The organism is Lactobacillus sp. N54.MGS-719, assembly GCF_000980505.1.
Classification (GTDB): domain Bacteria; phylum Bacillota; class Bacilli; order Lactobacillales; family Lactobacillaceae; genus Lactobacillus; species Lactobacillus amylovorus.
In genome coordinates this window covers 1-57,671 of sequence record NZ_LARO01000007.1, presented here as the reverse complement: position 1 = coordinate 57,671, position 57,671 = coordinate 1, and the positions used below count along the sequence as shown (strand labels likewise).

Below are 57,671 nucleotides of genomic sequence, written 5' to 3'. Positions count from 1 at the left end.
CATTTTGACCGCGGGCTTCACGATCCTTGCGTGATTCGAGTAATGCGAAGTTATCAACAACAACTTCAGTTACATATACTCTTTGCCCGTCTTTATTATCATAACTTCTGGTTTGAATTCGGCCATCTACACCAACTAATGAACCTTTAGAGGTAAAGTTGCAGAAGTTTTCTGCTGACTTTCTCCAGATTACACAGCTAATGAAGTCTGCGCCTCTCTCACCTTGACTATTTGTAAATTGACGGTCAACAGCAAGAGTAAACGTAGCAACCGAGATTCCGCTCCCAGTAGTACGCAATTCAGGATCACGTGTTAAACGGCCAACAAGTACAACTCTATTAATCATACTTATGTCCTTCCTTTCCTAAATCACATCGATAATAAATTAAAATTATTTGTCTAACTTAACGGTCATTGAACGTAAGATAGCGTTGTCAATCTTTGACAAACGGCTAAATTCGTTAACTGCGTCAGCGTTGTCAGCAGTGAAAGTCATAATGTGGTAAGTACCTTCACGATACTTATCAATTTCATATGCGAAACGACGCTTGCCCCAGTCTTTGGATTCTACCATAGTACCACCGTTATCAGCGATAACCTTGTCGTAGTTTTCTACGAGAGCCTTCTTGTTGTCTTCGTCAACATCTGGCTTGATGATGTAAGTTACTTCGTACTTTGTAGTTGCCATGACTATTGCACCTCCTTTTGGACTATATGGTTCTTGCTAAAATCAAGAACAAGGAGTAATTGGAATATTACTCGCAATTTCTAATTCTAGCATATAAACAAAAAATTACCAAACAGTTTTTCACGTGATCCTGGCAGTTTTTTTACTGCTCACTATTTATTACGCAAAAAAGTTTGATAATTTTTTTAAAAGTTGAAATTTTTTGTTTTTTTAATTATTTATTCATCGTCATCGGTTTGATTTTGTTCAGCTTCAGTTGGAACAATGGTCAAACTTGCAACCTTGCTGTCATCGTTAACCTTAATCAAACGAACACCCATTGTGCTACGTCCAGTTTGAGAAACGTCCTTGGTCTTGAAACGAATCATAATTCCGTTCGTAGTAATTACCATGATGTCCTTGCCTTTGTCCACAACGATTACACCGGCAAGAGGACCATTCTTTTCAGTGATGTTGGCAGTTTTAATACCTTTACCACCACGACCCTTAACTGGGTATTCAGCGGCAGGAGTACGTTTACCGTAACCCTTTTCTGAAATGACTAAGACCTGATCGTCCTTGCCTAAAACGCCTGAGCCGACAACGTAGTCGTTTTCACGCAAGTTGATACCACGAACACCGGCAGCGGTTCTACCCATGGCACGAACGTCGCTTTCCTTGAAGGTAACGGCATAACCCAAGTGAGTACCGATCAAAATGTTTTGGTTGCCATCAGTGGTCAAAACGTTGCTCAATTCATCCCCATCGCGGAGAGTAAGGGCAATCAAACCACTGTTTCTAATGTTAGAAAATTCGCTAACGTGGGTACGCTTAACTGTTCCCATCTTGGTGATAAAGAACAAGTAGTTATCATCCGCATTTTCAGGAATGTTGATAACTGTTTGAACCTTTTCGCCCTTCTCTAATTGGAGCAAGTTAACTACTGGCAAACCTTTAGCCATTCGACCATATTCAGGAATTTCGTAGGCCTTCTTTGAGTAAACCTTACCTGCATTGGTAAAGAACAAAAGCATGTCATGCGTACTTGAGTAAATCAAGTGTTCAATAAAGTCGCCGTCTTGAACACCCATACCTTTAATACCCTTACCACCACGGTTTTGGGTCTTAAATTCTTGGATAGGCATTCTCTTGATGTAGCCGTTATGCGTTACAGTCAAAAGAATGTTTTGCTTTTCAATCAAATCTTCGTCTTCGATTGAAACAACTTCACTGGCACCAATTTCGGTTCTACGCTTATCACCAAAACGCTTTTGGATATCGAGCAATTCATCGTAAATGATTTGGTCGATTCTTTCTGGCTTAGCAAGAATATCCTTGTAGTCTGCAATCTTAGCTTGTAAATCTTTGTATTCAGCTTCAACCTTGTCACGTTCCAATCCGGTCAAACGAACTAAACGCATGTCTAAAATGGCTTGTGATTGTTTATCATCAAGGCCAAAACGACTGATCAAAGTTGCCTTAGCGATATCGCTTGAATGACTGCTACGGATGATGTGGACAATTTCATCGATGTTGTCCAAGGCAATTCTCAAACCTTCGAGAATGTGTGCTCTTGCTTCAGCCTTAGCTAATTCGAACTTAGTTCTGCGAGTTACAACATCTTCTTGGTGATCCAAGTAGTATTGGAGCATTTGCTTCAAGGTGAGGTAATGTGGTGCACCATCAACAATGGCAACCATATTCATCCCGAAGTTGGCCTGCATTTGAGTTTGCTTGAACAAGTTGTTTAAAACAACGCTCGCACTTGCATCCCTACGGATATCAATTGTGATCCGCATACCAGTCTGGTCGGATTCATCACGAACACCGGTAATTCCATCGATGATCTTTTCACGAGCCAAGTCAGCAATCTTTTTAACTAATTCAGCCTTGTTAACCATGAATGGAATTTCGCTGACTATAATTCTTTCACGGCCACTCTTTTCGGTTTCGATATTCGTTTTGGCACGAACAACGATGTTGCCCTTACCAGTTTCATAAGCACGGTAAATACCGCCACGGCCCATGATAATTCCGCCTGTTGGGAAGTCCGGACCTGGAATAACTTTCATCAAATCCTTGGTAGTAGCGTCAGGATTTTTCATCAACATGTGCAAACCACTAATAACTTCACCCAAGTTATGAGGTGGAATGTTAGTGGTCATACCAACGGCAATACCGTTAGCACCGTTGACAAGCAAGTTAGGAATTCTAGCTGGCAAAACTACTGGTTCATTTTCGGTATCATCGTAGTTTCTTTGCCAGTCGATCGTGTTCTTGTTAATATCACGAAGCATTTCCACAGCGATCTTGCTCATTCTTGCTTCGGTATAACGCATTGCGGCTGGTTCATCACCGTCGACAGAACCGAAGTTTCCGTGTCCGTCAACCAACATGTAACGGTATGAGAAGTCTTGTGCCATGTGGGCCATAGCCAAATAAATTGATGAGTCACCGTGTGGGTGGAACTTACCCATAACTTCACCAACAATTCTGGCACTCTTCTTGTATGGCTTGTCAGGTGTTACGCCCAATTCGCTCATTCCGTAAAGAATACGACGCTGTACTGGTTTTAAACCATCACGAACATCAGGTAAAGCACGTGCCACAATAACTGACATCGCATAGTCCAAGAAGGAGCTACGCATCATGCTGGTCAGATCAACGTTTCTAATTCTATGATCTTGAGTTTGATTCTCGTCCATTTAAAACCTCCTACGCATCTAGGTTTTCTACATACTTGGCGTTCTTTTCAATAAAGCTACGTCTAGGTGCAACTTCATTACCCATCAAAAGTTCAAAGACCGCATCGGCATCTTTAGCATATTCAGGACTTACACGATCTAATCGTCTGTTTTCAGGATTCATGGTTGTTTCCCAAAGTTGTTCTGGGTCCATTTCACCTAACCCCTTGTAACGTTGAACTACTGGCTTTGGACTTGGTTGCAAGCTGCCTAAGTAGTCGTGCAATTCTTCGTCAGTATCAAGATATTTAACAACCTTGCCTTGACGAACTTGGTACAGAGGTGGACGAGCGATATAAACATATCCCTTGTCGATCATTGGACGCATGTAGTTGTAGAACAGTGTTAAAAGAAGAGTTCTAATGTGGGCACCATCGACATCGGCATCAGTCATGATAATCAACTTGTGATAACGTGCCTTTGAAACATCGAAGTCTGCGCCGAAGCCTGTGCCTAAAGCTGTGAATAAAGATCTAATTTCTTGGTTAGCCAAAATTCGATCCATTGAAGCTTTTTCCACATTCAAGATCTTACCTCTGATTGGCAAAATAGCTTGAGTCAAACGAGATCTACCTTGCTTTGCGGAACCACCGGCTGAGTTACCTTCGACGATGAACAATTCTGAAATGCTTGGATCATTACTGGTGTTGTCAGCCAGCTTACCTGGCAAGTTGGCAATTTCCAAACCAGACTTTTTACGCGTTACTTCACGCGCACGCTTAGCAGCAGTTCTAGCACGTTCTGCTAATTGACCTTTTTCCACAATCTTACGCCCAACTGATGGGTTTTCCATTAAAAAGCGGCTAAAGGTTTCAGAGAATGACTTGTCAACAGCAGTTCTAGCATCTGAGTTACCCAGCTTGGTCTTAGTCTGACCTTCGAATTGTGGATTAGGGTGCTTAACTGAAACAACTGCAGTCATCCCTTCACGAATATCTTCACCAGAAAGATTATCGTCTTTGTCCTTTAAGATCTTAGCCTTGTGGGCATAGTCGTTAACCACACGCGTTAAAGCGGTCTTAAATCCAGCTTCGTGCATCCCACCTTCATAGGTGTGAATGTTGTTAGCGAAGGTCATTAACGTTGTCTTATAGCCATTTGTATATTGCAAAGCTACTTCAACGTCGATACCGTTATAAGTGCTTTCCACATAGATAGGATCATCAAACAGTACTTCTTGGTCCTTGTTCAAAAAGGCAACGTATTCTTTGATACCACCTTCAAACTTGTAAACATCGGTTTCTGCACTATCTTTACGCTTATCAGTAAAGGTAAGTGTTAATCCCTTGTTCAAAAAGGCTAATTCACGAATTCTGTTCTTTAAAATCTTGTCGTCAAAGACGGTAGTTTCGGTAAAGATATCAGGATCTGGGTAAAAGTGAACGATAGTACCGTGTTCACTAAGTGGAACCGTACCGATTTGTTTCATCTCATCCTTTACACGACCGTGATCAAAGTCAATGAAGTACTTCTTGCCATCACGCATAACAGTAACATCAAGCTTTGTGGATAAGGCGTTAACAACTGAAGCACCTACACCGTGCAAACCACCTGAAACTTTATATCCGCCACCGCCAAATTTACCGCCGGCGTGAAGAACAGTGAAGACAGTTTCAAGTGCTGGACGACCAGTTTTTTCTTGGATATCCACAGGAATACCACGACCATCATCTTGAACAGTAACGCTGCCATCTTCGTTGATAGTAACCTCGATCTTGGTGGCAAAACCAGCAAGTCGTTCGTCAATACTGTTATCAATAATTTCCCACACTAAATGGTGCAATCCTTGAGAACTAGTCGAACCGATATACATACCAGGACGCTTGCGGACAGCCTCAAGACCACCTAAGACTTGGATTTGACTGGCATTATACTTGTCGGCCTCTTTTTCATATTTTTTGACCTTATCAAGATTTTCTTTTGATTTATCAGCCATTTAATTCTCCTTCTCCAAACTAATTTTGCCTGATTGAATGTGGTACACGCGTGGCTTCTTGATTATTTCCCAAGAAATCCCCTCTAAGTCAGTTGTGGTAATAAACGTTTGGGTCTTTCCATGAATGTAATTAAGAAGTGCACTCTGACGACCATGATCCAATTCGCTCATGACATCATCTAACAGCAATAACGGATATTCATCGGTCAACTGGTGAACCAACTGAATTTCCGCTAGTTTTACGCTAAGAGCGATGGAGCGCTGCTGCCCTTGCGAAGCATACAAATGAGCATTTTTACCATCAAGCTTAAACTCAATATCATCGCGATGCGGACCAGATGTAGTAGTTCCTTTGCGGATTTCGGTTGCTTTATTGCGTTCAAAACTTGCTAGGATCTTTTGGTAGATCGTTTCGGTATTATCGTCTGCTTCAATATCTGAAACAGATGGATGATACGCAATTGCGAGTTTTTCACCGCCTAAGCTAATATGTGCATAAGCATCACTAGCGTAATGACTCAAATATCTTAGAAATTTAAAGCGGCGAGAAATTACTTCTGCCGCGATACCAGCTAACTGATCTGACAAAACGTCTAGAAAAACCTGATCTTTCGCCTTGCCTTTAGACAGTTGCTTTAAATAATTATTCTTCTGCATCAGTACCTGGCGATACTTGCTGGCAAAATATAGATATTCCGGATTAATTTGACCAAATTCTTGATCCATGAATCGACGTCGCAAAGCTGGCGCACCCTTTATCAACTCCAAATCTTCTGGAGAAAATAAAATTGCATTCAGCTGCCCCACATATTTGGAGAGCTTGCTTTGCTCAACCCGGTTTATCCACACTTTTTTACCCTTTTTTGTGATTAACACTCGCAAAGTCAGATCAACTTGACTCTTTTGCACATGACCTAATAAATTTGCGTATTCTCCATCAAAACCAATTAATTCTTTATCATTATTCGTTCTATGGGAACGTGTTAATGCCAAAAAATAAATTGCCTCTAGCAAATTAGTCTTGCCTTGTGCATTCTTGCCAATAAAAATATTGACGTTAGGGTCAAAGTCCACATCCAACTTTTTCAAATTGCGAAAGTTTTGCACAGTGAAATGATCAAGATACATTAATCTTCCTGCCGAAACTCGTACTCTTGTCCATTTACGAGCAAACGATCGTTAGCAAAGATTTTTTTGCCGCGTCGCTGCTCGAGTTCTCCATTTAAAGTTACGGGATTATCTTGCAGATAAAACTTCGCTTGTCCACCGGATGAAATAAAGCTTTCCTCCTTCAGGAATTGTCCCAAAGTTATGTACTCGCCTGTAATTGTAAAATACTTGATAATACTCACCTTCAATGCCCTTTATACCTATATAATTATATTAGTTTTCGACAAAAATAACAAACCTAAAACGCTATTTAAAGCGATATAAGCGTTTTTTTAAAAAATAAACTAATCATACTAGGCCGAAGAAAAAGTAACAGAGACCGATTTTTGACGCTTTAAACAAAAAACAAAAAAATAAAAGCCACCTTTTGCGGTGGCTTTTTAAGAAGCTTAATCTTAATATTGTGTAATTGATTAATAAGTTCTAACCGGAGTAATCAATTGAACGAAGTCAACGTCTTCTTTATCAGGATTGATGACAAATGGACGAAGTGGTTTAGTAAAGTTCATAATTACTGAATCAGTAACAGAAGCTCTGAGGGCATCGCGCATGTAATCTGGGTTAAATGAAATTTCCAAATTATTACCTTCCAAGTTTCTGAAGCTAACATCTTCTTCTACGTTACCAATTTCAGCTGATTTACCTGATAACTTAGCAGTTTGGTTTCCCACATCCAAAGTTAACGTTACAACGTTGTTGCGGCCAGCGTGCGTTAACAAACTTGCACGTTCAAGCGCACTAGATAATTCAGGAATATCAAATTCAATGCTGGTAGTCTTTTCGGTCGGAATCAAACGATCGGTATCAGGGTAATTACCGTCAAGCAAACGTGAGTAGAATGAAAGATTGCCAATTACAAAGAGCGCTTGATTGTCCCCTGGGCAAACTTTTACTTCTGGGTCTGCTTCGGCAATAATTCTTGCCAATTCTTGTAAGCTCTTCCCTGGAATAATTAAATCAGTTTCTGATTGAGGTCCGTTTTCTAAAGCAATAGTTCTTTGTGAAAGACGGTGTGAATCAGTGGCAACCGCCTTAATGCTATCAGGATTAAAAAAGAAACGTACACCAGTTAAAATTGCTCTTGTTTGATCATTTGAAGTAGCAAATTGTGTTTCATTGATAATTTCTCTGAAAGTTTTACCTGAAATAGTAAATGATGTAGCATCAGAAATTTCTGGTAAACGAGGATAATTATTGGCATCCAAACCATTAATCGTAAATTCACTACTTTCAGATACGATTTGAGTTTGGAAACTTTCTTTTACTTCAAAAGAGAAATCTTTACCTGGCAACTTTTTAACAATTTCACTGAAAAATCTAGCAGGCAAAACAATTGATCCTGTAGATTCTACGTTCAAGTCCTCATTTACAGGAATCTTGATTTCAATAGAAATATCTGTATCGCTACCTGTTAAAGTTAATTCAGCTTCTGTTAAATCCAATTTGATCCCACTAAGAATTGGAATAGTAGCTCTTGATGAAATGGCACGCATAACATTGTTTAAGTTCTCGATAAACAGGTTGCGATTGATCGTAAATTTCATTTTAATCCTCCTAAACGAAAGTGACTTTTCTTTTTTATTTAATTATATATTTAATTAGTAGTAGTAGGGCCTGTGAATTCTGTTGAAAACTCATAAGAAGCCTGAAAATAACGGAATTGTAACGGTTAAAAAAGATGTGTAAAACTCGCAAAGTTGTCCACAGTGGATAACTTTGATTAATGCTCAAGCATTTGTTTCAAATCGAAAACAGCCGTTTTGATGTCAGCATCAGTTTTCATTTGCTTATCGATTTTATCATAAGCGTGCATAACTGTCGTGTGATCTTTTCCGCCAAATTCTTGTCCTATCTTAGGTAAACTTGCATCAGTTAATTCCCGAGAAAGATACATCGCGATCTGTCGTGGTACCACAATCTGCCGTACACGCTTTTTACCCTTCAATTCGGCTGTCGAAGTTTGGAAGTAATTTGCGACAACTTCCTGTATTTTCGAAATTTGTAGTCCACGATTTTTTTGTACGAGTTTCAGATCAACTAAGGCTTCTCGAGCTAAGTTAACGTCGATGTCAGCCTTTTCGATAGTAGCATATGCTTGAACTTTAACTAAAGCCCCTTCGAGTTCTCTAATATTAGTATCTACTTGAGAAGCAATGTAATCGAGAGTGTTGTCATCAATAGTTAAGCCTTCAGATTCAGCCTTTCTTCGTAAAATTGCGATTCGGGTTTCCAAATCTGGAGGAGTAATTTCAACTTGTAAGCCCCATGTAAATCGAGAAACTAAACGTTCAGACAGATCAGGAATTTCTGTAGGTAAACGATCACTGGTCATCACGATTTGCTTTTGATCATTATATAGGGTTTCAAAAGTATGGAAGAATTCTTCTTGAATTCCTTCTTTTTTAGCAAAGAATTGAATATCGTCAACTAGTAATAAATCACAGGTTCTGTATTTTTCGCGAAATTGGTCCTGTGTTTTATTTTTTATTGAATTAATAAAGTCGTTGACGAAGGTCTCACTCTGTATATAAACTACTTTAGCGTTGGGTCTTTCAAGCAGCATTTGATGGCCAATTGCTTGCATCAAGTGAGTTTTTCCGAGACCTACTCCCCCGAAGATAAATAAAGGATTATAAAAACTACCAGGACTGTCTGCGACAGCTAATGCGGCACCGGCAGCTAATTTGTTTCCTTCACCTTGAACGAAATTATCAAACGTATATTTTTCGTTTAACTTCAAATCTTTAGTGAATTCTTGTTGTTCCCTATTTCTTGGCTGCACTCGAATATCGTGTTGTGGCTCAGGAGTTACGATTCTTTCAGGCGTGTCACTGTCTTCAGATATCTTAAATACAGGTAGTATTTCGATACCAGCATAGCCGTATGCTGATTGGATTAATTGTGACGAAAGATTTTTCTCCCAGTAACCTTTTGCAACAGGATTTTGAACTAAAATTTGTAGTTCATGAGTTTTTTTATCATAAGAAATAGGTTTAGTATTTTTAAACCATGCATTATAGGCAACTTCATTAAAACGAGCGCGCATTTCGTCGTTAAAGTGTTGCCAAAATTTCTCAATGTCGAACAATTTGCATTCCTCCATGTTGATAAAAAGCATATTTATTTTAGCATGTTGATAAAAAGTTTTCCACAAGCGAAATAAATATTAACAGTATAAACATCCTGTGGATATTTTAGAATTTAATATGCACAATTTGACATGACTGAGGCGGAGCGATTACTTTATGCACAGTTATAGTGTGGATAGCAAAAGCTATTGTACCAAGACTTTAATTCAAAATCTATATGCGTTATCCACATAGTGTGAATTAAGTTTTTAACACGATGTGAGTTGTGGAAAAAACTAGGGATTAATTTGTGAATTTTGCTTTGTGGAAAAATAAAAATATTTTTTATCCACACAAAAATAGCCAAAAAATCGAAAAATGTGTGGTAAAGAGTGCAGCATTATTTTCAAGAAATACTTGGTTTTTATTGCTATTCGTGCTATCCTTAGTAAGAAATTGTGCAGTTGGCACAAAGAATTTATGGAGGTGCAGTTTATAATGACAACTAAAAGAACTTACCAACCTAAGAAGCGTCACCGTTCACGTGTTCACGGTTTTATGAAGCGTATGAGTACATCAAATGGCCGTAAGGTTTTAGCAAGACGCCGTGCAAAAGGTAGAAAAGTCTTATCTGCTTAAACCACTGAATCCCAGTGGTTTTTTTAGTCTACTAGAGTGGAATGAAACGTTTTGAGAAAGTCTTATCGAGTAAAATCTGAAAAAGATTTCCAGCAAGTTTTCGAATCTGGCGACTCCGTCGCTAACCGTGCTTTTGTCATATATGTAGTAGAAAAACCTGAAAATAAACATTTTCGGGTAGGTATTTCTGTAGGCAAGAAGGTTGGTCATACCGCTGTCGCACGTAATCGACTCAAGCGTTATATTCGGGCCGTAATTGATGAAGAAAAATTGCAAATTAATCCAAATGTTGATTTTTTAATCATTACGCGGCCTTATGCTCGCGATTTTGATATTGTTAAGGTACGCAAGAACTTGCTACATGCGTTAGCTTTGGCACATATCATTGAAGAAATGCCAGATGAAGTTGAGGAAAATTAGATTGAAGGACATTCTGACTAAAAGAAATGTCAAACGTCTTCTTGCAGTCCTAGCTGTAATCACCTTGGCTGTTGTTTTGACAGGGTGTGCAAGTCAGGGTGCAAACGGTCAAGTGGCACCAGTATCACACACAAGTGGTAACTGGTGGGACCGCTGGATTGTTTATTACATGTCAGCTTTCATTTTGTGGCTAGCTAAGTTAATGGGCAATAGCTATGGTTGGGCAATCATTGTCTTCACTGTTATTGTTCGTGTCATCTTGTTGCCTTTGAATGCTATTTCAATTCGAAGCACAACTAAGATGCAAAGCATCCAACCACAAATCAATGAGCTACGTAAGAAGTATCCAGGACGTGACACTGAATCAAGATCGTTATTACAACAAGAAACTAACAAACTGTATAAGGAAGCAGGAGTAAATCCATATGCTGGATGCTTGCCTCTGATCATTCAGTTGCCAGTTATGTATGCTTTGTATGGTGCGATTTTACGTACACCACAATTGCAAACTGGACGCTTTTTATGGATGGATTTGAGTAAACCAGACCCATATTTCATTATGCCTATCTTGGCAATGGCGTTTACTTTCTTGTCTACATATATTAGTCAATTATCAACACCTGCGTCATCTCAAAACGGAATGACCAAGATAATGACCTACGGAATGTCCATTATGGTTGGTGTAATGGCCTTGCAATTCCAATCAGCCATCACACTTTACTGGGTAATTTCTAACTTATTCCAGGCAGTTCAAACCTTTATTTTGCAAAACCCTCTTAAATACAAGAGAGAACAAGAAGCAAAGGCTGAGGCAGAACGCGAACGTAAACGTAAGCTAAGAAGAACCTACAAGCGTTTAGGACGCAAACAAAAATAAAAGAATATTTAATCTAAAAATGATTTTAGATAAAGTAGTCAAAGTGCTTTATCCATCATGTTTATTCGTGGTGGGATAATGCACTTTTTTTATTGAGAAAAGGGAAAATTATGGCTCAAACTTTAACAGAATTTGATACAATTGCAGCGATTTCTACCCCTATTGGTGAAGGTGGAATTTCCATAGTACGAATGTCCGGTGAAGATGCAGTTAAAATTGCTAATGAGGTTTTTAAAGGTGCTAATTTAGCTAAAGTTCCAACTCATACGATCCACTACGGTCATATTATTGACCCTGATACTGGTGAAACTATTGATGAAGCAATGGTTACTGTGTTGCGTGCGCCTAAGACTTTTACCCGTGAAGATATCGTTGAAATCAATTGTCACGGTGGTATCGTTGTTACTAACCGTATTTTGCAGCTTCTTTTAAGCCACGGTGCTCGAATGGCAGACCCTGGCGAATTCACCAAGCGTGCCTTTGTAAATGGACGAATCGATTTGACCCAGGCCGAAAGTGTGATGGATATCGTTCGTGCTAAGACTGACAAGGCACGAAAAGTTGCGGAAAAACAACTTGAAGGTGGACTTTTGCACAAGATACGTGCAATGCGTCAAGAAATTTTAGATACGCTTGCCAATGTGGAAGTTAATATTGACTACCCAGAGTATGATGCTGATACTGTAACTGCTAAGCAAATGGCGGATACAGCAAACTCAGTAATTAAAAAAATTGATCGACTTTTGAGTACGGCTCAAGAGGGTAAAATCTTGCGTAACGGCCTTGCGACAGCGATTGTAGGGCAGCCAAATGTTGGTAAATCTTCATTGCTAAACTACTTAACCCAAAGCGACAAGGCTATCGTAACTGATGTCGCTGGGACTACGCGTGATACGCTTGAAGAATATGTATCTGTAAAAGGTGTACCTCTAGAATTAATTGATACTGCGGGTATTCACCATACTGATGATAAAGTGGAAAAAATTGGTGTGGAAAGATCTAAAAAAGCTCTTGAACGAGCAGATCTTGTTCTCTTGTTAATCGATGCTAGTCAAGAATTAACAGATGAAGATAAAGCACTTATTGATGAAACTAAAGACAAGAAGCGGATTATCATTTTAAACAAATCTGATCTGGGTCAAAAGCTGACAGTTGATCAGATGAAGCAAATGACTGGCAGCGAAGTTATTTCAACTTCAATTTTGAAGGAAAAGAATCTAGATCAGCTTGAAGAAGTGATCAGCAAGTTATTCTTCTCAGGGATTGAAAACTCAAATGATCAGGTTATGGTTACCAACCAACGACAAACTTCACTTTTGCAAAAGGCGAAAAAGGAATTGCAGGATGTTGTGCAAGCTGTGAATGACGGCGTGCCTGTGGATATTGCACAGATTGATTTCACTGGTGCGTGGGATACACTAGGTGAGATTACAGGGGAAAGTGCACCGGATGAATTGATCACAACTTTGTTCAGTCAATTCTGTTTAGGAAAGTAGGGGAAATAATGATTAAGACATATGATTCAAATGAATATGATGTAATCGTTGTAGGAGCGGGTCACGCAGGCTGTGAAGCTGCTCTTGCTAGTGCCCACATGGGACAAAAGACATTACTGTTAACTATTGGGCTTGATATGGTAGCTTTCATGCCATGTAACCCATCTGTAGGTGGTCCAGCCAAGGGTACCGTTGTTAGAGAAATTGATGCTTTAGGTGGTCAAATGGGTAAAAACATTGATGCTACCTACATTCAAATGCGGATGCTTAATACTGGTAAGGGTCCTGCAGTGCGTGCACTTCGTGCTCAAGCTGATAAGTGGCAATATCATGAACACATGAAGGATACCATTGAAAATACACCTAACTTGACTTTGCGTCAGGCAATTGTAGATGAAGTTGTCGTTGAAGATGGCGTCTGCAAAGGAGTAATTACCAATACTGGTGCTAAATACCATGCTAAAAGTGTTGTATTGACTACTGGTACTGCTGCCCGCGGTAAAATCATTATTGGTGAACTTACTTATTCGTCAGGACCTAACAACACTACTCCTTCAATTAAGTTGTCTGAGAATTTGGAAAAGCTTGGTTTTAAGCTTCGTCGTTTCAAGACCGGTACGCCTCCACGTGTTAACGGCAATACTATTGATTATTCCAAGACCGAAGAAGAACCTGGCGACAAGACTCCACGTCACTTCTCATTTGAAACCAAGGATGCCGATTATTTACAACACCAAATTTCTTGCTGGATGACTTATACTAACCCAACCACGCATGAGATTATCCGCAACAATCTTGATCGTGCACCTATGTTTACTGGTGTAATTAAGGGTGTAGGACCTCGTTATTGTCCATCTATTGAAGACAAGGTTGTACGTTTTGCTGATAAGGATCGTCACCAAATTTTCCTTGAACCAGAAGGTGAGACTACCAAGGAAGTTTATGTAGGTGACTTTTCAACTTCAATGCCAGAAGAAGTTCAATTAAAGATGGTTCACTCTGTTGCCGGACTTGAACATGCTGAAATGATGCGTCCAGGCTACGCAATTGAATATGACGTAGTTGAACCATGGCAATTGAAGCATACCTTGGAAACTAAGAACGTAAAGCACTTATTTACTGCAGGTCAAATGAACGGTACTTCCGGTTATGAAGAAGCTGCAGGTCAAGGCTTGATCGCCGGTATTAACGCTGCGCTTTCTGCTCAAAACAAGCCTGGCTTTACTTTGGGTAGAAACGATGCTTATATCGGTGTTTTGATTGATGACTTAGTAACTAAGGGCACTAACGAACCATATCGTTTGCTTACTAGCCGTGCAGAATACCGTTTGATTTTACGTACTGATAACGCCGACTTGCGTTTGACTGAATACGGTCATGAATTAGGTCTTATTTCTGATGAGCGTTACAAGAGATTCGAAGAAAAGAAGCAAGCCATTAAGAAAGCTAAAGAAAGATTGCATGAAATTACAGTTCACTTGACTGATGAGGTGCAAGACTTTTTGAAGAGCATTGGCCAAGAACCAATGAAGGCTGGGGTTAAGGCAGACGTCTTCTTGCGTCGTCCAAATGTAAAGATTGCTGACATCGAAAGATTAACTGGTGAAAAGATTCCAGGCGACCGTTACGTAAAGGAACAGGTAGAAATTGGCATTAAATATGCTGGTTATATCAAGAAAGAGGAAACTCGTATCGCTCGTTTGAAGCGCCAAGAAGCTAAGAAGATTCCTGCAGATATTGATTATGAAGCAATTGAAGGCTTGGCAACTGAAGCACGTCAAAAGTTTGAAAAGATTCGTCCAGAGACTTTGGCCCAAGCAGAGCGTATTTCCGGGGTAAACCCAGCTGATTTGGCTATTTTGAGTGTTTACATTCAAAACGGACGCTATTCAAGAGTTAAAAATAATTTTTGCTAAAAGATAAAGAGTGTCTGGGAAAAAAGTCCATTTTTAGCTAATTTTAGACTTTTACTCAAAAGAAAAATCCTATTAAATCAAGGTTTATTAATACCAAGATTTAGTAGGATTTCTTAATTTCTGAGTTTTTTCCCAGACACCTCTTTTTTTACTGGAAATAAGATAACCCAGGAAATAATTAGGGCCAAGGAAAAAATAATTGAAAAATTTTTCTTAAATTTTAGCTATAAGTAAATAAAAAAATATATAAAATGAGAAAGTTTTAGTATAATAATGTTCATTGAATCACAATGTAAAACGCTATCCTTTAGCAAGACGTAAGTAATAATTTATCTGAGCTTGTGAAATGATTATTATTACAAAAGCGTTTTCATCTGCATAATAACAATGCTTTTGACGTTTTGCAAATGTGAAAAAATGTGTTTTAATACATTATGAAAGAAACGAAACTAAGGAGATGCACTTATATGACTAAAATTAATGGTTCTGATGCAATGCTTAAAGTTATTTATGACTGGGGAATTGATCATATCTATGGTTTCCCAGGTGGATCATTCGACTCCAGCATGAATGCTATTTACGACTTCAGAGATAAGATGAAATTTATCGAAGTTCGTCACGAAGAGGCTGGCGCACTTGCTGCTTCATCTGAATACAAAGTTACTGGTAAATTGGGTGTATGTTTTGGCTCAGCTGGTCCTGGTGCTGCCCACTTATTCAACGGCTTGTACGACGCTAAGTTTGATAAGACTCCAATGCTTGCCATCGTAGCTAATGTTCCAACTAGCAAACAAGACATCGACTTCTTCCAAGCCTTTGATGAAGATAAATGGTTCTTAGACGCTAGCGTTTGGTGCGCTTCAGCTAAGACTCCAGAGCTTATTCCAGTATTGACTGACGAAGCTATCCGTCAAGCCTACGCAAGAAAAGGTCCTGCAGTTTTAATCATTCCTAAGGACTACGGTTGGCAAAAGATTGAGGATAACTTCCGTGTAAACAAGGATGCTCATCCAGAGCCAAACTACCCAGCACCAACTAAGACTTCAGTTGATGAAGCTGTCAAGCTTTTGAGGGAAGCCAAGAACCCAACAATGTACATTGGTTTAGGTGCTAAGGATGCTGGCGAAGAAGTTAAGGAATTCGCTGAAAAGTTCAAGACACCTATTATGTCATCATACTTAGGCAAGGGTGTTGTTGAAGACAAGTTCCCAGCATACATGGGTACTATCGGCCGTATCGGACCTAAGGCAGCTCAAGAAGTTCAAATGGCAACTGACTTAGTTGTTTGGGTCGGCAATAACTCACCATTCTCAGTATTATGGTTCCCTAAGAACGCTAAGGTTATCCAAATTGATGTTGACCCTGCTAAGTTTGGTAAGCGTCACTCAACTGATGTATCAATGCTTGCAGATGCTAAGAAGGCACTTCGCGCTATCATTGATGCTGGTGAAGAAAGAAATGAATCACCACTTTACAAGGCTGCTATTGCAGACCGTGAAAACTGGGATGCATGGGAAGACAGCTTCAAGAACTCAGATGAGATGCCAGTTCGTCAAGAACCAATCTGGGATGTTATCAACAAGAAGGCTGACGACAACGCTGTCTTTGCTATCGATGTAGGTAACGTAAACGTTGACTCTTGCCGTCTTTTGAACTTACACGATGATCAAAAGTGGACAACTTCTGGTCTTCACGCAACTATGGGTTACGGTGCTCCTGCCGCATTGATGGCAGCTACAGTTTACCCAGACCGTGAAGTTTGGAACTTAGCTGGTGATGGTGGCTTTGCCATGATGAACCAAGAACTTTTGACTATGTCACGCTACAACATGCATATCTTGAACGTAGTATTTACTAACGAAACTTTAGGCTACATCGAAGCTGAACAAGTAGATGAATCTCACCAACCATTATCAGGTGTAAAACTTCCAGACAACGACTGGGCTAAGGTTGCTGAAGGTATGAATGTTAAGGGTGTAGTGGTTCGCACCAAGAAGGAATTCGAAGAAGCAGTTGACGAATTCAAGAAGATGGATGGCCCAATGTTGATTGATGTTAAATACACTCACAACATGCCTTACTCAACTGAATTGAATTCACTGGATGATCCAGCATTCGTTAAGAAGTATGAAGCAGAAGACTTGAAGCCATTCAGCTACTTTGCTGAAAAGTATGGCTTGGAAGCTGACACTGCAACAGGTGCATCTCAACATGAAGAATCAGAACCAGAAGAAGATACTGCTCCTGATACAGTTTCCGGTGCTTCACAACACTAATTCATTTGAGTAATAACCATAAAAAGACGAGATGAAAATCTCGCCTTTTTTATTTTCTAAGAAATATTTCCTGGGAAATCAAAAAACGTGTGTGAAACATTTTTAGACAATAATAAAACAGTTATTAACCATACCGAAAATTTTAGACCTTTTCGTTTCGCTTTTTTCTATACTAAAACGTATAATAATAATTGATAAATTTTGATTAAATGGAGGACGTTATAAAGATATGCAACAATTCGGCGTTATCGGTTTGTCTGTTATGGGCAAAAATCTTGCTTTAAACGTTAGAAATCACGGCTTTTCAGTTTCAGGTTATTCAATTGATAAACCTGAAATTGATGCTTTAGCAAAATATGAAGATGACAAGTTAAAGCCATGCTATACATTGGAAGAATTTGTTAACTCACTTGAAAAGCCACGTAAAATTTTGATCCAAATTATGGCTGGTGCTCCAGTTGATGAGACCTTACATAAGTTGCTTCCACTTTTGGATAAAGGCGACATCGTGATCGATGGTGGTAACTCAAACTACCACGACACTAACCGTCGTTACCACGAAATGGAAAAGCATGGCATTCACTTCATCGGTATGGGTGTTTCCGGTGGTGAAGAAGGTGCCTTAAATGGTCCTGCTCTTATGCCAGGTGGTGACGAAGAAGCTTACAAGGAAGTTGCTCCAATTCTTGAAGCCATTGCTGCTAAGAACAAAGAAGGTAAGTCTTGTGTAAGTTACATGGGCCCTGAAGGTGCAGGTCACTACGTAAAGATGGTTCACAACGGTATTGAATATGCCATCATGCAAGAATTCTCAGAAGTTTACAGCCTGCTCCGTGATGTTGCTCATAAGAGTGACGATGAAATGTCAGAAATCTTTGATAAGTGGAACCACAGCGTGGTACAAGCTTACTTAAGTGAAATCACTTCAAAGGTTTTGAAGCAAAAGGATGATCTTACTTCAGACAACATCATTGATCACATTTTAAACGTTGCTTCATACAAGGGTACTGGTAACTGGACTCTTGAAGATGGTGTAGCTCTTGGTGCACCTGTAACAGTTATTGCCGAAGCCGTTATGGCACGTTTCATGAGTAAACAAACTCATTTGGCACTTGAAAGCGACATTAAGCCAACTGAATTTAAGTATGAAGGTGAAATCCCTGAAGACTTAGTTGACGAATTCGGTAAGACTTTGCAATTGGCTCAAGCTGTCGCATATGCTCAAGGTTTCCAAGAATTAACTATGGCTGCTAAAGCTTACAACTGGGACCTTAGATACAAGTCAATTGCCCAAGGTTGGGAAGCCGGCTGTATCATTCGTTCCGCAATGCTTAAAGATATTGAAAATGCTTACTCAAATGGCAAGAAGCTTACTAACTTGTTTGAAGATGGTTACTTCAGAAAGTTGATGGAAGACAACCTTCCATCATTAAGAAAATCAGTTGAATTTGCTACAAAGGCTGGCGTTCCAACACCAACTTTGAGCGCAGCACTCAACTACTTGGAATCAATCTTCAATCCCAAATTGCCAGCTAACATGATTCAAGGTCAACGTGACTACTTCGGTGCTCACACTTACCTTAGAAATGATCGTAAGGGTACATTCCACACTGAATGGTATGAAGAAAAATAATTAGGTTTCATGTGAAACTAAAAAAGCCAGTTAGAACATATTCTAGCTGGCTTTTTAGTGTACAATAAGTATCGGCATATTTTTCGATTTAAAGAGGGGATTCTATGAAAGACGAGGGAAATAAAACTAATATAAATCTGCTACTCCAAGCACTGATCGTCGGCATTTGTACTGGAATAGTAGTTGGCCTGTTTAGATTCGGCATTGAAACCACTTCGGCCTTTTGGCTTCATTTGTTCCAACTGGCTCATCAAAATCCGCTTTGGTTCATCGCAATCATTGTGGGCTTTATTGCAGTGGCGGTAATTGCCGGCTACTTTGTTAAACAATATCCGCATGTTGGTGGATCTGGTATTCCAGAAGTAAAATTGCAGTTGCAAGGGAAGTTAACTTTGCAATGGTTCCCAATTTTATGGCGCAAGCTAATTGGCGGCATTTTAGTTATCGGAACAGGTCTATTCTTAGGGCCAGAAGGACCCTCCTTGCAACTAGGTTCAACAATCGGTCAAGGTGTAGGTGAAGGCTTTAAGCAAAACAAGCTTAATACAAGAGTATTGCTGGCTACTGGTGCTTCTAGTGGTTTAGCTGCCGCTTTTGGTGCTCCTCTCAGTGGTGCACTCTTTGTCTTAGAAGAAGTCTTTCATAACTTTTCCCCTCTTGTGTGGATGAACGCTTTAGCCGGTGCGATTGCTTCTAACTTCGTTGTTTCCAACTTGTTTGGACTTCATCATGCACTGGCAATTCCATATAATTATTCTTTTCCAATTAATCTTTATTGGCATTTAATTATTTTGGGCGTTTTATTGGGACTATTGGGTCACCTCTACAAGGTGGGCTTATTTAGCCTAAAAAAGGTCTATGCTAAAATCACCTTTTTACCACGTTGGTTACATGGTCTTATTCCTTTAGCACTTTTGATTCCAATCGCTTATTTCTGGCCTTTAATTACTGGTCCAGGTAATCGCTTGATTTTGTCACTTCCTAACATGATTACCAAAACAGGTTGGGGCTTAGTTGGACTTTTGGCCTTTTACTACGTAATGAGAATCGTCTTTTCAATCGTAGCTTATGATTCAGGTTTACCAAGTGGTATCTTCTTACCAATTCTGACGATGGGTGCCTTGATTGGTGCTACTTACGGTATGTTTATGGTTCAACTTGGATTATTACCACAACGCTTGGTAGTTAACCTGGTCATCTTCTCAATGGCAGGCTATTTTGCTGCAATTATCCGGGCACCATTTACTGCAATTATTTTGATTACCGAAATGGTTGGTTCGTTGCTTCACTTAATGCCATTAGCAGTTGTTGCGTTTATTGCACTTTTGGTTGATGAACTACTTGGCGGCAAGCCGATTTACGGTCTTCTCGCAGCCGCTATGGACACTAGCAGCGATCGCAAGGCTAACTATACTGGCGAGGCCGATCAAATGGTTCTGCCGGTCTATGAGAGCAGTAAATTAGTTGATAAAAAGGTCGCAGATATTAAGTGGCCTGATGATACTAGAGTTAGAACTATTCGCCGTGATGGGGGTGAAATTATCCCAACGGGTCAGACGATTATTCGTGGCGGCGATATGCTTGTTTTGGAGTTTGATTCAAGTCAACGAGGTCGTGTTTATAGTAAAATGAAAGACCTGCAAGGCGTTGAACTTGATGGATAATTGAAATAAGGGCGGCAGACGTACATGCCGTCTTTTTTCTTGCACAAAAATAGGTTATATTAGATACTTAAACTTATGTAGGAAAGAGGGATGAAGGTGAATAATTTAGTACAGATCACGTTAAATGCGGATCAGGAAAAATATAATCTGGATGGAGATGAAAGCATCACTTTTATTGATGCGAATTCTTATTATATTGGTCAAATTATTAATCGGCATCATGGCTGGATAACGTTAGAATCAGTTGACCAAGATGGTAACCGTGGTGGTGTCGTTTTTATTAAAGAAGATCAAGTAGCCAAGATCGAAGATAATACGCCAACACTGCATTACTACGCGTTAGCTGATATTAATGATCCGTTTCACATGAAACAATTGAATACAAAAGTACTTAATTGGGACTTTACCAATATTTATGATCTTTTACTGAATGTGGCCGATTCTCAGCTATTTATCACGTTTGAAACCAAGACAGGGATTAATTATACTGGCCTGATCACGCAGCTGGATAAAGACGAAATACGCATCCTTGAAAAGAATGAACAGACACTAGAACAATACGCTACCGTCATCCCATTAGCTGATATTGTCTGTGTCGACATTAACAGCATAGATAATCGCTTGTTTATCCATTATCTGAAGCAACATAAAGATTATGGCAATGATCTAGAACTGGCAGAAATTTATTTTGATTATACTTTTGATGACCAATTTGGCAGTTTTGCAATTGGCAGAATCGTTAAGTATGATGATGAAAATATGATTCTTGAAAGCTTGAATGATTTGGGTCAAGTCGAATCCATTGCAGTAATTGCACGTAATCACATTGCCCATTTAACTGAGGAATCTGAGAGACTTAATTACTTTAACTACCTAGTTAATTGGCAAAAAGAAAATGGCAGTTTTGATCCGGATCATTTGGAGCATTCTGTTAATCTGCAGGGGGAGATTAGGTCAATACCTGAAGTAATTGAAGAATGGCCAGAAGACAAAATAATCAAGGTTAGCGATTCAATTTATCATTATCCTGACCGTTTGGGACTCATTTCATCTTATAATGATGATGGCTTTGATTTAAAAATTGCAACTGAATACGCTGTAGGTGATGTCAGCGATCATGATTATGAGGACGTGATCAGCGTTGATTTGGCCGGCTCAGAGATGATTAGGATGCAAAAATTCCTCGATAATCGTGGATAAATAAGTTGGCAGTGAATAAAAGTTTTTTATATAATTAAGCAAACGAAAGGAAGATGTTCTATGGGATTAACATTTGACAACCCTAACAATTTACAAAAGATGCTTGATCGCTTTGCGACGGTTCCAGATCCAAAGAAGACACCAAAGCACAAGGATCCAGAAGAATTGCTTAATAAAGATTCAAAAGACAAAAAGAAGAAAAAAGATAAGTAAATTAAAAGCAGGTTGCAAACGCAATCTGCTTTTTCTCTAGGAGTAAGAAATATGAAAAAACATTCGGCAGTAGCTTGTATCAGTAGGGCAGATTTATTTTCATCCTTATCATCTGATGCCCTAAAGAAAATTGCAGCAATCTCAACTCATCAGGAATATTTCCCAAGAAATACAATTATTCGTCAGCCAGGCGACGGTAAGGAAGGCATGATCTTCATGGATGAGGGTAGTGCCAAGATTTATAGCCTGAATGAAGACGGCAAAGAAACTGTGTTGGGCGTAATCAATAAGGGTGATTATGCTGGACAGCAGAGTCTTTTTAAAGAACCAAATCATGAAAATTATATTCAGGCGTTGCAAGATACGTATGTCTGCTCAATTAATCGTGATGATTTTCAAAACTTGCTTAAAAAGACGCCAGATTTAGTCATCAATTTGCTTAATACATTTGGTGAAAAGCTAGTAGCGGCAGAAACGAATTCAATTCGAAGAAATTCGATGAATGCCAAAGACCGCTTGATGGATTATCTGGTTGAACAAAGTCAAAAGTTGGGCTCAGCTAGATTTTCTCTCCCTTTGAAAAAGAAAGATTTAGCCAGTTATTTAGGAACCAGTCCTGAAACTTTGAGCAGACAATTGAAGCTATTAGAAAAGGAAAATAAGATCAGGGTCAATCGCCGAGAGATTACTATTGTTAAAAATTAATAGCTTATAATGGGCGAATGACGTAATACACAAATGCCAAGCCGATATTGATCAAGGCAAAAAAGCCAACGATAGTGCATTGCATTCTTTTAGTAATAACTAGGTAGGCAATAAATTCGCGAATAAAGGCGTTTAAGGTGAAATACCACTTGGTCTTGGCACCATAGCCAATACACTTTAAGCCTTGACGCTTAGCCAAAACAAGCGCTCTATAAACGTGATACGAATTAGTAACGATACAAAATGTGCTGTCAGGCTGCATCAATTGATGTGAAAACTTAAGGTTTTGATTAGTTTTCTTGGAACGATCTTCAATGATGATGTCAGACTGGGGCACGCCATGTTCTTCCGCATAAGCGGCCATGGCGTGGCTTTCAGGAATTTCTTCATCGGGACCTTGGCCGCCAGACATGATCAATTTTGAGCCAGGATTTTTGTGATAAATTTCAATTCCGCGATCGATTCGGCTGGCAAGAAGTGGCGTAACTTTTTTGCCAATTAATCCTGCACCTAGAACGACAACGTAGTTTAGCTTCTTGATATTGAAATTAATGAGGTTCAACCAAGCAGTCAGGGTATACATCATCATGATGAAGATTAAATAAAGAATGCTCATTGATAAAAATAGATAAATAAATCTGAACCAAGGAGCAGAATTGAAACGACCGAAAGCAGGGTAGGCGAAAATTAGTAAAATGATGACGATACCTGTTCCTAGAGACAGGAAGTTAGTCCATCTAGTGCCTTCTTTGATTAAGATCTTGATGCCGTTATAGAGAAAGATGGCAATTAAAAGAAAGACGAAGGCAAAGATGAATAAAGCGATGCCTACGGCTACTAAGAGTAAGAATCCAGAAATTAATTGATGCTGTTCGGGGTGCTCAGTGTCGACAACGATTAGAAAATCGACAGCTAGAAGAGCCAGAAACATCAAAGTGGAGGTTAGTGTTAAACCGGCCCACATTGAACGACGCTCATGTGTTAATACAAAGATGAAAATTCCGAGATCGATGAGGAAGATGGCTAATAGCCAATAGAAAAGAGACAACATTTTAATAAACTCCTTTAATTGTTAATTTAATTATACGGAGTTTACGGAATATCTAAAAGAAAAAGGAAAAATAAGTGTCTGGGAAAAAACTCAGAAATTAAGAAATCCTACTAAATCTTGGTATTAATAAACCTTGATTTAATAGGATTTTTCTTTTGAGTAAAAGTCTAAAATTAGCTAAAAATGGACTTTTTTCCCAGACACTTAGATATTTTATGCTGCTTCACCAGCAATTTTAGTCTTGTTTAAAAGAAGAGAGCTGGTTACAACTGATACGGAACTGAAGGCCATTGCTAAACCTGCAAGTTCAGGACTCAAGGTCAAACCTAAGCCCATGAAGAGGCCGGCGGCAATAGGGATGCCGATAGTGTTGTAAATAAGGGCCCAGAACAAGTTTAATTTGATTCTGTTGAAAGTCTTCTTAGAAATGTCCAAAGCTCTTACAACGCCCATTAAATCGTTCTGAACGAGGACGATACCACCGGATTCAATAGCAACATCTGTACCAGAACCCATCGCAATACCAACATCAGCAGTAGACAAGGCAGGAGCATCATTGATACCGTCACCTACGAAGGCAACCTTTCTACCTTCATCTTGCAACTTCTTAATTTCAGCAGCCTTTTCAGTTGGCAAAACGCCAGCGATAACTTGATCAATGCTAACTTCCTTACCGATAGCGTTAGCTACATTAGGGTTATCACCAGTAAGCATGATAGTCTTTAAACCACGCTTCTTAAGCTCGGCAATAGCAGCCTTTGAACTTGGCTTAGGAACATCTTGAATAGCAATTAAACCGATGATTTCTTGACCTAAACCAACATAAACAACAGTTTTAGCTTCTTTTTGCAACTTAATGGCTTGATCTTTCATTTCCTGGGAAATGGAAATATCTTCAAGCAATCTGTCGCTACCTACGAAAGCAGTTTGACCATTATAACTGGCTCTAACTCCTTTACCTTCAATTGCAGCAAAGTTTTTAACTTGAGCTAAAGCAATTTTGTCTTCCTTAGCTTTCTTAACTACAGCTGTCGCAAGTGGGTGTTCAGAGTTTTCTTCCAAACTTGCGGCAATAGTCAAAACCTTGTTTTGATCACCAACAACATCGGTTACTTGAGGCTTACCAACGGTAATAGTACCGGTCTTGTCGAAGACAACAGTATCAAGGTCGCTAACTTCTTCAAGAACTTCACCGTTTTTGATTAAAACGCCCATCTTAGCGCTACGTGCAGTACCAACCATCAATGCAGTAGGAGTGGCAAGTCCAAGGGCACAAGGACAAGCAATAACTACAACAGAAACTGCAAATAGCAATGCAGTAACTAATGGAGCGTTCAAGAATACGTACCAAATAACGAAGGTAATAATTGCAATAATTAAAACAGCAGGTACGAAGATATTGGAGATTTTATCAGTCAAGTTTTGGATAGGGGCGTGACTAGTTTGCGCCTTCTTAACTAAATCAACGATTTGTGAAAGCATCGTGTCGCTACCAACTTTGGTTGCTTTAAAATTAAATGTACCGTTAGTGTTGATAGTTGAACCTACAACGTCATCGCCTTTTTTCTTAGTTACTGGCATACTTTCACCGGTAACCATTGATTCATCAATAGTAGTTGAACCGTCGACGATAACACCATCAACTGGAACCTTTTCACCAGGCTTAACGCGGATAATGTCGCCAACCTTAACTTGATCAAGTGGCACCTTAACGAATTCACCGTTACGTTCAACTTCGGCGTCCTTAGCTTGCAAGTCAATCAACTTAGCTAAAGCGTTAGATGCGTTATTATGCATCTTCTCTTCCATAGCGTCGCCCAAAAGAACGAAGACCGTTACAAATGCGGCACTTTCAAAGTAAACTTCATGTCCGGTGAACATAGCGAAGATACTGTAGAAATAGGCAACAGCAGTACCAACAGCAACCAGCGTATTCATATTAGCGCTATGATGCTTGAAAGCGGCCCAGGCACTACTCCAGTATGGAGCGGCTGAAATAGCCATAATAATCGTTGTCGTTATAAATGCGATCCAATTGTAGCCAGGCATCATCCAATGGAATGGCATGGCAAACATTTGGATAAGCATTGGAATTGATAAGATAAATGAAATCCAAAACCGTTTAATGTTTGAAAGTTTCATTACTTAACGACGACCTTCCCATGGAACATGTCCATTCCGCAAGCGTAGTTGTAAGTACCTGGTTTGTCGGTTGGAACATCAATAGTAACTTCTTTTTTACCGTCTAATTTTTCGTCAAAGTTTAAGTCCTTTGAAACGACTTCGTTCATACATCCCATATTGTCTGAAGAAATAAACTTCAATTGAGCAGGCTTGCCTTGCTTGAAAGTAACAATATCAGGCTTGTAACCATGATTTTCTGCGTTTACGACAACTTTTTTAGTTTGATTCTTTGAAAAAATACTCATTATTTAACAACAACCTTTCCATGAAACATATCCATACCACAAGCAAAGTTATAAGTGCCTTTCTTGTCAGTGGGAATATCAATAGTAGTAATTTTTTGCTTAGTTAAATCTTTATCAACACCAAGTTGTTCAAAAACAACGTGAGACAAACATGCTGTTGAATCATTCATATCGAAGTTTACCTTGGCAGGTATGCCTTGCTTAAGCACAACGGTTGAAGGGGAGTAGCCACCTTTAACGACGATGTTTGCTTCTTGCGTACCTTGGTCAACTATGGCTGTGCCGACGGCTTCTTGGTGTTTACCGAAGAACCACCAAAGAATGAAGCCGATCAGCAAGATGGCCACGATCAACGTGATAATTTGTGAAATACCCATATCTTTTCCTCCTAGCAGACGTGCTCTTTATCTGGCAAACAGTTGCAAGGAACCATGTCAGGGGCACTTTTTTCTTTTACAGTAACTTCTTGTTTTATTTTTTCTAGGTCACTTTTTGAAATAGGGGAGTTAGCCAGTAGCTGCAAGAGCACTTCGCCTTTATGCATGTCGCACATGCGATTTAAAAGCTCTTCAGCGGCTTCTGTCATTACCTGCGTTTGATTGATCTTAGAAGAGTAAACAAAGTGTCTGCCTTCCTTAGAGGGCTCTAGCAGATTCTTTTTAACCAAACGACGAAGCAAAGTCTTGATTGTAGATTCAGACCAATTTTTTTTAGCCTGCAATTCTTGAATTACTTTAGTTGAACTAACCGGTTCAAGAGTCCATATAATACGCATGGCTTCCCATTCACTATTGGAAATTGTGCTTTCTTTTTCTTGAAGAGTAACCATCTTTTCCTCCTTACGTTTACATTTGTAACTATACTCTTAAAATTTACATTTGTAAACTTTAATGCAATAAAAAGACCGTTAATCTGTTACTTTAAAAAACGATTAACGGTCTTTTTTCCTCAAGTAGAATTATAATAATAAATTATAAATTGGAAGAAAAACATGAATGATATAATTTTGTCCCATAAACGATGGCAACAAATTTTTGATGTACAACTAATAATTGCCTTAATCATAACAGTTTTAGAATTAATCACCAAAAAACAGCGTAATTTCGGCAATATTTTTCAACTAGTGTTTTTAATATTAATCGTAGGCTTAAATTTCTATGTACAATTCAATCGCCATAATTCTAGCAAATTGAATTTTGAGATTACACGATGGTTAAATCTATTAGTATTTAGTAGTTATTTTACAATTATCTGGCTAGTAGTTGGGAACTACTTAATATTTAATTTTCGGCAATTCGAAATACTTTGGGTGCTATTGCTCTGGGCTGCCTATCTTGTTCTATTATTGCCTCTAGCAATCCTTTATGCAGGTGATCTTAGGAAATGGTTTCTCATGTTACTTGCTGTTTACTTTCTTGATCAGCAATACGGACCAGACGTTTCGTTAAGAATAAGTAGAAATTTGCGTTTTTTGCACTCAGTTACGGGTCAAGGCGTCATTGCCGCTCTTGCTTTACTGATTATTGCTTGTTTTTTAGGTAAGGCCTGGGGCTGTCACTTTAACCCAAACTTGAAATTTATTAAAAGTAGTAATTTTCAAATATCCACTTTTATTTTATTGCTTGCTTTTGCAACGCTTGATCTGTTTTATAACGCTTTTAGCGTAACTGATAAGCAAATTTGGACAGCCTTTTTTTATTTTTCGTCTGATATCCAAGCTAAATATTTTACTTTACCCAGTTTAACTTCTGCCATTGAACCAGGAATTTTGGAAGAAACTGAACGTTACCTAATGATTTTAATCTTCCTAACTGGCTTTAAATATGCCCGTAAATGGCGTCTTCCAATCGCTGTGTATGCTTCAGGTATTTTATTTGGTCTGTCACATGCCGGTAACGTTGGCTGGAACGGTGAAACTTTTTCCGCCACTATTGCCCAAGTAATTGGTGTCATGGGCAGTGGCTTTCTTTGGGCTGCGCTTTATCTTTACACAGGAAAATTATGGTTGCCGATGCTCTATCATTTCTTAATGGATTATTTAGCTAACTTACAATCGGGTTGGAATTCAGCTGGATGGACCTTTAGTGGATATGCTAGTGATTACATTCAGGAAATATTAATGGTCGGCGTCCCGCTAGTTTTTACTATTTGGATGATGTATGGCAAGAGAAGAGCGGTCATAGAGGAAAACGTGGATCGTCTACTTAATTTAAAAGACTCAAAGTTCATAAATAAAAAAGTATCTAGGAATTAGGTATTTCCCAGACACTTATTTCGAATCTAATTAATTAAAATAAACATTTTTAAAGTCATAAGGTACGCCTGTTGGGTTGAAGGATACACCTTTAACGTTGGTTTTAAGAAGTTGAGGATGAGCCACTTGGATTAATGGAATAGTACCTTGATCTTTCATTAAAATCTTTTCTGCCGCTACTAATTTGTCCCAGCGCTTCACAGGATCATTACCGTAAACATTTTCAGATTGATCAAGTAATTTATTGAATTGGTTGTTGTTCCAGCCGTTGTTGAGATAACTTGATCCTTTTTGGAAAACATCCAAGAAGTTAATTGGATCACCAAAAACAGCTTGCCAATTCTTGATTGTAATTTCGTAATTTCCAGCAGTTTGACGAGAAATTAATTGAGTAAATGGAATATTTTGAACTGAGATATTTACATTAGGTAAACGATCTAGTTGACTTTGTAAGAATTCAGCAGTTTGTTTTGAAGAATCATCGTCACTAGCTAACAATGTAACTTTAATAGACTTAATGCCAGTTTCCTTATAGCCCTCTTGCAATAAGGTTTTTGCCTTTTTAAGGTTATAGCTCACACCGCTTTTTACGTAAGCATCATTTTCAAATTGAGCACCAGTTTTTGGATTTGTGCCCATGCCTGATGGAACAAATCCTTTAGCTGGAATAGAACCGTCTTTCAAAATATTGTTAGCCAATTGCTGACGATTGATGGCATATGAGAATGCTTGTCTAATCTTAAGATCCTTGAATGCTTTAACTTTATTTTGATTTAATTCAAGACGACGAATAGCTGAAGAAAGTCTAGCGTGATAGCCAACCTTGTTTTTATTAGAAGTTACTTGTTGACCGGTTAAACCTGTTTCATCAGCTTTTCCAGCTTGGAAAAGATTATAGCTAGTGGTGGTTGATTCACTTACTTGTTCGTTAACTTTACTTAATTTAACGTCTTTAGCATCCCAATAATTTTTATTCTTTACTAAGCTCCACACTTTGTTGTTGCCGTTCCATTTAGTAAGAGTGAAAGGTCCAGAAGAAACAGTGTACTTTGCTTGTGTACCGTAAAGCTTACCGTATTTTTGCACTACTTTTTGATTTTGTGGGAAGAAAAGTGGCCAGGCAAGCAAGATTTTGAAGTAGCTGAGTGGACGAGTCAATTGAACTCTTAAATGGTATTTGGAAACTGCGGTAGCACCTAAGCTTGAAGGCTGCTTTTTTCCGCTATTAATGGCTTGAGCGTTCTTAATTTGGTAAAGATAGAATGCCATTTGTGATTTGGTAGCTGGATTGACAGTTCTTCTGTAAGAATAAACAAAATCTTTGGCTGTAATAGGATCACCGTTTGACCATTTAGCATTCTTTCGAAGGTAAAAATCATAGGTTTTACCGTTATTAGAGGTCTTTGCCTTAGTGGCGAGTGATAATTGTGGCTTATTGTTTTTGTCTAACCGATAAAGCCCATCACCAGTATTTAATAAGGCTTGGAAACTGGTGGTATCAGTAGCTAAAGACGGATCTTGAGTGGATAGTTGCGTGGTTTCTGACCAATTTAAAACTTGTTTTTTCTTTTGAGAGGCAGATTGATTACCACAGGCTGCAAGAGTAATTGCAGAAAGGATAATTGTACTTGTTGCTAAAATTTTCTTAGAAATCTTCATTGCTAAACTCCTTTTCATGCATAGATAAAAAATTAAGCAATGAGAAAGAAAAAACGCCTTACTAGATCATATTGATCTAATAGGGCGTTTATCACGCGGTACCACCTATTTTCATGGAAGTTTCACCTCGGTTCATGTACGGCTAAAAAGCGATACACTACCGCGATAAAGGGCGGACCCTGGATCTGCTAAATATCGCAGATTCATGCTCGAAGGCCATTTTCAAAAATAAAACAGGCATTTCTTTTCACCAAATTAGAAACTCTCTGTGGGAAGTTTTATCTTTTACTTTCCTTGTCATTGCTTAATTTGTCTTTAATGTTGCTATCATAGTATATCCTAGGAAATGATTTGTCAACAAAAAAATTAACGAATTATAAGTTCAGTCACTAATAAAGCTACAATAATCCAAACAACATTAAGCAGATAGACTAAGATTTTAGTCCATATCTTTTGATAAAGTTGCCCTGTTTGAAAAAGAAAATATAGTGCTAGTGCAGCTAAGATAACTGCGATTGTAGTTCCTGAAGAATTATGAATATTGAGATAAAAGTAGATTCCAGCAATGGCTGAAAAAAGCAGAGTGCCGAGAATCCAAAGCGTTTTTTTAGTTAGTTTCATGATTAATTTCTCCTTGACATTTAGTATAGCGTATCAAGAAGAAAAAATTAGTTAACAGTCACGTCTCCATCATCACTATGAGCAAATAAGACATTAGAGCTGGAAATATTTTTGGTATATGAGCCACCGTCGTCATCATTGTCATGATCGGTTCCCTTAAAGGTTACATCCCCATCATCAGAGGATAAATAATAGCCATGGGCGTTACTTTGCTTCACCTTGATATCTCCATCTTCTGAGGTGATTTTAGCTCCATTTGTTGTAAATAATTTATCAACTTCAATATCTCCGTCTTCTGAGTCGATCTTGGCTTTATTCTTTGCATACAAGCTATCAATCGTGATGTCTCCATCCTCAGCAGAAAGCGCAATATTTTTGGCTTGAATATTACCGTAAAAATCAACATCGCCATCTTCTAGATGCATATCGATTTTTTGCAATTCCTTTGCTGGCAAGTAGATAGCGATCACATTATCTTTAGAAATGCGATAACGCCCACCTTTATTTTCTTGTTTGATTGTTAAAATACCGTTTTTTATTTGAACGCTAGGTTTAAAGCGTATCAAGCCGCGATAAATAACTTTGTGTGTTTTGCCAACATGCAATTCAGTATCAACAATATCTGTCGAAACTTTCATAGAATTAAACTTCTGCTCAGAAAGTGTTTGTTTAACTACGGGACCAGAGTTTTTGTCAGTGTAAGTATGGAATTTACAGCCTGCTAGAAAAAGACCTAGAGTAAGAAATAACCCAGGCAATAATATAATTTTTTTGTTTTTCATAAACAATTCCCCCTACAGATATTTTATCGTAGAGTGAGATGCAAAAGATACAAAAAAATCCGCTCCATACGAGGAACGAATTTTGCTTATTTTTCTATAAATTAGTAACCAGGAAGAAGACAATGAATACCACGAATAGAATATACATCATCGGGGTAACTTCCTTAGCGCGCTTAGATGCGATCATTGTGATTGGGTAGGCGATCAAACCTAAAGCCAGACCATCTGAAATACTGTAAGTCAATGGCATCCCGACAACTGTTAAGAATGCAGGAAAAGCAATCTCAAATTTGTCCCAGTCGATCTTCTTCAAGTTGCTTGCCATCAAGACACCAACGATGATCAAAGCTGGAGCCGTTACAGTGGTTGGGATAACGGCAAGAAGTGGACTGAAGATCATACTGATGATAAAGAAGATACCAACAAAGATCGCGGTTAAACCAGTTCTACCGCCCATTGCGATACCGGCACTTGATTCTACTGAAGTACCAAGTGGAGCAGTACCAAAGACAGCACCTTCAACCATAGCAGTTGAGTCAGCTAAAAAGGCACGACCGATCCGTGGAATCTTACCATCTTTATCAACCATGCCGGCTTGTTCAGTCATACCGATCAAAGTACCAGCAGTATCAAAGAAAGTAACAAGTAAGAAGGTCAAAACAACCATCCAAAGTTGTGCGGTATTAATATCCTTTAAGTGGAAAACGGCTTGACCAAAGGTTGGTGCAATGCTTGGCGCACCTGAAACGATGCCGTGAGGCAATGGAATTTGACCAATGATCATACCGAAGATAGCAGTAACGATCATCCCGATGAAAATTGAACCAGGTACGTTCAAACACATCAAGATAACAGTTAAAATTAAACCGAACAAAGTAATCCAAACGGCAGGATTACTAAACTTGCCCAAGGTAACTAAAGTTGAATCGCTGTTAACGATTAATTGACCATTTTTTAACCCAATAAAGGCAATGAATAAACCAATACCAGCCGAAATTGCATACTTCATATCTTGTGGAATTGCATTAACCACCATTTCACGCAATTTGAAAACAGTGATTAAAATGAACAAGATTGATGCAACAAGCACAGCAGCTAAGGCTGTTTCCCAGGAAATATGCATCCCAACACATACGTTGTATGCGAAAAAGGCACCACTACCCAAGGTTGGAGCAAGCGCAATAGGATAGTTTGCGATGAATCCCATCAAGAAACAACCAATGGCAGTTGCTACTGCGGTAACCGTAAAGGCTGCACCTTTTGGAATACCAGCTGCGTGCAAAATGTTAGGGTTAACAAATAGTATGTAGGAGAGACTGACAAACGTAGTTAATGCAGCGATTAACTCGCGTTTAACAGTGGTATGAGCATCCTGTAAATGAAAGACTTTATCTAATGTCTGCATTTTTCCTCCAAAACAAATGAAAAAAGGACACAGTTACGCACCAACTATGGGTAAAAGATGTCCTTTTTTCATTTATGACGTCTAAATACCTATAGTCCTGAATTTATGGTTCAGGGTAGACACTGTCGACCTTATCTCGACGATATATAGATATATTGATTGTTAAGTATTCTAGCAGAAATCTAGTAGATAAGCAAATTGGGGTTGGGAGGAGATGTCTTATAGTTATTTCCTGAGAAATAAAAAACAAGTAGCTGTTAACTACTTGTTTTTGAAAGAGGTATTTTACTAGTGAAATTAGCTAGACATTTAAAACGATGTAATAGATAACGAATACTACAAATAGAATCCACATCATTGGCGTAATCTCTTTGAAACGCTTTGCTGCGATCATTGAGATTGGGTAAACGATAATTCCCCAACCTAAACCGTCTGAGATAGAGTATGTAAGAGGCATTCCGATGGCAATAAGGAAACATGGAATGGCGATTTCGAGGTTGGTCCAATGTACGTTAGCCAAGTTTTCGGCCATCAGTACACCAACAATGATTAAGGCAGGAGCAGTTACTTGAGTAGTAAAGACACTTAAGATTGGACTAAAGATTGTAGAAATGAGGAAGAAGATACCTACCCAAACTGCGGTTAAACCGGTTCTACCACCAACGGCAATACCAGAACTTGATTCAACAAATGCACCAACTGGTGAAGTACCAAGAACTGAACCAACAAGCATACCAGATGAGTCGGCAGCTAAAGCTTCACCGGCACGTGGCATCTTGTTGTCTTTCATCAAACCAGCTTGTTGAACCAAACCGATCAAGGTACCAGTGGTATCGAAGAAGGTAACAAGTAAGAAGGTGAAGACAACTACCCACATTTGAACGGTGTTGATGTCACCGATATGGAAGATTGCTTGACCAAACGTTGGAGCGATGCTTGGAACAGATGAGATAATACTCTTAGGCATTGGAATTTGACCAATAACGACACCGAAGACAGCAGATATAATCATACCGATGAAGATGGCACCCGGTACACGGGCAATCATCAAGAAGATAGTAATGGATAAACCGAAAATAGTGATCCAAACAGTTGGATTGTTAAGGCTACCGATAGTAACCAAAGTTGAGTCACTGTTTTGAATTAACTTACCACCTTGAAGACCGATGAAGGCGATGAATAAACCGATACCGGCAGAAATAGCATATTTAATGTCTGCAGGTATCGCATCAATGATCATCTCACGAACTTTAAAGACAGTTAGTAAAATGAAAAGAATTGATGCAACAAAAACGGCAGCTAAAGCTGTTTGCCATTTAACGTGCATGCCAAGACAAACTGTGTAAGTGAAGAATGCGTTCAAACCTAACGTTGGAGCTGAAGCGATTGGATAGTTGGCAACAAGTCCCATTACGATACAGGTAAATGCAGCAGATAATGCGGTAACGGTGAACAAAGCACCTTTATCCATACCACTAGCGCCCAAAACATTGGGGTTGACGAACAGAATGTAAGACATACTTACAAAAGTAGTTAGGCCGGCTAAAAGCTCGGTCTTAAAGGAGCTATTGTTCTCCTTTAAATGAAAGAAATTACTGATTGCGTTCATTTAGTCCTCCAAAATTTGTATAAAGTGAACATTCAATTAAGATTATACATCTAATGTTAATAATTTCAATAGAAAAAGAGTGAAATATTTGCTTTTTGAAGTTTTTTCGGGAATATTTAGCTTATTCTTGACTTTAACGCAGCGTAAACCCGTATATTTAAGTTGTGAGGTGAGAAAGTAATGTCAGAAGAATACACAATCGGAGATCTAGCAAAACAGTTGAATATAACCACCAGGACAATTCGCTATTATGATCAAAAAGGCCTGGTTAAACCAAGCAGAGTGAGTGAAAGTGGCTATCGTTTATATTCAAATGAGCAGATAAAACAATTAAAACTGATTATCTTTTTAAAAGAACTAGGCTTTTCACTCAAGGATATTCAAAAGATATTGGAGGATCCAAATAGTGAAAAAACGATTGGTCTTTTACTTAAAGATCAAATGGAAAGAAATAGCCAGGAAGTACAAAAACTAGAAAAGCAAAATAAGAAAATAGTGCAATTGCAGAAGGCATTAAATAAACCTAAAGGTATTGCTGAAGTTACTGACATTACGAAGATTATGAATAATGAAACTAGGTATAAAGAATTAACACGTTCAATGTGGAAGCTGTCAGCAGTGGAAATTGCTGTTGAGCTGATTGGTATGACATTTATCGCGTACTGTATCATCAATAAGATGAACACTACGGCTTATATTTCGGTAGCTGTTTTAGTAGTAATCTTGGTTGCAATGTCTGTTGTGCTACTTAAAAATTATTATCAAAAGGTGGCATATATTTGTCCAAATTGTGATTACAAGTTTGTTCCTGAACTTAAGAAGTTTATGTTTGCGGCACATACGCCGCATACTAGAAGATTACGTTGCCCAAACTGTCATAAAAAATCATATTGTTTGGAAACTGTACGCTAGTATTTCCAGGGAAATACACATTTTTAAGAAGCTGTTATCGAGTATATTCGATAAAAGGCTCCTTTTTTGCAATCCTATCGATTATACTCGATAAGATTAATAATTTTAGTGTTTTCATCGATTATAATCGATATAAATAGGAAAAAGTGTAAGCAAAAAGGACTAAGCTCAAATTCAAACTTAGTCCTTTCTTTATATCTATTTTATTTAAAAGTTCAGTACCCACAGGAAGATGATGAATACGAAGAATAGTACCCACATCATCGGGCTGATTTCCTTACCACGCTTAGCTGCAAGCATGCAGATTGGGTAAGTGATCATACCCCATGACAAACCATCAGAAATTGAGTAAGTAAGTGGCATACCCAAAATGATGAGGAATGCAGGAACCGCAATTTCTAACTTGTTCCAGTGGATGTGAGCAGTGTTTTGGGCCATCAATACACCAACGATAATCAAGGCTGGTGCAGTAACTTGACTAGTGAACACACCCAAAAGTGGACTGAAGATCATTGAGATCAAGAAGAAGATAGCAACGAAAACTGCAGTCAAACCAGTTCTACCACCAACGGCGATACCGGCACTTGATTCAACGAACGCACCAACTGGTGAAGTACCCAAAATTGAACCAACAGCCATCGCACTTGAGTCGGCAGCCAAAGCCTTACCAACACGTGGCATCTTGTTGTTCTTCATGAAACCGGCTTGTTGAGCAAGACCAATCAAAGTACCGGCAGTATCGAAGAAGGTAACAAGCAAGAAAGTTAATACGACAACCCACATTTGAACGGAGTTAATGTCCTTAATGTGGAAGATAGCTTGACCAAAAGTTGGAGCTAAACTTGGAGCAGTTGAGATCACCTTATGTGGCAATGCGATTTGACCGGTACAAATACCGAAGATAGCGGCTAAAACCATCCCGATGAAAATCGCACCAGGAACGTTCAAGATCATCAAGATAACGGTCACAAGCAAACCAAAAATGGTGATCCAAACAAGGGGATCATGAAGTGAGCCTAAGCCAACCAGAGTTGATTTATTTGCGACGATTAACTTACCGTTTTGTAAGCCTAAGAAGGCGATGAATAAACCAATACCTGATGAAATAGCAAACTTCAGGTCAGCTGGAATTGAATCAATAATCTTTTCACGCAATTTAAATAAAGTGATCAAAATGAAGATAATTGATGCAACGAAGACACTGGCTAAAGCAGTTTGCCATGAAACGTGCATCCCCACACAAACGGTGTAAGCAAAGAATGCGTTAATACCAAGGGCTGGTGCTTCACCAATTGGGTAGTTTGCAACAATACCCATGATGGCACTACCAAGCGCACTGGCCAAAGCAGTAGCAGTAAACACAGCACCTGTGTTCATACCACTAGCACCCAAAACGCTAGGGTTAACAAACAAAATGTATGACATACTAATGAAAGTAGTCAAACCAGCAATAAATTCGACTTTAATACTGGTGTTGTATTTATCTAATTGAAAATATTTCCTAATAAAATTCATAAATCTCTCTCCAAAGAATTGTTCGTGTTTTTACTTCGTAAAAGCAACCCTTATACTTTAGCATTGATATTTAGATTTGTAAACACGAATTATTGGCAAGAAAATATGCTAATTTATTATAATTCACTGTACAAAAATAGTTTTAAAACACTAAATTACTTTCATTCTCCGTTTTTTAGCATTATTCTTAATTACATAGATCAAACAGATTAAGGGTGAAAGAATGTCCGCAAAACTTATTTTTTCAGATATTGATGGCACGCTAATTAACAATGAATTAAAGGTAACGCCTAAAACGCGTGACGCAATCAGACATCAAATTATCAATGGTAATATTTTTATACCAGCTTCAGCTCGTCTTCCTAAAGGCATTATGACGGCAGTAGGACAGATTCTTAAGGTCTTTCCGATGATTGCCTATAATGGTGCCTTAGCGCTAGATGAGACCGGTAGAGCGCTAATTACGCGCTTTTTTGAAGCAAAGGAAGCTGCAGAAATTTGCCGTTATGTTGAAGAGCAAAATAACGGTGCTGCTTGGAATATTTATAGCGGCTATGTGTGGTATAGTGCAGAAAAAGAAAGCGACTGGGTCAAAAAAGAAGAAAGCATTGTTGATGTGAAATCTACTAAAACCAGCATTGAACAAATCGCAAAACTGCAAGGTGTACACAAGGGCTTAATCATGGGTGAGCCTAAAGAAATTGACCGCATGCAAAAGGAACTTTCAAAGAAATATATTGACCTTGATTTTGTAAAGTCTTCACCAACGCTACTTGAAATCGTCTTAAAGGGCGTAAGCAAGAGAAGCGCAGTTGAAATCGTAGCTCAAGAATATGGTGTAGATCTAAAAGACTGCCTCGCTTTTGGCGACAACTATAACGATGAAGAAATGTTAAGAGCAGTGGGGCATCCCTTCTTAATGGGCAATGCACCAGAAGACTTGAAAAAGCAATTTAAGCCAGAAAATATCACTTTAGATAATAATCATGATGGTATTGCCAAAGCTTTAGAGAGCATCGAATAAAGAAAATTTATGCATACGAAAAGAGCTAGGACGTTAAATCCTAGCTCTTTTTCAATTATTACCTGGGAAATTAAGCTTCGATTTGGATATCAGTTGATTTGTCCCAGTCCATTGGTAACTTACCAACTTCCTTCAATTTATCAACGATTTGATCAAGTACGATTTCACGATCTTCTTCAGAAGACATGAAGTCATATTTGTCACCATCAATTTCCATCTTTGGTGAGTAATCGTACTTGTCATACCATGGCTTGTAGTAGCGAAGCAATCTCTTGTAGTAGTCTTCAAGAGTTGAATCGTGGCTCAATTGTTCGTATGGACGGCCACGTTTTTGAATACGTTTAATCATTGTGTCGTAAGAAACGTTGATGTGAACAAGCAAGTCAGGGTTCTTCTTAGGCATTCTGTCTAATTCACCCATCATATTGTGTAAAAGTTCATAGTAAGTGTCGACTTCCTCAGGAGTGGCACGACCAATGTCAGCGTTCATTTGGAAGAAGAGCGCATCTTCATAGATAGAGCGGTCCAACACGTTATTATCTTGAGTCAATGCGTCTTTAATGCTGTGAAAACGTGTATTTAAGAAGTATACCTGCAATAAGAAAGCATATTTCTTAGGATCAGCATAAAAAAGTGGCAGAACTGGATTGTCGTCAACACTTTCATAAAATGGCTTAGTGCCTAAATATTTAGATAAAATACCTGTTAAACTGGATTTTCCGGCTCCAATTGGCCCACTTAAAACAATAACTGTCATCACGTTCCTTCTTTTTATTTAGTTTTATAAGTTACCTATTTCGTGCAACTTCTCGTCAATTTCTTTCAATACTTCCCTTTGAGCATCAATGCTAGAAACAAAATCGAGTTTATCACCATTGATAGCCATCTTAGGTGAAGCATCATATTGTTCATACCATGGTTCATAATATCTAAGTAGTCTAGCATAGTAGTCCTTCAAACCTGGATCTGTACTAATTTGTTCAAAGGAACGACCACGTTTTTTAATGCGCTTAAGCATGGTATCAAGTGAAACATGGATATAGATAAGCAAATCGGGCTTCTTGCTTGGATTGCCTGGCGTATCTTCCATCATATTTTCAAGCAAATCGTCATAGATCTTAAATTCTGTAGGATCTGCGACCTTGTTATCGGCGTTCATCTTGAAGAAAAGTGCATCTTCATAGATAGAACGATCGGATACGCTGTTCTTATCTTGAATAGCTTGATTGATTTGAGCTAAACGGTGGTTAAGCAAATAAGTGTTAAGCAAAAAGGTGTAACGCTTCATATTTTTATAGTAGAGGGGTAAAACAGGATTGCTGTCAACGCCTTCGTAAAATGCTTGCGTACCTAAATGTTCTGCTAAGATACTGGTTAAACTGGATTTTCCGGCTCCAATTGGCCCGCTTAAAACAATAACTTGAATCACATTCTTTCTTAAATACCAGATATTGGACAATTAATAAGTTTAATACAAGATATTGTGGCACACAAGCTCTTTTTTAATTCTGTTTCACGCGAAAAAGTCAAGGGTAGAAATGAAAAATCGGATAGGAATGAAACATAATTCAATTAGAACAGAAAAATTGTAAAAAATGAAGTTATCTAAAAATAAAGCAGGTAATTCTAGTACTCAAAAAATCCCGGATTTAAAATTAACAAAAATAGCTAGGTCTTCTACGATTGTAGAAAGCCTAGCCTTTTATTTTTAGAGATAAATTGTCATTTAGTTCTTGTATTTGTCGTCTAGCTCTTGAGCTGCAGCCTTATCAACAATAACAGTTACATCAGGGTGCTTTTGTAAAATTGATGCAGGAACGTCTTCAGTAATAGGGCCTTCGATCATTTCCTTGATAGCGTGAGCCTTCTTTTCACCGAATGCCATCAAAACGATCTTCTTAGATTGCATGATGTTAGCAGTACCCATGCAGATAGCGCTCTTTGGAACTTCGTCTTCGTTGTCGAAGAAACGAGCGTTAGCTTCAATAGTGTTTTCAGTTAATTTAACTTCGTGAGTACCGATGTCAAATGGAGTACCTGGTTCGTTGAAGGCGATGTGGCCGTTACGACCGATACCTAATAATTGGATGTCGATAGGATTGTCCTTAATAATTTGGTCGTATTTTTTGCAGAATGCTGGAATATCTTTTGCCATACCATCTGGAACGTAAGTCTTCTTGAATGGCTTCTTGTCGAATAAGTGCTTTTGCATGAAGTAGTGGTAACTTTGAGGATTGTCTGGTGTTAAGCCAACATATTCATCAAGGTTGATACTAGTAAGATCTTCACAATTAAGGTCGCTCTTTACCCAGTTTTGGTAAAGTGTTTCAGGGGTAGAACCGGTTGCTAAACCTAATACCTTAGCACCGTTCTTAATACCTTTTTCAAAAATTTCGAATGCTTTTGCTCCGCCTTGAATTTTGTTTTCTGTAACAATAACTTTCATAATAAATCCTCCCCATTTACTGGTCTAGTCCATTATAAAGTGGAATAGACCATTTTGTCAATTAAATAAAAAGAAATATTCTTAACTATGTTAGAATTTGAGTAAAGGAAGTGAATAAGGATGGATTTTGAAAAATTAACGGGATTAGGTATAGGTACATGGAATATTGGTGAAGAACCCAGAAAAAAAGATGAAGAAATAGCCGCAATCCGTTATGGACTGGATCATGGGATAAACATTATTGATACAGCCGAGATGTACGGTGAAGGTAAAAGCGAGAAGTTGGTAGGTGAAGCCATTAAAGGCTATGATAGAAGCAAATTATTTTTGATTTCAAAATTCTATCCCTATCATGCAACGCCAGAATTAGAACGGCAGAGTTTGGAAGCTAGTTTGGAAAGACTAGGCACAGATTATTTGGATCTCTATTTACTTCACTGGCGTGGCAATCATCGCTTATCTGATACAATTCGTGGCCTTGAAGCTTTGCAAAAAGAAGGTTTGATTCGTCATTGGGGCGTTTCAAACTTCGATACTAGCGATATGAAGGAACTTTTCACGGTACCTGGTGGAGATAAATGTTTTGCCAATGAAGACCTGTACAATTTAAATGAGCGAGGAACCGAGTATGACTTACAAGATTGGCAAAAAAAGCATGGTGTAAGTTTTATCGGCTATTCACCGTTTAATTCGGGTGCTGGCGATACGATTCGCATTACACGTAATTTGAAAATTGTTGCGCGTGATCATGGCGTTACGCCACATCAGATTATGCTTGCTTGGACAATGCGCAATGGCAATGTTTTAGCTATTCCTAAGGCTGCCAAGATCAAGCATATGAAGGAAAATATTGCTGCTCAAAATATCAAATTAACTGAAGACGAAATGCGTTTGATTAACAGCGATTTCCCTGCTCCAACTGAAAAAGAACCACTATCAGTCATTTGATTACAAGATATAGTATTTGAGAGCACACTATTCACTATATCTTGTGGATAACTTTGTGCATATGTGTAAAAAAATCTGTTTCATGTGAAACAGATTTTTTTTTACTTTTATATTTTAATCTTGCCAGCTAAAATTTTGCTTCGAGCTATTTGCACATCTTTCCAGATATTCGGAGCTATTTGTCCTGGCAGAATTGAGACAGCATTGTTTTTTAAACCATAGGTAATCATTTTTCCACCAGGAAATTTATCCTGATAACTGCGGCTGGCGATATCCTTAGTCGCAACGTTAACACCGGTGATTACAGACGTTAAAACAAAGTTGGCTTCTTGACCGCCTTTGGCATAATATTTGCCTAAATCAGATTGATCGGCATCAACGCCAATTACCCAAACGCGATCTTGGGCAGGGCGAGCTTGATTGATAAATCTCGCTGTTTGGAATAGGCCGCCTCCAGCATTGCCTGCTGCATGGAAGATCACATCTACGTTTTTATCATACATGTTTGTAGCGATACTTTGCGCCCTTACAGTGTCAGTAAAATTGCCCACATTTTGATCGTAGATGGTAACATTTTTGTGCAATTTTTTAGCTTGGTCTGCTACACCTTGAGTAAAACCACGCTTAAATGAAGCAATCACGCTATTGTTAGCACCGCCAATGAAACCGACTTTACCCGTTTTGGTTTGGCTTGCAGTCGCAACGCCAGCTAGATATGCACCTTCATCTTTTCTAAAGCGGACAGATGCCACGTTTTTATAGCCTTTAATGGTATCATCCATGATAACGAAATTCTTTTTAGGATTACTTTTGGCAGCGGAGATAATGGCACTTTTAGATTCGTTACCGATACCAAAGATAGTCTGGTATTTTTGCCGGATCGCCTTATTAATACCTTTTTTCAAATCAGCCTGATTTTTAACTTGAAAGTATTGGTAGCCATCTGTGCCTCTATCTAATTTGTATTCGCTGCCATAATCCTTCAGTCCTTTCCAAGCGGCCTGATTAAAAGATTGGTCATCGATTTTACCATCTGTAACTAAAGCGACAGATTTTGAAGCATTGTCATCCGTATTGTTTGAAGTAGAGCACGCAGAGAGGGTGCCCATTGCTAATAGAACTACTAAAAATAATTTTTTGAAATGCATATAAATTCCTTTTCTTAATCTGTACTTATTGTACAAGAACCAAGGTATTTTTACTGAAAAAATTATTCATCTATGATTTAATTTAATGTTGTCGAAACAAAATGAATTGGAGAAATTGAATGAGACGAGAAGAAACGAAGAGAATGGCAATTACTGCCGTATTTGCTGCGCTATTGATTATTCAAACCTTTGTGCCTAATATTGGCTACATTAGAGTTATTCCAGCTCTTCCTGCCATCACTACTATTCCATTAACAATCGCAGTTTATGGCACATTAATGGGACCGAAGGCTGGTTTTATCTTTGGTCTCTTCTGGGGAATTACCAGATTGATTATAGCGTACACTCAACCAGGGGATATGGTTAGTTTAATGCTATTTCAAAATCCGGTAATTTCGCTTGTGCCAAGTATTTTAGCTGGCTATTTTCCGGGACTTATTGGCAAATACTTTGATCAATCAAGATATGATAAAGTAAGCTATATCGTGAGTGGTGCCGCCACTTCTTTGACTAATACGGTTATGGTGATCGTGTTAACTAGTCTATTTTTTATGCATGATCCAGCAAGTTTGGTGCAACATTTGGGCAATTATAATTCAAGTTCACCACTGATCTTGATTTTGATTTCGGCCCTTGGCTTAAACGGATTGCTTGAGGCGGTTTTTACAGCAATCGTTACACCAATTATCGTAACGCCACTTAAAATAGTGTTGAAAAAGCATTAATTTATCCATGAAAAAACGCATTACCAATGTAATGCGTTTTTTTGTTACTCACTTCTAAGTGCAATTGCGGCATCTTTCTTAGCTGCCATTCTTGCAGGGATGTGACCACCTAGCAAAGTAAGTACCGTTGAAACGATGATTAAAATAATTGCTGCCTTTGGATCAAGCTGCGCTACGTTCGCCAAATCCGTGATGTTGTAAATTACGGTATTGATTGGGAAAGTAAGCAGGTAGGCGATGAAGATACCGAGTACACCAGAGAAGACACCCAAGATAAAGGTTTCTGCATCAAACACACGTGTAATATCTTTCTTACGAGCACCCAATGCCTTTAAGACACCAATTTCCTTCGTTCTTTCAAGAACTGAAGTGTAAGTCAAAATACCGATCATGATCATTGAGGTGATCAATGAAATAGCGGCAAAGGCAACCAAGATAGTGGTGATACCGTTAAGCAAGCCACCAGTCATCGTGGTAACGGCGTTAGACATATCGGTATAAACGATCTTGTCGGCCTTCTTTTTACCCTTGTTCCACTTGTCTAAGTAATCGAGCACCTTGTCCTTATCATCGAAGTTGTTAGGGTAGATCATGATGCCAGTAGGGATGCTAGAACCACCTAAGGTTTGCATCGTCATTTTCTTTTCGTTAGCGTTCAATTTTTGATTAGTCAAAACGCTACGGTTAGTCTTCTTTTGCGCCTTAACAACGTCAGAATTTTTGTTGTCGTTGATCACTTCTTGAGAAAGTTTATCGCTGTAAGCAATGCCAGTTGAGAGAAGGGCCATTGAATCTTCATTCTTAGGTCTAATTACACCAACGAGTATCAACTTGGTCTTGGCGTTGTTGTACATTGAGCTAGTAACTTTCTTAGGAATAAACATGCCATTAGGCAATTCTTGGTAGTAATCGTTGTTAGCAACTACGTTAAATGTTTTACCAACAAGTTTATTAAATTTAATTTGATCATTTTCAGACACATCAAAACCTAAATTCTTTAAGGAATTTAGGTTAACAGTGTTTTTATTATCAGTTACTAAAATTAAATCAGTTGCCTTGGTAGGCCAGGTGCCCGATAAAATTTGGTAGTTTTGCTTTAAGAATGAACCCTTATTTTTATTCAAAGTTGTTGGGAAAACTGAAGAGCCGATACCCATTGAACTCATGGCTTGTGCACGTGCTTGTACAACGGATGAACCTTGATCAGGATCAGAATTTGAAAATTGTACTCGTTCAGGCTCGCCTTTTACCTTAGATAAAAGGTTTAAAGTAACGCCACGTTGGTAAGAAATATTGTTGGCGTAACTAGGATTGATCTTCTTAACGTAGTTAACATACTTTTGGGTAATCTTGTTAGTATGTTGAGCCTGTTCGCTTTGATCTTTTTTAGCCGTTACATAACCGCGATTTTTGACGTTTTTATTCGACTCGTTACGCTCGTTCATCGAGTTCATATCGGTGGCTGTTTGGCTAATTGAGATCGGATATTTAGCTAAAGCCTTGCTCATCGTAGTGTTGATTTGCTTTTGAAAACCATTGGAGATGGCTAAAACAACCGCGATGGAAATGATCCCGATACTGGAAGCAAAAGCAGTTAAAATTGTCCGACCTTTCTTAGTCATGATGTTGGTAAAACTAAGTTTGATCGCATTCCAATAGGACATTTTGGTCCGCTTTAAATTGAATTTGTCCTCTTCTTCCTTAGGATCAAATGGCTTAGAATCGTGTCGGATCTTACCATCTTGGAAATTAACAATTCTAGTAGCGTATTTTTCAGCTAGTTCAGGATTGTGAGTAACCATAACGACTAAACGATCCTTGGAGATCTTTTTAATCAATTCCATGATTTGAACGGAGGTCTCAGTATCAAGAGCCCCAGTTGGTTCGTCACAGAGTAAAATATCAGGATCGTTGGCAATCGCACGAGCAATGGCTACACGTTGCATTTGACCACCAGATAATTGGTTAGGGCGCTTATTTATGTGTTCTTTTAAACCGACTTCGGTCAAAGCCTTAATCGCCTTATCGTGGCGCTCTTTACTTGGAACACCAGAAAGATTCATCCCTAATTCGACATTAGCGATGATTGAAAGGTGAGGGATCAGATTGTAGTTTTGAAAAATAAAACCAACGGTGTTGTTACGGTAAGCGTCCCAGTCAGTTTCTTTAAAGTTTTTGGTTGATTTACCGTTGATGATCAAATCACCTTTATCATAGCGATCTAAACCACCAATAACGTTCAGCATTGTCGTTTTACCAGAACCACTTGGCCCTAAAATAGCCACGAATTCTTGGTCACGGAAAGAAATAGTAACGTCATGCAAAGCGTGAGTAACGGTGTCGCCCACATGGTATGACTTAAAAATGTGTTTTAGTTGTAGCATTTCTTATCTTCTTTCTAATGAGATTAGACAACGTTAAATTTAACGATGCCTGCTGCAGCCAAAATAGCTTGCAGAATAAAGAATAAAATTATTACTCCCATGATAACGAAATGGCGGCGTTTATGCATGACAAATACACCGGCAAATTCACGAATAATTGCATTTGGTAGGTAGTATAAACGGGTGAAAGCACCAACGCCGTTGGCTTTTAGACCTACTTCTTTAGCTAAAAGAGCGGCTCTAAAAATGTGGTAGTTGTTACTAAAGAAGGTAGCTCTGAATTTATCACTGTCAAAGTCTTGGGTGGCGATTCGCTTTGAAAAAAGCATATTTTGGTAAGTATTCTTAGATTGATCTTCAATTAAAATTTGATCAGTTGGAACACCGCGATGCTGTGCAAAGCGCGCCATAGCTAAAGCTTCGGGTATCTTTTCATCAGGTCCTTGTCCACCAGACATGATAATAATGGGGCGCTTTCTGCCTTTTTGATATTGGCGGTTAGAAAATTGAATCGCACGGTTGATTCTAGCGGCTAATAATTTGGAAACCTGATCACCATTGAGTAAACCTGCACCAAGAACGATTAAATAATCTTGCTTATAGTGGCGAGGGTAGATTTGATATAGTAGTAAGTTTACCAAGAAGTTATATAAAACTAAGCCAAGGTAGAGGGCAATTGCTGGAATTGATGCAAGCAGTGCACTTAACCAGTGTGGTAAATATCTTCCGGGACCGACTAGAACTAAAATACTGAAAATAAGAGCGATGAAGCCAACAATTAAAGTTAATAAGTTAGGCAAAGTGTGGCTTTCATATTTCCAGACGAAGTAGGCGTTCCAGAACAAAAAGATCCAGGCAAAGATTAAAAGAGCGGTGATGCCAAAAAGTGCGACTAGGAAAAGAAGATCGTAGGCTCGCTGCAATCCGTGGCTGGTACTTTTGTGGATCATGACTGTTGTCCATGACAGTAGTGACACTAAAAAGATGGTGAAAAAGACACCGTTGATTAAACGGCGCGGCTCAATTAGCCAAGAAATTAGGAAGACAAAGAAGATCACCAGCATAAAAACTGAGATGTAGAAAAATTCACCACGTCTTCCTAGAAAAGCAACAATTTCGTTTAGCACAGATACTCCTCCTTATGCTTTTTCGCTTATTAATATTATAATGAAAACATCGATTAAAAGAGGAAAGAATCAAGGTGTGAACGAGAAAAATGAAGAAAATAGGACATTACCTGGGAAATATTGCAGGGGCAATTTTAGCTTTTGCCCTATATATGTTGCTTGAAATAGCTTATTTTGCACCAAAAAGAATAAATTTGGGCAAGGGCAATTTACGAGTATTTGCTACATCTTTGATGACTGTGGTGATTTTATTCGTGATCTTTTATTTATATCGTCAGCAGTTAAAGGAAGAAAATCAGTGGGGCTTTAATGAGAGTCCGCACTGGGATGCACGTAGGTTAGGGATTGCGGTAATCGGCTTTATCTTAATTATGATTGGATCTGTCGTGATGCTTAATTTAGTTGGCGGTGGTGTATCTGAAAACCAACAAAGCTTGAATAGATTGGAACAAGGCAATGCAGGACTATTTAAAATTTTGGTAGTCTTTATTGCACCGTTTTGTGAGGAAACGATTTTTAGAGGGATGTTCTTCAACATCTTCTTTACTAAACCAACAACGTTGAATAAATGGTTGGGCATCATCACAAGTGGCTTTTTATTCGGCTATATGCACGATCCGATGTTGAGCAAGTACATCTTGGTTTACTGGGTGTTAGGTATCGTCTTGGCCTGGGTATATACAACAACGAAGGACTTGCGTTACTCAATGCTGGTACACATGTGCTATAACGCGATGGGATTTATTTAAATTGAATGCAAATTAAAACGCCAGAAAATTTCTGACGTTTTTTTATTTAGTAGGACGAGCATAAGTGATACGTCCCTCTTTAAGAAGGCTTTGAAAAGATTGCGCAATTGTTGACCGATGGACCGAACCCATTGGATCGATTCCACCGATTTCGATAATTTGCGTTTTTCTGCCGTGATATGAACCATCAATAATTGCTGTGTGGCCATTTGGACCATAACCAGTTCCAACATTAACAATGACAATATCACCTGGTTTCACATTTTTAGCATGAATTTGTCTAAAGTATTGATGAGCATTTTTGGCATCATTTTCCATTTCAGGAGTAGAAAAGGCTGTTTGTCCAACATTATAACCAGCCTGTTTCATCACTAGCCAAACCAGGCTTGAGCAATCAGCAAAACCATTTTTATTTCGATGTTGTAAACTGCCAAAGTCCATTCTTTGAGAGTCAGTACCATAATTGAAATATCCAACCAAACGGCGACTATGTTTGATAATTGTGTTTTGATAATGTGAGTCATCAGTGAATTGAGTAGGTATGTTCATTGCTCTGCCTCCTATAAAAAATACGCTAAATAGAACTAAGAGACTGATTAAGACGAGAATAATTTTCTTTAAAGTAGATTTATTTGCCGCGACAAACAACCTCTTGTGTTATTCTTTTTTGATTTGATTAATATTCTATAGCAAATTGCTTTTTTTAGTTTAATATTTTGACTTTTTCAAAGACATCTCTAAATGTATCTGCAGATTCAGTCATACCCATATTTTGAGCATTATTGATAAAACTTAGAATAGGATCTTCGTCCTTAGTTTTTAAATATTGCAGTGTCTTTTCTAAGAACGTCAAAGTTACTTTAAAGAATTCTAGAAATTGTGGTAGTTCCACACCTTGCAGTGCATCTAATAATTTATGTGCATGAATTATATCTTTGCGAAAAATTAGCGATATCGTTGCATCGGATAACACGCCCATCATAGAAATTAAACCGATGGAACTAGTATTTTTCTGAATTAAATCTTGGTTGTTTAAAACGTTCATTGCAATAGCATAGACTTTGTCAGTTTTGATCATGAAAACGCAGTTACCGAAGAAGCCTAAATTATAGGTGCTCCACAAGGTGATCTTGGATAAATAAGTGTAAAGGTGCATTTGATCAGAAAATGGTAAGAGGTTTTCACCCTTGATTAGTAAATATTGATTACAAAGTATCACAGCAAGATAAAGATCATGTGCGTTTCGTTTAGCATGGTACTTATCTAATTGTACGTGGATAAGTTTCTTTATTGCACTAGCATCTTCTTCTTCAATTGCTTTCAGTATTTCTGTTGGAAGATCATTTTCTTGCACAATATCTGCATAACCAATAAATTCGGTAGGGCTAATGTGAATCCGGCTTAAAAGAGCCAGTACTTTGTTGAACTCTAGCGTAATTTTACCGTTCTCCCAGCGAGATAAATTCGAAGTAGCACAAATACCTTTGGCTGCTTGTGCTAAGGTAATAGATTGTTCTTTTCGTAATTCTTTGTATTTTTCACCAATTGCCATTTTACTGTCCTCCATATCAATATTGCATATATGCAATTTATCATTTCTGAATAAAAAATGCATGTAATAATATCCCCAATAACAAACAGGGGAGTTGAATTTCATGTTTTACAAATACTCAAATCATTTTAAATTTATCGCAATGATCATAACAGGCTTTATTGCAAGTTGCTCCACTATCGTATTAGCATATATGGTGCAAACATTGACTAATATCGCAACACAAAAGAAGTGGGATCAAGTAGGTAGCTTTTTAATTATCGTAATTATTGGATTTTTGATTACTTTTATGGCGAGTTTGATTTTCAATCGATTAAAAACTGCTGCAATTCAAGAAGCCAATATATATTTGAGAACAAATATTTTTAAAGGGATGCTCAATACCGATAGGGATGAAAATTCCGATGCTCTCGGCTTTTTAACCAATGATTTTAAGTTGCTTGAAACTAATCGCTTTGATGCACAAATTGAAATTATTATGCAGGCTTGTACATTGGTGTTGGCCCTTGGCTATGCATTACTAGTTAATTGGCTGGTTACTATCTTGTTTTTAGTTGGTTCATTCGTGCCAATGCTCATTTCTAATTTCTTCCAAAAATCAATTCAAAATGCCTCAGAAAATTGGACTAAAGCCAATGGTCAGTATGTAAATCAAACTAAGAATTTTTTAGCCGGTAGCGAAACTTTGAGTTTATACAATGGGCGAGAAAATGCAGCGAAGAAAAACCAAGTAAAAGTATTCAATCTTGAGGCTGCATTAAGAAAAATGAATCTATTGAATTTAGATACTGGTTCTTGGATTAGTCTGATCGGTAATCTTGTTACATTCTTAGTTCCGTTTTTAACAGGTGTCTACATGGTAATCCATGGCATGACAACATTAGGTTCGTTGTTTGCTATTGTGCAGTTGGCTAACTCTTTTGTAAATCCAATCTTAACTATCTTGAATGATCGTAATGAATTATCAACTACTAAAAAGATCGTTGAAAAGACAAATAAGTATTTAGCTTTGGCCAAAGGTGAAAAAGCCGATAACAATAAAGTGGCCTTTAAGGATCTTGTTTTAACAGACGTTTCACTTAATAGAAAAGGCCAACAGTTAATCCGAAATCTTGATTTAACAATTAAAAGAAAAACTAAGCAGGCAATTATTGGTCCATCAGGGACAGGTAAATCAACGTTGCTGCAGTTCTTGATGAAAGGTAAATATGGTGAAGCAAAAGAAATTTTGTTAAACGGGAAAATTGAAAAAGCAGGTAACTTTGAAAATATTTTTGCTTATGCAAGTCAGGCACCAGTTATTTTCGCGGATACTTTATGGTTCAATCTGACTTTAGGTAAAGATATTCCCCAGGAAATAGTTGAGCAAGTTTGTTCTAAGCTTCAACTTACTAATGTAATTAAAGAAAAAGGTTTTGATTATTCCTTGGGTGATAACGCAGATCAATTATCAGGCGGTCAGCTTGCAAGAATTGAGTTGGCTAGAGCGATTTTATCAAGACGCCCTGTGCTTTTACTTGATGAAATTAATGCCTCTCTTGATAAAAAGACATCAGATAAGATTCATCAATATTTATTAAATTCTGATTTAACCTTTGTAGAAGTGACCCACCATTATGAAGCAAATGAGTTAGGAAACTATGATAACGTAATTGACTTGAAAGAATATATGGAGTGATGAGAAAAATGTTGATATTAATATTTATAGTTGTAATTGCCATTGGAGGAGTTTATTTCTTGTACAATTCAAATGATATAAAGACAGTTAATAAAAACTTTTCGGTAGAATCCTTTGAACAAATAAAAGTTGATAACTCGATCGACAACATTAGATTAGTGACTGGTGATCGCTATAGTGTAAGTTACACAGGACAAGAAAAATTAGAGCCATCTGTAAAGGTGAAAAATGGTATTTTGACTATTGATTCGCCAGAAAGGTCTATAACAATTAATGGCAGCATTTTTAATGTGAAAAAGTTAAAACAAGAATTGATTATTGAAATGCCCAAACAAGAATTAAAGTATCTTTCAATTGATACATCGAATGGCAATATCTCGGCCGATCATCTGGAAGTTCAAAAGGGAAAGATTGATACATCGAACGGTAGTATTAATATTAAAAATCTAGTGATGAAAAATGAGTTCGAAATCGACACTTCTAACGGCACGGTAAAAGTAGGAAAGACTAATGCAGCAGGGTATGATTTGTCTACTTCAAATGGTCATATTACTGTTGAAAGGAAAAATAAATCTGATGAGTTTGAGAAGAATACTAGTGCTGAAAATGTGCTAAGTATCGATACTTCAAACGGTAATATTTACGTTAATTGATTGTATACAAATCGTGTAGTGGATATAATGAGTATGAAAAAAGAGGCCGACTAAGTCGAACCTCTTTAGTGTAGAATCGCATTAGCGACGACTATTTAAAAATATTTTTTAGGTATTAATAAATAACTGCCAGCTTTGCAGAGCTAAAGCAGCTATTTTTTTCGCTGATCATGAATTTTGATCAGCTCGACAACCAATGTGATCAGTAAAACGACAAATTAGCCGAAACTGATCATTAGTTGCAACGCATCTGAGACAGACACGATGGCGTCCCCTTTCTAACAGGATTGTGGTAGAGTCAAAAAATCCTCATAAGCACCATCTCTTTGGGATAGCCGCCGCTTCAACTTTTTTACACATAAAATTTATACTGATTCGTATTTGCGTCTACAAGCGAACACGAAAAAAGCCTAGCATCCGCTAGGCTTTTAATCTACATAAATTCAGTATCTTGCTTACTCTTTTTGATAAAGTGATTCAAGATAAATGGTGAAATTACGGTCGTTACAATGATTACCAAAATTAAGCTAGAGTAAATATCTTCAGGGAATAGGTGATGCGTAATCCCGATCTGCGCCACGATCAACGCAACTTCACCACGTGACACCATTCCGGCACCTACGATATTGCCTTCATTCTTACTGAAACCGAATACTTCACTAGAGTATTTACCAGCCCAGAACTTGGATAAAACGGCCAAAACGGTCATCGCAATGATGAACCAGATGTCTTTGAAGAAGCTGGCAAAGGTCATTGAAAGGCCGATATCAGCGAAGAAAACAGGGATGAAGATTGAATAACCGATTGCTGAAACAGAAGACTGAACTTCTTTATGTTGCGGTGTTTGACGAATTGCCAAACCACCGAAGAATGCACCTACAACGGCGGATAAACCAACAAAGTCTGCAGCCCATGCCATTGTCAATGCTAAAACCAATGAACCGATGACTACAGAGTAATCAACAGAAATCTTTTCTGAGACCTTCATGAAGTATGGCGCAATAAACTTAAAGATCACCCAAACAACGACGAAGTAGACAATTTCGATCAAGATGTTAAGGAAGAAATTGTTAGTTAAGCCGCTTTTACCACCTTCATGGCTGAAGGTGGTGAAGAGACTTAAAACTACTACGGCTAGGATATCATCAACCACAGCGGCCCCTAAAATGGCTGTACCAGCACGTGTATGAAGCTGGTTAGCTTCTTGCAAAACCACAACTGAGATAGAAACACTGGTTGCCGCAAAAACAATCCCGATAAAGAGTGCCTCAAGTGGCTTCATGCCGAAGAAGTAACTTGCTAGCCCCATGAAAACAACTGGCAAGATAACGCCAACGCCAGCTACCGTAAAACTCAACTTGAAGTATTTCTTTAACAAGTCCAAGTCACTTTCAAGACCGGCCAAAAACATTAATAGAATGACCCCAAATTCAGAGAATAAGCTGATTATGTCGTTGGGGTGAATCCAGTTTAAGATAGCTGGTCCTAATAAAATCCCTGAAAGCAATTGTCCAATAACTGCTGGCAAGTTAAAACGTGCAAATAATTGCCCGAGCAATACCGTCGTCAGTAGGATTAAAATTAATTCCCCTAAGAAATGCATATCGTCCTCTTTTCCTTATAAAAGCAAAAAACTTTCAAGCGCTTCTTGACCCAAAGAAGCAAATCTTGAAAGTTTTTATTTTGTGTAAAAACCCAACCACTAAATAAATATTCAGTTGAGTTTAATCTTAATATTTTTTTTAGTCCGATGCAAATTACTCTTCAAGTCCGAATTGCTTTTTGCTTGGAGTAGTCTTAGCAAGAAGTCCCAAACTGATAGTGATCATGTCGACAACTTCCTGCAAAATAGCACCCCAGAATGCTGGGATAACACCAGTAAAGGCAATTAATTCAATGATGATTACGACACCAATCGCAGTCAAAACGTCGACATTAGCAACCTTCATAGTGTGCTTAGAAATAGCAACGGCATCGTTGATCTTAGACAAATCATTAACCATGATAACCGCATCAGCACTTTCACTGGCAGCAGTAGCACCTTTAGCACCCATAGCGATACCAACATCAGCGGCGGTCAAACTTGGTGCGTCATTAACACCGTCACCAGTCATAACGACAGGACGCAAGTTCTTAGGTACTCCCTTGATAGCCTTAATCTTTTCAGATGGTAAAAGATCAGCACGGATATCAGTAATTCCGGCCTTGTTACCAACCCTTTCGGCAACTGCCTTGTGGTCACCAGTAAGCATCATGATATCTTGAGCACCTTGACGCTTCAACTTAGCGATTGTGTCAGGTGTTTCTGGACGCATTTCGTCCATCAAAGTAATGTAACCAGCAAATTGATTATCGATTGAGACAAAGACAGCAGTGGAGTTAACATCGATCTTTTCATGATCAGGTGCAACGAACTTTAATTTACCAACCTTAACGTGCTTGCCGTCGACGTTACCTTCAACACCTTGAGCAGTAGTTTCCTTTAAGTCGGTTACTGGCTTAATCAAATCTTTGTTAGTAGCCTTTACAAGTGAACCAGCAATAACGTGACTTGATTGTTGTTCAACACTAGCAGCTAAGCCTTGCAATTCATCCTTGCTTACAGATTCTTCTGCAGGGACAACTTGGTCAACTACCAATTGGTTTTCAGTTAAAGTACCAGTCTTATCAAAAGCAAAAGTCTTAGCACGAGCTAATTTTTCAAGAGTTGGACCAGACTTCACAATAATATGGTGAGCTGACATTGAACTCATACCACTGACCAAAGCAACGGGAGCTGCGATCAAAAGTGGACATGGTGAAGCGACAACCATAACTTCGGCGAATCTAGTAGCATCCCCCGAAACAGCCCATGCAACGCCACCAATAATCAATGAAATGATAGTGAATGGAACGGCGTAACGGTCGGCCATCTTAACGAACTTAGCAGGTTGTGCTTGTGATGACTTAACCAAAGCAACGATTGACTGATATTCAGAATCTTTAGCTTCTTTGGTAACCTTCATCTGTACTGCGACGTCACCGTTGACGGAACCTGACATCAAGTTGTCGCCTGGTTTCTTAGTTACAGGAACGGATTCACCAGTCAATGAAGATTGGTCAAAACTAGAAGTACCCTTGATGATTTCACCGTCAACAGGAACTTGTTGACCTGGCTTGATCAAAACGATGTCGCCAATGTGCAATTCATTAACCTTGACTTCAGTAATTTGACCGTTAACCAGCTTGTTGGCAATACGTGGTGTATTGTTCAAAAGAGAACGGAGTTCCTTGCTGGCTTGTCCAGTAGCGTAGTCTTCCAGTGTTTCACCACCAGTGGACATTACCAAAATCATCCATTCAGCCCAGTAGTTGTTGATCAAAATAGTAGAAACAATCGCAATAACTGCTAGGATATCAACACCGTAGCGTCCAGATTTCCAATCTTCAAATATTTCCATTAACAAGAGAACGGAAATCCAAATACCAAGAATGTCGATAATAATTGCTTGTGGGTTCATCTGCAATTTAAGGAGTGGCGTAGTAAACAATGTAGAAGCATGTATTCCAAACTCAAAAAACAGACTTATTACCCCGGCAATTAAAACGACAATAAACTTCCAATGACGTTTCATGATTAAACCTCCAAAAAGTCAGCAGTATTACTTTACTTACACCATTCTAACATTCTTTCTAGGTATAAGAGATATAAACGGTTTATTATAATTTATTAATTAAAAAAGCGGCTTGAATAAAGGTCTCAAGCCGCTTGGGGGTTATTTAATTTTTTCAGATTTATAGTGCTTATCATATGTGTGAACGACATAGTTGAAGGCCTTGATCCATTCACGTCTGGTGAGAAGACCTTGAAAGACGCCGCGATCATCTACGACGGGCAGGAAGGCATTGTTAATCAGTAAATGCAGCTGCGTTTCAAGCGTAGTTTCAACAAAATTTATTTTATCGAAATCCGTTTGCATTACGTCTTTAACTTTTAAAGTATCAAGTGGCGCGGTAGAAATTGCGTCATTGGTTAGCATTTTATCCGTAATCATGGCCAAGCTGAGTAAACCAACTACTCTTTTATCTTTATCTAAAACTGGAATTTTGGAATATTTAACTTTAGTCAGAATTAAAAATGCGTGATAGAGTGGGTTGTCTTCTTGAACAAAGGCAATACGACTAGCGGGAATTAAGAATGATCCCGATTTTTCTTCAATTAAATGTTGGATCGATGGTGAAAACATGATACGCCTCTTTTCTAACTAAAATTATACTAGAAAAAAGGAAAAGGCCCGCAAAATTTTGCGGACCTTATTAGTTTCATCTACTTTGGAGGAGTAAGAATGAATGAAATAAAAAAAGTGGGAGTATCGTAGCAAGTTTCTACCGCCTTGCTACGATTTATATAGTACAGAGTAAATGTGAATTAAAAATGTTCAAATTATTATGAAAAGGTAAAGATTTGTTTGAGAACTAGTTAAGAAGAAAATTTGGGCATAAGAAAAGCCCACGCAACGCACGTGAGCCGAAAGGGATAGATATGAAATTGACTAATTGGAGTAAGTCAATTCTTTTTATTTTCATTATTTACTTGGAGGAGTATGAATGAAAAACAAAAAAGTTGAGTTGTAATGGGAAGATGTTTTCTTCCTCACTACGTTAAGTAGTATAACCTGAAATTGTGAAAAAAGTGTGACGAAATGCACTTTATTTTCAAAAAAGGCTATATTTTTGCTAAAAAGCCCGAGTTTATGCACTTATAAAGAAAAATAAATTTTTTTGGTTATAATGTAAGACATGATAAAAACGGAAAATAGAAGGGTGTAGTTTTTTTGAAAAGAATAGGCAGATTTATTCTGCATCTGTTTTTAGTACTCCTTTTATTAGCTGGAGTGGGAGCAGGTGGATATTTCGGTTATCAATGGTGGCAAAAACAGCAAATGCTGCGAGATAGGCCCAAGGTAGTCAAAGCAAAGGATGGTACTAATACAAGTGCTGCTTGGCACAATTTTTCTAGTTATCAAAGATCCTTGCGTCAAAATTATTCTTTCATTAATAAGGTTTCAAACTATGTTCCACCAAGAACGTGGGATGGTAAGGACTTTGTCATTCCGGGCTTAGTTTCGACTAAGAGCTATGATTTTGCCACGAAAAAATACAATACGGCAACCGCAATGACGCCGCAGGGGATTACTGTAGCTGGTAAATATATTTTGCTCACGGCATATGATGGCGAACACCGGCATGCTTCAGTCGTTTATGTGCTGGACAAAAAGACGGGAAAATACATTAAGACGATCCAGGTTCATGGCCGTCCTCACTTAGGCGGGATTGCTTATGATCCAGTTGCCAAAAATATTTGGGTAACCGGTAAAATGGGTAAGTCCTCAGCTCTTGCTTCATTTACATTAAAAGAAATGAAGGACTATAAAGATGGCAGTCGCATCCCGATCAAGTACAATCACCAGATTGCGATTCCTGCCGTTGAAAAAGCCTCTACTGTTACTTACTACGATGGTCAACTGTTCGTCGGCTTCTTTAACATGTATGGCCGGGGGAAAGTTGCCGCATATTCAATTGCCCGTAGCGGTAAAAACAAGGGCTCCATTACTAATAATGAAGTGAAATCCGTTACTGGTACTTTGCAGTGGTCAGATCCTACCGGTGAAACATCAATGGATAAGCAGATTCAGGGGATTGCGATTTATCAAGATAAAATCTTCTTGAGTCAGTCATACGGCAGCGGCAATTCTAAACTGTATGTGTTCCCAACTTCGGCATTGAACGCGCTTGACGAAAAGAATGCGGAGCTAGTTGTCGATATGCCGCCATATTTGGAACAAATTACTGCTTACAAGGGGCAGCTGCTTTGTGTATTTGAATCAGCTTCAAGTATTTATGCTAGACCAGACATCACGGTAATGGATAGAATACTATCGATGAATATCAATGCCTTGTTTGGCAGCTAGTTTGGAAAGGAAAAACAAATGAATGTAGATTATCGAAGAAGAGAGATCTTTCTTTTGCGTTTTTCTGGTTGGTTCTGCTTATTCCCAGCGTCAGTTTATCTCTACCTTTATCAAATGACTCATATGATATTTTGCCTTGGCGAATTAGTTATTATTGTGCTTTTTGCTATATATTTGCTGACTACCGCCAAGAGCGAGCGCTGGACTAAACCGCAAAATGTGATGCGACTATCGATTTTTGCCTTAATCTTTGTGGCAATCGTAATTTTCATCCCATTATATTTTGCATATCGCAACTGTAAGAAATTACAATAAAGAAACCGTTTTTTTCTACTCTAAGTCAAGTGTTATCAACGATTTTAAGCAATTTTATTTTGAAATACAGGCCTAATCGGGAAATGGCTCCCGGAGAATCGAGTTAAATA

At 38.4% G+C, this 57,671-nt stretch carries 51 protein-coding genes, 1 riboswitch and 2 other annotated features (1 of these 54 running past the window's edge); of the genes, 21 read left to right on the top strand and 30 right to left on the bottom strand.

Annotation, left to right across the window (positions count from 1 at the left end; all coding sequences use genetic code 11):
* From ssb to dnaA, 8 genes are all read right to left on the bottom strand, one after another.
* A protein-coding gene (ssb, locus tag WS44_RS02485; RefSeq protein WP_013436847.1) for a single-stranded DNA-binding protein crosses the window boundary here: on the bottom strand, window positions 1–346 show its 5' portion. The gene continues 176 nt to the left of window position 1, outside the view; the window shows 346 of its 522 coding nt (coding positions 1–346); it begins with the start codon at window positions 344–346; its stop codon lies beyond the left edge, outside the window.
* A gap of 45 nt (window positions 347–391) precedes the next feature.
* Window positions 392–688 carry a 30S ribosomal protein S6 gene (gene rpsF / locus WS44_RS02480; protein ID WP_005723612.1) on the bottom strand — a complete coding sequence of 99 codons (297 nt, stop codon included), beginning with the start codon at window positions 686–688 and terminating at the stop codon, window positions 392–394.
* Window positions 689–906: 218 nt separating this feature from the next.
* On the bottom strand, window positions 907–3,372 hold the full coding sequence (gene gyrA, locus WS44_RS02475) for a DNA gyrase subunit A (RefSeq protein ID WP_046432905.1): 2,466 nt from the start codon (window positions 3,370–3,372) through the stop codon (window positions 907–909).
* Between the two features lie 10 nt (window positions 3,373–3,382).
* Window positions 3,383–5,347: a DNA topoisomerase (ATP-hydrolyzing) subunit B gene (gene gyrB / locus WS44_RS02470; RefSeq protein ID WP_013436845.1), complete on the bottom strand. Its 1,965-nt coding sequence runs from the start codon at window positions 5,345–5,347 to the stop codon at window positions 3,383–3,385.
* On the bottom strand, window positions 5,348–6,475 hold the full coding sequence (recF, locus tag WS44_RS02465) for a DNA replication/repair protein RecF (protein ID WP_013436844.1): 1,128 nt from the start codon (window positions 6,473–6,475) through the stop codon (window positions 5,348–5,350).
* Window positions 6,475–6,699, bottom strand: coding sequence for a S4 domain-containing protein YaaA (gene yaaA, locus WS44_RS02460; RefSeq protein WP_013436843.1), 225 nt, complete (start codon window positions 6,697–6,699; stop codon window positions 6,475–6,477). The genes recF and yaaA overlap by 1 nt, the downstream gene beginning before the upstream one ends.
* A 231-nt stretch (window positions 6,700–6,930) precedes the next feature.
* The gene (dnaN, locus tag WS44_RS02455) at window positions 6,931–8,061 is read right to left on the bottom strand and encodes a DNA polymerase III subunit beta (protein ID WP_046432901.1); all 1,131 of its coding nucleotides are present in this window, start codon (window positions 8,059–8,061) and stop codon (window positions 6,931–6,933) included.
* A gap of 176 nt (window positions 8,062–8,237) precedes the next feature.
* Window positions 8,238–9,605 (bottom strand): chromosomal replication initiator protein DnaA, encoded by a 1,368-nt coding sequence (gene dnaA, locus WS44_RS02450; protein ID WP_013436841.1) that lies wholly within the window; start codon window positions 9,603–9,605, stop codon window positions 8,238–8,240.
* A 478-nt stretch (window positions 9,606–10,083) separates the two neighbouring features.
* Here dnaA and rpmH point away from each other — a divergent pair, with 478 nt between their 5' ends.
* The 11 genes from rpmH (at window position 10,084) to WS44_RS02400 (ending at window position 22,624) form a co-directional block, all read left to right on the top strand.
* Complete coding sequence (rpmH, locus tag WS44_RS02445) at window positions 10,084–10,224, top strand: 50S ribosomal protein L34 (protein ID WP_003549412.1); 141 nt, start codon at window positions 10,084–10,086, stop codon at window positions 10,222–10,224.
* Window positions 10,225–10,275: 51 nt separating this feature from the next.
* Window positions 10,276–10,644, top strand: coding sequence for a ribonuclease P protein component (gene rnpA / locus WS44_RS02440; RefSeq protein ID WP_013438816.1), 369 nt, complete (start codon window positions 10,276–10,278; stop codon window positions 10,642–10,644).
* The gene (locus tag WS44_RS02435; RefSeq protein WP_013438815.1) at window positions 10,625–11,521 is read left to right on the top strand and encodes a membrane protein insertase YidC; all 897 of its coding nucleotides are present in this window, start codon (window positions 10,625–10,627) and stop codon (window positions 11,519–11,521) included. The genes rnpA and WS44_RS02435 overlap by 20 nt, the downstream gene beginning before the upstream one ends.
* Window positions 11,522–11,631: 110 nt before the next feature.
* Window positions 11,632–13,017, top strand: coding sequence for a tRNA uridine-5-carboxymethylaminomethyl(34) synthesis GTPase MnmE (gene mnmE / locus WS44_RS02430; protein ID WP_013438814.1), 1,386 nt, complete (start codon window positions 11,632–11,634; stop codon window positions 13,015–13,017).
* Between the two features lie 8 nt (window positions 13,018–13,025).
* Complete coding sequence (mnmG, locus tag WS44_RS02425; RefSeq protein WP_046432892.1) at window positions 13,026–14,933, top strand: tRNA uridine-5-carboxymethylaminomethyl(34) synthesis enzyme MnmG; 1,908 nt, start codon at window positions 13,026–13,028, stop codon at window positions 14,931–14,933.
* Window positions 14,934–15,400: 467 nt separating this feature from the next.
* Complete coding sequence (spxB, locus tag WS44_RS02420) at window positions 15,401–17,209, top strand: pyruvate oxidase (RefSeq protein WP_046432889.1); 1,809 nt, start codon at window positions 15,401–15,403, stop codon at window positions 17,207–17,209.
* 229 nt (window positions 17,210–17,438) lie between these two features.
* On the top strand, window positions 17,439–18,842 hold the full coding sequence (gene gndA, locus WS44_RS02415) for an NADP-dependent phosphogluconate dehydrogenase (protein ID WP_013438811.1): 1,404 nt from the start codon (window positions 17,439–17,441) through the stop codon (window positions 18,840–18,842).
* 104 nt (window positions 18,843–18,946) lie between these two features.
* Window positions 18,947–20,506 (top strand): ClC family H(+)/Cl(-) exchange transporter, encoded by a 1,560-nt coding sequence (locus WS44_RS02410; RefSeq protein ID WP_046432886.1) that lies wholly within the window; start codon window positions 18,947–18,949, stop codon window positions 20,504–20,506.
* Window positions 20,507–20,602: 96 nt separating this feature from the next.
* Complete coding sequence (locus WS44_RS02405) at window positions 20,603–21,706, top strand: hypothetical protein (protein WP_249905699.1); 1,104 nt, start codon at window positions 20,603–20,605, stop codon at window positions 21,704–21,706.
* A 60-nt stretch (window positions 21,707–21,766) separates the two neighbouring features.
* Window positions 21,767–21,919 (top strand): SPJ_0845 family protein, encoded by a 153-nt coding sequence (locus WS44_RS09845; RefSeq protein ID WP_013438808.1) that lies wholly within the window; start codon window positions 21,767–21,769, stop codon window positions 21,917–21,919.
* Window positions 21,920–21,970: 51 nt separating this feature from the next.
* Window positions 21,971–22,624: a Crp/Fnr family transcriptional regulator gene (locus tag WS44_RS02400; protein WP_014566268.1), complete on the top strand. Its 654-nt coding sequence runs from the start codon at window positions 21,971–21,973 to the stop codon at window positions 22,622–22,624.
* Between the two features lie 4 nt (window positions 22,625–22,628).
* Here the strand turns inward: WS44_RS02400 and WS44_RS02395 are convergent, their stop codons facing one another.
* The 5 genes from WS44_RS02395 to WS44_RS02375 form a co-directional block, all read right to left on the bottom strand.
* The gene (locus tag WS44_RS02395) at window positions 22,629–23,675 is read right to left on the bottom strand and encodes a YdcF family protein (RefSeq protein ID WP_046432881.1); all 1,047 of its coding nucleotides are present in this window, start codon (window positions 23,673–23,675) and stop codon (window positions 22,629–22,631) included.
* 213 nt (window positions 23,676–23,888) lie between these two features.
* Window positions 23,889–25,817, bottom strand: a complete 1,929-nt coding sequence (locus tag WS44_RS02390) for a copper-translocating P-type ATPase (protein ID WP_046432879.1) — start codon at window positions 25,815–25,817, stop codon at window positions 23,889–23,891.
* Window positions 25,817–26,104 carry a cupredoxin domain-containing protein gene (locus WS44_RS02385; protein ID WP_013438805.1) on the bottom strand — a complete coding sequence of 96 codons (288 nt, stop codon included), beginning with the start codon at window positions 26,102–26,104 and terminating at the stop codon, window positions 25,817–25,819. The genes WS44_RS02390 and WS44_RS02385 overlap by 1 nt, the downstream gene beginning before the upstream one ends.
* On the bottom strand, window positions 26,104–26,481 hold the full coding sequence (locus tag WS44_RS02380) for a cupredoxin domain-containing protein (protein WP_013438804.1): 378 nt from the start codon (window positions 26,479–26,481) through the stop codon (window positions 26,104–26,106). Before WS44_RS02380 ends, WS44_RS02385 begins: the two co-directional genes overlap by 1 nt.
* A gap of 11 nt (window positions 26,482–26,492) precedes the next feature.
* Window positions 26,493–26,933 (bottom strand): CopY/TcrY family copper transport repressor, encoded by a 441-nt coding sequence (locus WS44_RS02375; protein ID WP_014566265.1) that lies wholly within the window; start codon window positions 26,931–26,933, stop codon window positions 26,493–26,495.
* Window positions 26,934–27,095: 162 nt separating this feature from the next.
* On the opposite strand from WS44_RS02375, the gene WS44_RS02370 reads away from it, so the two are divergent.
* Complete coding sequence (locus tag WS44_RS02370; RefSeq protein WP_046432877.1) at window positions 27,096–28,358, top strand: CPBP family intramembrane glutamic endopeptidase; 1,263 nt, start codon at window positions 27,096–27,098, stop codon at window positions 28,356–28,358.
* A 30-nt stretch (window positions 28,359–28,388) separates the two neighbouring features.
* Here WS44_RS02370 and WS44_RS02365 read toward each other — a convergent pair whose 3' ends face one another.
* The 5 genes from WS44_RS02365 to WS44_RS02345 all read right to left on the bottom strand — a co-directional run bounded on the left by WS44_RS02365 (window position 28,389) and on the right by WS44_RS02345 (window position 34,434).
* Complete coding sequence (locus WS44_RS02365) at window positions 28,389–30,017, bottom strand: peptide ABC transporter substrate-binding protein (protein ID WP_046432875.1); 1,629 nt, start codon at window positions 30,015–30,017, stop codon at window positions 28,389–28,391.
* A gap of 77 nt (window positions 30,018–30,094) precedes the next feature.
* Window positions 30,095–30,327 (bottom strand) — a binding site (T-box leader).
* Between the two features lie 56 nt (window positions 30,328–30,383).
* Window positions 30,384–30,638 (bottom strand): hypothetical protein, encoded by a 255-nt coding sequence (locus WS44_RS02360; protein WP_013438800.1) that lies wholly within the window; start codon window positions 30,636–30,638, stop codon window positions 30,384–30,386.
* A gap of 47 nt (window positions 30,639–30,685) precedes the next feature.
* Entirely contained in the window at window positions 30,686–31,420 is a 735-nt protein-coding gene (locus WS44_RS02355; protein ID WP_013438799.1) for a DUF4097 family beta strand repeat-containing protein, read from the bottom strand.
* A gap of 94 nt (window positions 31,421–31,514) precedes the next feature.
* Window positions 31,515–32,825 carry an NCS2 family permease gene (locus WS44_RS02350; protein ID WP_022087610.1) on the bottom strand — a complete coding sequence of 437 codons (1,311 nt, stop codon included), beginning with the start codon at window positions 32,823–32,825 and terminating at the stop codon, window positions 31,515–31,517.
* A 72-nt stretch (window positions 32,826–32,897) separates the two neighbouring features.
* A riboswitch (purine riboswitch) is annotated at window positions 32,898–32,995 on the bottom strand.
* A 131-nt stretch (window positions 32,996–33,126) separates the two neighbouring features.
* Window positions 33,127–34,434 carry an NCS2 family permease gene (locus tag WS44_RS02345; RefSeq protein WP_046432871.1) on the bottom strand — a complete coding sequence of 436 codons (1,308 nt, stop codon included), beginning with the start codon at window positions 34,432–34,434 and terminating at the stop codon, window positions 33,127–33,129.
* A gap of 180 nt (window positions 34,435–34,614) precedes the next feature.
* On the opposite strand from WS44_RS02345, the gene WS44_RS02340 reads away from it, so the two are divergent.
* Window positions 34,615–35,346: a MerR family transcriptional regulator gene (locus WS44_RS02340; RefSeq protein WP_013642591.1), complete on the top strand. Its 732-nt coding sequence runs from the start codon at window positions 34,615–34,617 to the stop codon at window positions 35,344–35,346.
* A 207-nt stretch (window positions 35,347–35,553) separates the two neighbouring features.
* Here the strand turns inward: WS44_RS02340 and WS44_RS02335 are convergent, their stop codons facing one another.
* Window positions 35,554–36,861: an NCS2 family permease gene (locus tag WS44_RS02335; protein ID WP_013438790.1), complete on the bottom strand. Its 1,308-nt coding sequence runs from the start codon at window positions 36,859–36,861 to the stop codon at window positions 35,554–35,556.
* Window positions 36,862–37,084: 223 nt separating this feature from the next.
* On the opposite strand from WS44_RS02335, the gene WS44_RS02330 reads away from it, so the two are divergent.
* Window positions 37,085–37,885, top strand: coding sequence for a Cof-type HAD-IIB family hydrolase (locus WS44_RS02330; RefSeq protein WP_014566260.1), 801 nt, complete (start codon window positions 37,085–37,087; stop codon window positions 37,883–37,885).
* Window positions 37,886–37,955: 70 nt separating this feature from the next.
* Here the strand turns inward: WS44_RS02330 and WS44_RS02325 are convergent, their stop codons facing one another.
* The 3 genes from WS44_RS02325 to nagB all read right to left on the bottom strand — a co-directional run bounded on the left by WS44_RS02325 (window position 37,956) and on the right by nagB (window position 40,331).
* The gene (locus tag WS44_RS02325; RefSeq protein WP_013642589.1) at window positions 37,956–38,642 is read right to left on the bottom strand and encodes a deoxynucleoside kinase; all 687 of its coding nucleotides are present in this window, start codon (window positions 38,640–38,642) and stop codon (window positions 37,956–37,958) included.
* Between the two features lie 24 nt (window positions 38,643–38,666).
* On the bottom strand, window positions 38,667–39,314 hold the full coding sequence (locus WS44_RS02320) for a deoxynucleoside kinase (RefSeq protein ID WP_013642588.1): 648 nt from the start codon (window positions 39,312–39,314) through the stop codon (window positions 38,667–38,669).
* A gap of 297 nt (window positions 39,315–39,611) precedes the next feature.
* Entirely contained in the window at window positions 39,612–40,331 is a 720-nt protein-coding gene (nagB, locus tag WS44_RS02315; protein ID WP_014566259.1) for a glucosamine-6-phosphate deaminase, read from the bottom strand.
* Window positions 40,332–40,451: 120 nt separating this feature from the next.
* On the opposite strand from nagB, the gene WS44_RS02310 reads away from it, so the two are divergent.
* Window positions 40,452–41,279: an aldo/keto reductase gene (locus WS44_RS02310; protein ID WP_013642585.1), complete on the top strand. Its 828-nt coding sequence runs from the start codon at window positions 40,452–40,454 to the stop codon at window positions 41,277–41,279.
* A 107-nt stretch (window positions 41,280–41,386) separates the two neighbouring features.
* Here the strand turns inward: WS44_RS02310 and WS44_RS02305 are convergent, their stop codons facing one another.
* Complete coding sequence (locus tag WS44_RS02305) at window positions 41,387–42,427, bottom strand: BMP family ABC transporter substrate-binding protein (RefSeq protein WP_014566258.1); 1,041 nt, start codon at window positions 42,425–42,427, stop codon at window positions 41,387–41,389.
* 119 nt (window positions 42,428–42,546) lie between these two features.
* Here WS44_RS02305 and WS44_RS02300 point away from each other — a divergent pair, with 119 nt between their 5' ends.
* Window positions 42,547–43,152: an ECF transporter S component gene (locus tag WS44_RS02300; protein WP_013438783.1), complete on the top strand. Its 606-nt coding sequence runs from the start codon at window positions 42,547–42,549 to the stop codon at window positions 43,150–43,152.
* Between the two features lie 44 nt (window positions 43,153–43,196).
* On the opposite strand, the gene WS44_RS02295 is transcribed toward WS44_RS02300, so the two are convergent.
* Together WS44_RS02295 and WS44_RS02290 are read right to left on the bottom strand one after the other, a co-directional pair.
* Window positions 43,197–45,536 carry an ABC transporter ATP-binding protein/permease gene (locus tag WS44_RS02295; RefSeq protein ID WP_046432868.1) on the bottom strand — a complete coding sequence of 780 codons (2,340 nt, stop codon included), beginning with the start codon at window positions 45,534–45,536 and terminating at the stop codon, window positions 43,197–43,199.
* Between the two features lie 23 nt (window positions 45,537–45,559).
* Complete coding sequence (locus WS44_RS02290; protein WP_046432865.1) at window positions 45,560–46,663, bottom strand: YdcF family protein; 1,104 nt, start codon at window positions 46,661–46,663, stop codon at window positions 45,560–45,562.
* Between the two features lie 89 nt (window positions 46,664–46,752).
* Between WS44_RS02290 and WS44_RS02285 the strand changes: the two genes are divergently transcribed.
* Complete coding sequence (locus WS44_RS02285) at window positions 46,753–47,412, top strand: type II CAAX endopeptidase family protein (protein ID WP_046432864.1); 660 nt, start codon at window positions 46,753–46,755, stop codon at window positions 47,410–47,412.
* 42 nt (window positions 47,413–47,454) lie between these two features.
* Here the strand turns inward: WS44_RS02285 and WS44_RS02280 are convergent, their stop codons facing one another.
* Both WS44_RS02280 and WS44_RS02275 read right to left on the bottom strand, forming a co-directional pair.
* Window positions 47,455–47,961, bottom strand: coding sequence for a CHAP domain-containing protein (locus WS44_RS02280; RefSeq protein ID WP_013642579.1), 507 nt, complete (start codon window positions 47,959–47,961; stop codon window positions 47,455–47,457).
* Window positions 47,962–48,115: 154 nt separating this feature from the next.
* Entirely contained in the window at window positions 48,116–48,964 is an 849-nt protein-coding gene (locus WS44_RS02275; protein ID WP_014566253.1) for an Rgg/GadR/MutR family transcriptional regulator, read from the bottom strand.
* A gap of 103 nt (window positions 48,965–49,067) precedes the next feature.
* On the opposite strand from WS44_RS02275, the gene WS44_RS02270 reads away from it, so the two are divergent.
* Together WS44_RS02270 and WS44_RS02265 are read left to right on the top strand one after the other, a co-directional pair.
* Window positions 49,068–50,642: an ABC transporter ATP-binding protein gene (locus tag WS44_RS02270; protein WP_046432862.1), complete on the top strand. Its 1,575-nt coding sequence runs from the start codon at window positions 49,068–49,070 to the stop codon at window positions 50,640–50,642.
* Window positions 50,642–51,295, top strand: a complete 654-nt coding sequence (locus WS44_RS02265; RefSeq protein ID WP_046432860.1) for a DUF4097 family beta strand repeat-containing protein — start codon at window positions 50,642–50,644, stop codon at window positions 51,293–51,295. Before WS44_RS02270 ends, WS44_RS02265 begins: the two co-directional genes overlap by 1 nt.
* Window positions 51,296–51,728: 433 nt before the next feature.
* On the opposite strand, the gene WS44_RS02260 is transcribed toward WS44_RS02265, so the two are convergent.
* The 3 genes from WS44_RS02260 to cbpB all read right to left on the bottom strand — a co-directional run bounded on the left by WS44_RS02260 (window position 51,729) and on the right by cbpB (window position 55,521).
* Window positions 51,729–52,898 carry a cation:proton antiporter gene (locus tag WS44_RS02260; protein WP_013642574.1) on the bottom strand — a complete coding sequence of 390 codons (1,170 nt, stop codon included), beginning with the start codon at window positions 52,896–52,898 and terminating at the stop codon, window positions 51,729–51,731.
* A gap of 40 nt (window positions 52,899–52,938) precedes the next feature.
* Window positions 52,939–52,996, bottom strand: a sequence feature (sodium ion sensor (DUF1646 type); this cis-regulatory element may regulate processes involved in with the transportation of sodium ions).
* Between the two features lie 56 nt (window positions 52,997–53,052).
* The gene (locus tag WS44_RS02255) at window positions 53,053–54,909 is read right to left on the bottom strand and encodes a heavy metal translocating P-type ATPase (RefSeq protein ID WP_013438772.1); all 1,857 of its coding nucleotides are present in this window, start codon (window positions 54,907–54,909) and stop codon (window positions 53,053–53,055) included.
* A 141-nt stretch (window positions 54,910–55,050) separates the two neighbouring features.
* Entirely contained in the window at window positions 55,051–55,521 is a 471-nt protein-coding gene (gene cbpB, locus WS44_RS02250) for a cyclic-di-AMP-binding protein CbpB (RefSeq protein WP_013438771.1), read from the bottom strand.
* 588 nt (window positions 55,522–56,109) lie between these two features.
* Between cbpB and WS44_RS02245 the strand changes: the two genes are divergently transcribed.
* Window positions 56,110–57,246, top strand: a complete 1,137-nt coding sequence (locus tag WS44_RS02245) for a hypothetical protein (protein WP_013438770.1) — start codon at window positions 56,110–56,112, stop codon at window positions 57,244–57,246.
* 18 nt (window positions 57,247–57,264) lie between these two features.
* Window positions 57,265–57,561 (top strand): hypothetical protein, encoded by a 297-nt coding sequence (locus WS44_RS02240; protein WP_046432852.1) that lies wholly within the window; start codon window positions 57,265–57,267, stop codon window positions 57,559–57,561.
* Window positions 57,562–57,671 lie beyond the last annotated feature (110 nt).

What these genes read in the sequence shown, in the direction of transcription:
- rpsF (WP_005723612.1), bottom strand. Translation starts at nt 688, where the DNA reads ATGGCAACTACAAAGTACGAAGTAACTTACATCATCAAGCCAGATGTT.
- gyrA (WP_046432905.1), bottom strand. Translation starts at nt 3,372, where the DNA reads ATGGACGAGAATCAAACTCAAGATCATAGAATTAGAAACGTTGATCTG.
- gyrB (WP_013436845.1), bottom strand. Translation starts at nt 5,347, where the DNA reads ATGGCTGATAAATCAAAAGAAAATCTTGATAAGGTCAAAAAATATGAA.
- recF (WP_013436844.1), bottom strand. Translation starts at nt 6,475, where the DNA reads ATGTATCTTGATCATTTCACTGTGCAAAACTTTCGCAATTTGAAAAAG.
- dnaN (WP_046432901.1), bottom strand. Translation starts at nt 8,061, where the DNA reads ATGAAATTTACGATCAATCGCAACCTGTTTATCGAGAACTTAAACAAT.
- rpmH (WP_003549412.1), top strand. Translation starts at nt 10,084, where the DNA reads ATGACAACTAAAAGAACTTACCAACCTAAGAAGCGTCACCGTTCACGT.
- WS44_RS02435 (WP_013438815.1), top strand. Translation starts at nt 10,625, where the DNA reads ATGAAGTTGAGGAAAATTAGATTGAAGGACATTCTGACTAAAAGAAAT.
- mnmE (WP_013438814.1), top strand. Translation starts at nt 11,632, where the DNA reads ATGGCTCAAACTTTAACAGAATTTGATACAATTGCAGCGATTTCTACC.
- mnmG (WP_046432892.1), top strand. Translation starts at nt 13,026, where the DNA reads ATGATTAAGACATATGATTCAAATGAATATGATGTAATCGTTGTAGGA.
- spxB (WP_046432889.1), top strand. Translation starts at nt 15,401, where the DNA reads ATGACTAAAATTAATGGTTCTGATGCAATGCTTAAAGTTATTTATGAC.
- gndA (WP_013438811.1), top strand. Translation starts at nt 17,439, where the DNA reads ATGCAACAATTCGGCGTTATCGGTTTGTCTGTTATGGGCAAAAATCTT.
- WS44_RS02410 (WP_046432886.1), top strand. Translation starts at nt 18,947, where the DNA reads ATGAAAGACGAGGGAAATAAAACTAATATAAATCTGCTACTCCAAGCA.
- WS44_RS09845 (WP_013438808.1), top strand. Translation starts at nt 21,767, where the DNA reads ATGGGATTAACATTTGACAACCCTAACAATTTACAAAAGATGCTTGAT.
- WS44_RS02400 (WP_014566268.1), top strand. Translation starts at nt 21,971, where the DNA reads ATGAAAAAACATTCGGCAGTAGCTTGTATCAGTAGGGCAGATTTATTT.
- WS44_RS02395 (WP_046432881.1), bottom strand. Translation starts at nt 23,675, where the DNA reads ATGTTGTCTCTTTTCTATTGGCTATTAGCCATCTTCCTCATCGATCTC.
- WS44_RS02390 (WP_046432879.1), bottom strand. Translation starts at nt 25,817, where the DNA reads ATGAAACTTTCAAACATTAAACGGTTTTGGATTTCATTTATCTTATCA.
- WS44_RS02385 (WP_013438805.1), bottom strand. Translation starts at nt 26,104, where the DNA reads ATGAGTATTTTTTCAAAGAATCAAACTAAAAAAGTTGTCGTAAACGCA.
- WS44_RS02380 (WP_013438804.1), bottom strand. Translation starts at nt 26,481, where the DNA reads ATGGGTATTTCACAAATTATCACGTTGATCGTGGCCATCTTGCTGATC.
- WS44_RS02375 (WP_014566265.1), bottom strand. Translation starts at nt 26,933, where the DNA reads ATGGTTACTCTTCAAGAAAAAGAAAGCACAATTTCCAATAGTGAATGG.
- WS44_RS02370 (WP_046432877.1), top strand. Translation starts at nt 27,096, where the DNA reads ATGAATGATATAATTTTGTCCCATAAACGATGGCAACAAATTTTTGAT.
- WS44_RS02365 (WP_046432875.1), bottom strand. Translation starts at nt 30,017, where the DNA reads ATGAAGATTTCTAAGAAAATTTTAGCAACAAGTACAATTATCCTTTCT.
- WS44_RS02360 (WP_013438800.1), bottom strand. Translation starts at nt 30,638, where the DNA reads ATGAAACTAACTAAAAAAACGCTTTGGATTCTCGGCACTCTGCTTTTT.
- WS44_RS02355 (WP_013438799.1), bottom strand. Translation starts at nt 31,420, where the DNA reads ATGAAAAACAAAAAAATTATATTATTGCCTGGGTTATTTCTTACTCTA.
- WS44_RS02350 (WP_022087610.1), bottom strand. Translation starts at nt 32,825, where the DNA reads ATGCAGACATTAGATAAAGTCTTTCATTTACAGGATGCTCATACCACT.
- WS44_RS02345 (WP_046432871.1), bottom strand. Translation starts at nt 34,434, where the DNA reads ATGAACGCAATCAGTAATTTCTTTCATTTAAAGGAGAACAATAGCTCC.
- WS44_RS02340 (WP_013642591.1), top strand. Translation starts at nt 34,615, where the DNA reads ATGTCAGAAGAATACACAATCGGAGATCTAGCAAAACAGTTGAATATA.
- WS44_RS02335 (WP_013438790.1), bottom strand. Translation starts at nt 36,861, where the DNA reads ATGAATTTTATTAGGAAATATTTTCAATTAGATAAATACAACACCAGT.
- WS44_RS02330 (WP_014566260.1), top strand. Translation starts at nt 37,085, where the DNA reads ATGTCCGCAAAACTTATTTTTTCAGATATTGATGGCACGCTAATTAAC.
- WS44_RS02325 (WP_013642589.1), bottom strand. Translation starts at nt 38,642, where the DNA reads ATGACAGTTATTGTTTTAAGTGGGCCAATTGGAGCCGGAAAATCCAGT.
- nagB (WP_014566259.1), bottom strand. Translation starts at nt 40,331, where the DNA reads ATGAAAGTTATTGTTACAGAAAACAAAATTCAAGGCGGAGCAAAAGCA.
- WS44_RS02310 (WP_013642585.1), top strand. Translation starts at nt 40,452, where the DNA reads ATGGATTTTGAAAAATTAACGGGATTAGGTATAGGTACATGGAATATT.
- WS44_RS02305 (WP_014566258.1), bottom strand. Translation starts at nt 42,427, where the DNA reads ATGCATTTCAAAAAATTATTTTTAGTAGTTCTATTAGCAATGGGCACC.
- WS44_RS02300 (WP_013438783.1), top strand. Translation starts at nt 42,547, where the DNA reads ATGAGACGAGAAGAAACGAAGAGAATGGCAATTACTGCCGTATTTGCT.
- WS44_RS02295 (WP_046432868.1), bottom strand. Translation starts at nt 45,536, where the DNA reads ATGCTACAACTAAAACACATTTTTAAGTCATACCATGTGGGCGACACC.
- WS44_RS02285 (WP_046432864.1), top strand. Translation starts at nt 46,753, where the DNA reads ATGAAGAAAATAGGACATTACCTGGGAAATATTGCAGGGGCAATTTTA.
- WS44_RS02280 (WP_013642579.1), bottom strand. Translation starts at nt 47,961, where the DNA reads ATGAACATACCTACTCAATTCACTGATGACTCACATTATCAAAACACA.
- WS44_RS02275 (WP_014566253.1), bottom strand. Translation starts at nt 48,964, where the DNA reads ATGGCAATTGGTGAAAAATACAAAGAATTACGAAAAGAACAATCTATT.
- WS44_RS02270 (WP_046432862.1), top strand. Translation starts at nt 49,068, where the DNA reads ATGTTTTACAAATACTCAAATCATTTTAAATTTATCGCAATGATCATA.
- WS44_RS02265 (WP_046432860.1), top strand. Translation starts at nt 50,642, where the DNA reads ATGAGAAAAATGTTGATATTAATATTTATAGTTGTAATTGCCATTGGA.
- WS44_RS02260 (WP_013642574.1), bottom strand. Translation starts at nt 52,898, where the DNA reads ATGCATTTCTTAGGGGAATTAATTTTAATCCTACTGACGACGGTATTG.
- WS44_RS02255 (WP_013438772.1), bottom strand. Translation starts at nt 54,909, where the DNA reads ATGAAACGTCATTGGAAGTTTATTGTCGTTTTAATTGCCGGGGTAATA.
- cbpB (WP_013438771.1), bottom strand. Translation starts at nt 55,521, where the DNA reads ATGTTTTCACCATCGATCCAACATTTAATTGAAGAAAAATCGGGATCA.
- WS44_RS02240 (WP_046432852.1), top strand. Translation starts at nt 57,265, where the DNA reads ATGAATGTAGATTATCGAAGAAGAGAGATCTTTCTTTTGCGTTTTTCT.